56 protein-coding genes (1 of these 56 running past the window's edge) are annotated in these 55,260 nt (G+C 54.9%); 26 read left to right on the top strand and 30 right to left on the bottom strand.

What is annotated here, in order from left to right; genetic code table 11:
* The first annotated feature begins 566 nt into the window (after nt 1–566).
* The 4 genes from ACVBEJ_RS11940 to ACVBEJ_RS11925 all read left to right on the top strand — a co-directional run bounded on the left by ACVBEJ_RS11940 (nt 567) and on the right by ACVBEJ_RS11925 (nt 2,658).
* Entirely contained in the window at nt 567–956 is a 390-nt protein-coding gene (locus ACVBEJ_RS11940) for a hypothetical protein (protein ID WP_447129860.1), read from the top strand.
* 80 nt (nt 957–1,036) lie between these two features.
* Complete coding sequence (locus tag ACVBEJ_RS11935) at nt 1,037–1,591, top strand: hypothetical protein (protein WP_447129859.1); 555 nt, start codon at nt 1,037–1,039, stop codon at nt 1,589–1,591.
* Between the two features lie 103 nt (nt 1,592–1,694).
* The gene (locus ACVBEJ_RS11930; protein WP_447129858.1) at nt 1,695–2,141 is read left to right on the top strand and encodes a hypothetical protein; all 447 of its coding nucleotides are present in this window, start codon (nt 1,695–1,697) and stop codon (nt 2,139–2,141) included.
* Nucleotides 2,142–2,217: 76 nt separating this feature from the next.
* On the top strand, nt 2,218–2,658 hold the full coding sequence (locus ACVBEJ_RS11925) for a hypothetical protein (protein ID WP_447129857.1): 441 nt from the start codon (nt 2,218–2,220) through the stop codon (nt 2,656–2,658).
* A 75-nt stretch (nt 2,659–2,733) separates the two neighbouring features.
* Here ACVBEJ_RS11925 and ACVBEJ_RS11920 read toward each other — a convergent pair whose 3' ends face one another.
* The 8 genes from ACVBEJ_RS11920 to ACVBEJ_RS11885 all read right to left on the bottom strand — a co-directional run bounded on the left by ACVBEJ_RS11920 (nt 2,734) and on the right by ACVBEJ_RS11885 (nt 8,502).
* The gene (locus ACVBEJ_RS11920) at nt 2,734–3,051 is read right to left on the bottom strand and encodes a CcdB family protein (protein ID WP_447129856.1); all 318 of its coding nucleotides are present in this window, start codon (nt 3,049–3,051) and stop codon (nt 2,734–2,736) included.
* A complete protein-coding gene (locus ACVBEJ_RS11915; protein ID WP_447129855.1) occupies nt 3,051–3,296 on the bottom strand; it encodes a type II toxin-antitoxin system CcdA family antitoxin in 246 nt (81 codons plus the stop codon). Before ACVBEJ_RS11915 ends, ACVBEJ_RS11920 begins: the two co-directional genes overlap by 1 nt.
* A 246-nt stretch (nt 3,297–3,542) precedes the next feature.
* A complete protein-coding gene (locus tag ACVBEJ_RS11910) occupies nt 3,543–3,677 on the bottom strand; it encodes a hypothetical protein (RefSeq protein WP_447129854.1) in 135 nt (44 codons plus the stop codon).
* The gene (gene lnt, locus ACVBEJ_RS11905; protein WP_447129853.1) at nt 3,661–5,148 is read right to left on the bottom strand and encodes an apolipoprotein N-acyltransferase; all 1,488 of its coding nucleotides are present in this window, start codon (nt 5,146–5,148) and stop codon (nt 3,661–3,663) included. The genes ACVBEJ_RS11910 and lnt overlap by 17 nt, the downstream gene beginning before the upstream one ends.
* Before the next feature lie 60 nt (nt 5,149–5,208).
* On the bottom strand, nt 5,209–6,045 hold the full coding sequence (locus tag ACVBEJ_RS11900) for an HlyC/CorC family transporter (protein ID WP_447129852.1): 837 nt from the start codon (nt 6,043–6,045) through the stop codon (nt 5,209–5,211).
* Complete coding sequence (gene ybeY, locus ACVBEJ_RS11895) at nt 6,042–6,539, bottom strand: rRNA maturation RNase YbeY (RefSeq protein WP_447129851.1); 498 nt, start codon at nt 6,537–6,539, stop codon at nt 6,042–6,044. Before ybeY ends, ACVBEJ_RS11900 begins: the two co-directional genes overlap by 4 nt.
* A gap of 80 nt (nt 6,540–6,619) precedes the next feature.
* The gene (locus ACVBEJ_RS11890) at nt 6,620–7,639 is read right to left on the bottom strand and encodes a PhoH family protein (RefSeq protein ID WP_447129850.1); all 1,020 of its coding nucleotides are present in this window, start codon (nt 7,637–7,639) and stop codon (nt 6,620–6,622) included.
* A gap of 395 nt (nt 7,640–8,034) precedes the next feature.
* On the bottom strand, nt 8,035–8,502 hold the full coding sequence (locus ACVBEJ_RS11885) for an Lrp/AsnC family transcriptional regulator (RefSeq protein WP_447129849.1): 468 nt from the start codon (nt 8,500–8,502) through the stop codon (nt 8,035–8,037).
* Nucleotides 8,503–8,598: 96 nt separating this feature from the next.
* On the opposite strand from ACVBEJ_RS11885, the gene ACVBEJ_RS11880 reads away from it, so the two are divergent.
* The gene (locus ACVBEJ_RS11880) at nt 8,599–10,353 is read left to right on the top strand and encodes a trans-sulfuration enzyme family protein (protein ID WP_447129848.1); all 1,755 of its coding nucleotides are present in this window, start codon (nt 8,599–8,601) and stop codon (nt 10,351–10,353) included.
* An 84-nt stretch (nt 10,354–10,437) separates the two neighbouring features.
* Here ACVBEJ_RS11880 and miaB read toward each other — a convergent pair whose 3' ends face one another.
* Nucleotides 10,438–11,805: a tRNA (N6-isopentenyl adenosine(37)-C2)-methylthiotransferase MiaB gene (gene miaB, locus ACVBEJ_RS11875; RefSeq protein WP_447129847.1), complete on the bottom strand. Its 1,368-nt coding sequence runs from the start codon at nt 11,803–11,805 to the stop codon at nt 10,438–10,440.
* A gap of 94 nt (nt 11,806–11,899) precedes the next feature.
* On the bottom strand, nt 11,900–12,178 hold the full coding sequence (locus ACVBEJ_RS11870) for a SelT/SelW/SelH family protein (RefSeq protein ID WP_447129846.1): 279 nt from the start codon (nt 12,176–12,178) through the stop codon (nt 11,900–11,902).
* Nucleotides 12,179–12,303: 125 nt separating this feature from the next.
* Between ACVBEJ_RS11870 and ACVBEJ_RS11865 the strand changes: the two genes are divergently transcribed.
* On the top strand, nt 12,304–12,636 hold the full coding sequence (locus ACVBEJ_RS11865) for a DUF1820 family protein (RefSeq protein ID WP_447129861.1): 333 nt from the start codon (nt 12,304–12,306) through the stop codon (nt 12,634–12,636).
* Nucleotides 12,637–12,763: 127 nt separating this feature from the next.
* Here ACVBEJ_RS11865 and ACVBEJ_RS11860 read toward each other — a convergent pair whose 3' ends face one another.
* Nucleotides 12,764–13,366, bottom strand: a complete 603-nt coding sequence (locus ACVBEJ_RS11860) for a transglycosylase SLT domain-containing protein (RefSeq protein WP_447129845.1) — start codon at nt 13,364–13,366, stop codon at nt 12,764–12,766.
* Nucleotides 13,367–13,435: 69 nt separating this feature from the next.
* On the opposite strand from ACVBEJ_RS11860, the gene rhuM reads away from it, so the two are divergent.
* On the top strand, nt 13,436–14,329 hold the full coding sequence (rhuM, locus tag ACVBEJ_RS11855) for a RhuM family protein (protein ID WP_447129844.1): 894 nt from the start codon (nt 13,436–13,438) through the stop codon (nt 14,327–14,329).
* Nucleotides 14,330–14,377: 48 nt separating this feature from the next.
* Here rhuM and ACVBEJ_RS11850 read toward each other — a convergent pair whose 3' ends face one another.
* The 3 genes from ACVBEJ_RS11850 to ACVBEJ_RS11840 all read right to left on the bottom strand — a co-directional run bounded on the left by ACVBEJ_RS11850 (nt 14,378) and on the right by ACVBEJ_RS11840 (nt 16,319).
* Entirely contained in the window at nt 14,378–14,824 is a 447-nt protein-coding gene (locus ACVBEJ_RS11850) for a VOC family protein (RefSeq protein WP_447129843.1), read from the bottom strand.
* Between the two features lie 464 nt (nt 14,825–15,288).
* Nucleotides 15,289–15,771: a flavin reductase family protein gene (locus tag ACVBEJ_RS11845; RefSeq protein WP_447129842.1), complete on the bottom strand. Its 483-nt coding sequence runs from the start codon at nt 15,769–15,771 to the stop codon at nt 15,289–15,291.
* Nucleotides 15,772–15,836: 65 nt separating this feature from the next.
* Nucleotides 15,837–16,319 (bottom strand): Lrp/AsnC ligand binding domain-containing protein, encoded by a 483-nt coding sequence (locus ACVBEJ_RS11840; protein ID WP_447129841.1) that lies wholly within the window; start codon nt 16,317–16,319, stop codon nt 15,837–15,839.
* Between the two features lie 176 nt (nt 16,320–16,495).
* On the opposite strand from ACVBEJ_RS11840, the gene pepQ reads away from it, so the two are divergent.
* The 5 genes from pepQ to ACVBEJ_RS11815 all read left to right on the top strand — a co-directional run bounded on the left by pepQ (nt 16,496) and on the right by ACVBEJ_RS11815 (nt 25,837).
* Entirely contained in the window at nt 16,496–17,839 is a 1,344-nt protein-coding gene (pepQ, locus tag ACVBEJ_RS11835) for a Xaa-Pro dipeptidase (protein WP_447129840.1), read from the top strand.
* A gap of 93 nt (nt 17,840–17,932) precedes the next feature.
* Complete coding sequence (locus ACVBEJ_RS11830) at nt 17,933–21,016, top strand: alpha/beta hydrolase family protein (RefSeq protein WP_447129839.1); 3,084 nt, start codon at nt 17,933–17,935, stop codon at nt 21,014–21,016.
* 252 nt (nt 21,017–21,268) lie between these two features.
* A complete protein-coding gene (gene putA / locus ACVBEJ_RS11825) occupies nt 21,269–25,162 on the top strand; it encodes a bifunctional proline dehydrogenase/L-glutamate gamma-semialdehyde dehydrogenase PutA (RefSeq protein WP_447129838.1) in 3,894 nt (1,297 codons plus the stop codon).
* Nucleotides 25,163–25,336: 174 nt separating this feature from the next.
* Nucleotides 25,337–25,564 (top strand): ribbon-helix-helix domain-containing protein, encoded by a 228-nt coding sequence (locus ACVBEJ_RS11820; protein ID WP_447129837.1) that lies wholly within the window; start codon nt 25,337–25,339, stop codon nt 25,562–25,564.
* 99 nt (nt 25,565–25,663) lie between these two features.
* The gene (locus tag ACVBEJ_RS11815; RefSeq protein WP_447129836.1) at nt 25,664–25,837 is read left to right on the top strand and encodes a hypothetical protein; all 174 of its coding nucleotides are present in this window, start codon (nt 25,664–25,666) and stop codon (nt 25,835–25,837) included.
* Between the two features lie 181 nt (nt 25,838–26,018).
* Here the strand turns inward: ACVBEJ_RS11815 and ACVBEJ_RS11810 are convergent, their stop codons facing one another.
* The 4 genes from ACVBEJ_RS11810 to ACVBEJ_RS11795 form a co-directional block, all read right to left on the bottom strand.
* On the bottom strand, nt 26,019–26,402 hold the full coding sequence (locus ACVBEJ_RS11810) for a gamma-butyrobetaine hydroxylase-like domain-containing protein (protein ID WP_447129835.1): 384 nt from the start codon (nt 26,400–26,402) through the stop codon (nt 26,019–26,021).
* Nucleotides 26,403–26,506: 104 nt separating this feature from the next.
* Nucleotides 26,507–27,832 carry an HslU--HslV peptidase ATPase subunit gene (gene hslU / locus ACVBEJ_RS11805; protein WP_447129834.1) on the bottom strand — a complete coding sequence of 442 codons (1,326 nt, stop codon included), beginning with the start codon at nt 27,830–27,832 and terminating at the stop codon, nt 26,507–26,509.
* Between the two features lie 189 nt (nt 27,833–28,021).
* On the bottom strand, nt 28,022–28,564 hold the full coding sequence (hslV, locus tag ACVBEJ_RS11800) for an ATP-dependent protease subunit HslV (RefSeq protein WP_447129833.1): 543 nt from the start codon (nt 28,562–28,564) through the stop codon (nt 28,022–28,024).
* Nucleotides 28,565–28,703: 139 nt separating this feature from the next.
* Entirely contained in the window at nt 28,704–29,324 is a 621-nt protein-coding gene (locus tag ACVBEJ_RS11795; RefSeq protein ID WP_447129832.1) for an arylesterase, read from the bottom strand.
* Nucleotides 29,325–29,336: 12 nt separating this feature from the next.
* On the opposite strand from ACVBEJ_RS11795, the gene ACVBEJ_RS11790 reads away from it, so the two are divergent.
* From ACVBEJ_RS11790 to ACVBEJ_RS11775, 4 genes are all read left to right on the top strand, one after another.
* The gene (locus tag ACVBEJ_RS11790) at nt 29,337–30,047 is read left to right on the top strand and encodes an ABC transporter ATP-binding protein (RefSeq protein WP_447129831.1); all 711 of its coding nucleotides are present in this window, start codon (nt 29,337–29,339) and stop codon (nt 30,045–30,047) included.
* Nucleotides 30,044–32,491, top strand: a complete 2,448-nt coding sequence (locus ACVBEJ_RS11785; protein WP_447129830.1) for an ABC transporter permease — start codon at nt 30,044–30,046, stop codon at nt 32,489–32,491. The genes ACVBEJ_RS11790 and ACVBEJ_RS11785 overlap by 4 nt, the downstream gene beginning before the upstream one ends.
* Nucleotides 32,492–32,662: 171 nt before the next feature.
* The gene (locus ACVBEJ_RS11780) at nt 32,663–33,451 is read left to right on the top strand and encodes an alpha/beta fold hydrolase (protein ID WP_447129829.1); all 789 of its coding nucleotides are present in this window, start codon (nt 32,663–32,665) and stop codon (nt 33,449–33,451) included.
* 25 nt (nt 33,452–33,476) lie between these two features.
* A complete protein-coding gene (locus ACVBEJ_RS11775) occupies nt 33,477–33,881 on the top strand; it encodes a hypothetical protein (protein ID WP_447129828.1) in 405 nt (134 codons plus the stop codon).
* A gap of 267 nt (nt 33,882–34,148) precedes the next feature.
* Here ACVBEJ_RS11775 and ACVBEJ_RS11770 read toward each other — a convergent pair whose 3' ends face one another.
* Together ACVBEJ_RS11770 and rpmE are read right to left on the bottom strand one after the other, a co-directional pair.
* Nucleotides 34,149–34,985, bottom strand: a complete 837-nt coding sequence (locus ACVBEJ_RS11770; protein ID WP_447129827.1) for a thermonuclease family protein — start codon at nt 34,983–34,985, stop codon at nt 34,149–34,151.
* A gap of 6 nt (nt 34,986–34,991) precedes the next feature.
* Complete coding sequence (gene rpmE / locus ACVBEJ_RS11765) at nt 34,992–35,207, bottom strand: 50S ribosomal protein L31 (RefSeq protein WP_447129826.1); 216 nt, start codon at nt 35,205–35,207, stop codon at nt 34,992–34,994.
* A 127-nt stretch (nt 35,208–35,334) separates the two neighbouring features.
* Here rpmE and ACVBEJ_RS11760 point away from each other — a divergent pair, with 127 nt between their 5' ends.
* Entirely contained in the window at nt 35,335–37,542 is a 2,208-nt protein-coding gene (locus ACVBEJ_RS11760; RefSeq protein ID WP_447129825.1) for a primosomal protein N', read from the top strand.
* A gap of 106 nt (nt 37,543–37,648) precedes the next feature.
* On the opposite strand, the gene lolB is transcribed toward ACVBEJ_RS11760, so the two are convergent.
* Complete coding sequence (lolB, locus tag ACVBEJ_RS11755) at nt 37,649–38,236, bottom strand: lipoprotein insertase outer membrane protein LolB (protein ID WP_447129824.1); 588 nt, start codon at nt 38,234–38,236, stop codon at nt 37,649–37,651.
* The gene (locus tag ACVBEJ_RS11750; RefSeq protein WP_447129823.1) at nt 38,236–40,041 is read right to left on the bottom strand and encodes a tetratricopeptide repeat protein; all 1,806 of its coding nucleotides are present in this window, start codon (nt 40,039–40,041) and stop codon (nt 38,236–38,238) included. The genes lolB and ACVBEJ_RS11750 overlap by 1 nt, the downstream gene beginning before the upstream one ends.
* Nucleotides 40,042–40,196: 155 nt before the next feature.
* Between ACVBEJ_RS11750 and hemA the strand changes: the two genes are divergently transcribed.
* The 3 genes from hemA to prmC all read left to right on the top strand — a co-directional run bounded on the left by hemA (nt 40,197) and on the right by prmC (nt 43,461).
* Nucleotides 40,197–41,468: a glutamyl-tRNA reductase gene (gene hemA, locus ACVBEJ_RS11745; protein ID WP_447129822.1), complete on the top strand. Its 1,272-nt coding sequence runs from the start codon at nt 40,197–40,199 to the stop codon at nt 41,466–41,468.
* A 72-nt stretch (nt 41,469–41,540) separates the two neighbouring features.
* On the top strand, nt 41,541–42,626 hold the full coding sequence (gene prfA / locus ACVBEJ_RS11740) for a peptide chain release factor 1 (protein ID WP_447129821.1): 1,086 nt from the start codon (nt 41,541–41,543) through the stop codon (nt 42,624–42,626).
* A gap of 7 nt (nt 42,627–42,633) precedes the next feature.
* The gene (gene prmC / locus ACVBEJ_RS11735; RefSeq protein ID WP_447129820.1) at nt 42,634–43,461 is read left to right on the top strand and encodes a peptide chain release factor N(5)-glutamine methyltransferase; all 828 of its coding nucleotides are present in this window, start codon (nt 42,634–42,636) and stop codon (nt 43,459–43,461) included.
* Between the two features lie 129 nt (nt 43,462–43,590).
* On the opposite strand, the gene ACVBEJ_RS11730 is transcribed toward prmC, so the two are convergent.
* Nucleotides 43,591–44,892: a DUF5690 family protein gene (locus ACVBEJ_RS11730; protein WP_447129819.1), complete on the bottom strand. Its 1,302-nt coding sequence runs from the start codon at nt 44,890–44,892 to the stop codon at nt 43,591–43,593.
* 158 nt (nt 44,893–45,050) lie between these two features.
* On the opposite strand from ACVBEJ_RS11730, the gene ACVBEJ_RS11725 reads away from it, so the two are divergent.
* Complete coding sequence (locus tag ACVBEJ_RS11725; RefSeq protein WP_447129818.1) at nt 45,051–45,275, top strand: TM2 domain-containing protein; 225 nt, start codon at nt 45,051–45,053, stop codon at nt 45,273–45,275.
* A gap of 234 nt (nt 45,276–45,509) precedes the next feature.
* Here ACVBEJ_RS11725 and ACVBEJ_RS11720 read toward each other — a convergent pair whose 3' ends face one another.
* The 3 genes from ACVBEJ_RS11720 to relB form a co-directional block, all read right to left on the bottom strand.
* Nucleotides 45,510–45,953: a hypothetical protein gene (locus ACVBEJ_RS11720; protein WP_447129817.1), complete on the bottom strand. Its 444-nt coding sequence runs from the start codon at nt 45,951–45,953 to the stop codon at nt 45,510–45,512.
* Nucleotides 45,954–46,116: 163 nt separating this feature from the next.
* Complete coding sequence (locus ACVBEJ_RS11715) at nt 46,117–46,383, bottom strand: type II toxin-antitoxin system RelE family toxin (protein WP_447129816.1); 267 nt, start codon at nt 46,381–46,383, stop codon at nt 46,117–46,119.
* The gene (gene relB / locus ACVBEJ_RS11710) at nt 46,367–46,579 is read right to left on the bottom strand and encodes a type II toxin-antitoxin system RelB family antitoxin (RefSeq protein WP_447129815.1); all 213 of its coding nucleotides are present in this window, start codon (nt 46,577–46,579) and stop codon (nt 46,367–46,369) included. The genes ACVBEJ_RS11715 and relB overlap by 17 nt, the downstream gene beginning before the upstream one ends.
* Before the next feature lie 166 nt (nt 46,580–46,745).
* On the opposite strand from relB, the gene ACVBEJ_RS11705 reads away from it, so the two are divergent.
* Nucleotides 46,746–47,465 (top strand): transposase, encoded by a 720-nt coding sequence (locus ACVBEJ_RS11705; RefSeq protein WP_447129814.1) that lies wholly within the window; start codon nt 46,746–46,748, stop codon nt 47,463–47,465.
* Nucleotides 47,466–47,554: 89 nt separating this feature from the next.
* A complete protein-coding gene (locus ACVBEJ_RS11700) occupies nt 47,555–47,887 on the top strand; it encodes a transposase (protein WP_447129813.1) in 333 nt (110 codons plus the stop codon).
* Between the two features lie 623 nt (nt 47,888–48,510).
* Here ACVBEJ_RS11700 and trhO read toward each other — a convergent pair.
* The 3 genes from trhO to ACVBEJ_RS11685 form a co-directional block, all read right to left on the bottom strand.
* Entirely contained in the window at nt 48,511–49,533 is a 1,023-nt protein-coding gene (trhO, locus tag ACVBEJ_RS11695) for an oxygen-dependent tRNA uridine(34) hydroxylase TrhO (RefSeq protein WP_447129812.1), read from the bottom strand.
* Nucleotides 49,534–49,715: 182 nt separating this feature from the next.
* Nucleotides 49,716–49,961 carry a GrxA family glutaredoxin gene (locus ACVBEJ_RS11690; protein WP_447129811.1) on the bottom strand — a complete coding sequence of 82 codons (246 nt, stop codon included), beginning with the start codon at nt 49,959–49,961 and terminating at the stop codon, nt 49,716–49,718.
* Between the two features lie 71 nt (nt 49,962–50,032).
* Nucleotides 50,033–51,406: an MATE family efflux transporter gene (locus ACVBEJ_RS11685; protein ID WP_447129810.1), complete on the bottom strand. Its 1,374-nt coding sequence runs from the start codon at nt 51,404–51,406 to the stop codon at nt 50,033–50,035.
* A 165-nt stretch (nt 51,407–51,571) separates the two neighbouring features.
* On the opposite strand from ACVBEJ_RS11685, the gene ACVBEJ_RS11680 reads away from it, so the two are divergent.
* The gene (locus ACVBEJ_RS11680) at nt 51,572–52,177 is read left to right on the top strand and encodes an HvfX family Cu-binding RiPP maturation protein (RefSeq protein ID WP_447129809.1); all 606 of its coding nucleotides are present in this window, start codon (nt 51,572–51,574) and stop codon (nt 52,175–52,177) included.
* A gap of 343 nt (nt 52,178–52,520) precedes the next feature.
* Complete coding sequence (gene rhlB / locus ACVBEJ_RS11675; RefSeq protein WP_447129808.1) at nt 52,521–53,834, top strand: ATP-dependent RNA helicase RhlB; 1,314 nt, start codon at nt 52,521–52,523, stop codon at nt 53,832–53,834.
* 192 nt (nt 53,835–54,026) lie between these two features.
* On the opposite strand, the gene cysZ is transcribed toward rhlB, so the two are convergent.
* Nucleotides 54,027–54,830 carry a sulfate transporter CysZ gene (gene cysZ / locus ACVBEJ_RS11670; RefSeq protein ID WP_447129807.1) on the bottom strand — a complete coding sequence of 268 codons (804 nt, stop codon included), beginning with the start codon at nt 54,828–54,830 and terminating at the stop codon, nt 54,027–54,029.
* Between the two features lie 181 nt (nt 54,831–55,011).
* On the opposite strand from cysZ, the gene ACVBEJ_RS11665 reads away from it, so the two are divergent.
* Nucleotides 55,012–55,260 carry the start of a DUF748 domain-containing protein gene (locus tag ACVBEJ_RS11665; RefSeq protein WP_447129806.1) on the top strand. It continues 513 nt past the right edge of the window, so the window shows 249 of its 762 coding nt (coding positions 1–249); the start codon lies at nt 55,012–55,014; its stop codon lies off the right edge, out of view.

Raw genomic sequence — 55,260 nt, 5'->3', positions numbered from 1 at the left:
GCATAACATTGAGAAAATCGCCAATTACGGCGATATAAAGTAGTACACAGTGTTATCCACAAAAATATCTGCTTCATTCGCATAAAATGTGATTATGTTGAATGGATTTGGTTAAATGGTGAGCAGTTGAAACAGAGAGTATCGGCCTGTGAATAAACGAAATCTGAAAGCTGTTTTTCTACGGGCTCGTTAAGGCGCAATCATCGTTATGGTAAAGAGCATTTTTTTGATGCTATGTTGTGTTCTGCTAGGACTGGTATCTGATATCACCCCAGGATTCATAGCACACCCCATCTCAAAGTTCTGTATGAAAATGATGTACACACTCAGCTTTGAGGGGCCCAGTGGCATTGATGATGGCATCCAGGAGTACATAGTTAAGAACGGTAAAAGGTATAGGGCTCCCGCTCAGGCTATGCTGAGTAAGGCTTTACCAAACAGCAGAAATGAGCACGTAGCAGAGTACTTTATAGAATTATCGGGGTTGCGTAGTGAGCACCGGCCTTAACAAGCAAGGGCAGGCCGACCGCTGCCGCGTCGGCTGCCTTGGTCGTTAAAGAGAAAAAATGAACACGCCAGAAAAAGCTAAATTTTGGAAAAATTTCATACTTGAGCGGTGTGAATATCCGGCTATAGATCGCCTTAGAAAACAGTTTGAATCTGCTGAGTTCTATGACTTCTGCAATTGTGGGTGCAATAGCTTTGCTGTAAGTGTTGACTCCAAAACTAACATTGAGCCAATTGCTTACACAGATAGTTACGGGGCAGTCTTTGAGGCTAACTTTCATCTATCTGAAAGTGGTAAAACCTTAGAAATAGTACTGATGGCTAATGAGGCCGGGAATTTGGCATATGTGGAAATTGATTGTTGTGCAAATTCTTACCCTGTTCCAGAGTCAGTTGACGTCAAGGGTAGGCCGTATCATGTTCATGCAAGTGAGAAGCTTGCTCTTTAACAAGGTGGTGTTGTCGCCTGCGGCTGGGACGTCGCACTGCGTGCGCCGCCCCAAACCACGGCGTTATGTAAGAATGACTCATGGATTTTAAACTAATAAAGCAAGAATTAGAAAAATTTAAATTTAATCTGGAAGATTTAGGTTACGAATTTTGTCATCCCGATGAAGTTTTGCCCGGTCCGACCCAATCAGTTCTGGTTGACGAGCTAGAGTCAATGATAGGTCTGATACCTGAGACTATAAAACAGTTTTATCTGGAAGTAGGTAGTGCCGATTTTACTGGTAAGCATAGTGATTGGGATCAAGATATATATCCCGATCCCTTTTTTATGTCTAGCTTGGATAGAATATTAGAATCTGCAAAAAAATATGTTGAAGATCCTGAGGAAGCGGAGTGGTATCAAGATAATTACGGCGGTTTTGCATTAGAGTTGTCACCCGACTATTATCATAAAGAAAATGTTAGCGGAGGGCCGCCTTACCATGTCGTTTTACCCTGTGAAGCAAACCCGAAAATATTAGGGATGGAAGATTCACCAAGATTTTTGGAATATATAAAAAGTGTTTTAGGTTATGGTGGTTTTCCAGGTTTAAAATTTTATGATCACAATTGGCCAATATCAAAAATTACATAACCAAGTGCTCCAGCAGACATTTTTTTCGTCGCTTGGTTTTGTGGTTAATACCACAAAACAGCTTCTACAAAAATGCTGCTGAGCACGGCGTTATGGATTAGCTATGAATAGAGTTTTGATGTTAATTCTTCTGATATTTTCAGCTCATATTTTTGCTGAGGAGAAAGAGCCTATTTCTTGCGTTCATTTCGAAGCTTTTAGTTCTGCCAGGTTAGAGGACTTGAAGAAATATAACTTGCAGAAGTCAGTAAAAATCAAAGATATTGCACAAAAAATGATCGTCGATAGTGCCAAAGATGCTTTGAGGGTTGCGAATCTTACAAAAAAATATCAGGGGCCTGAAGAATATTACTCACGAAGATTAATAGAATTGCTTGATAAGCCCTTGGGATTGAGGATGGAGGTTGAATGTCTGACCTCTTATCAAATAGAGGGAAGCATTATAAGGCACTTTGAGCAAATCAATGTTCACCAATATAGAAGCGGTTACATGGTGCTAATAAAGGAAACTCCCATTGCATATTTCTATGATGAAATCATTGACTATTAACATACACATCCATAACCAGGCAAAGCACATGGACGTCGCTCCGCGTCGCCCATGTTTGCGGCGTTAGGTGAGGAAAATGTTGGATCGCAAGGCAATTACAGAGAAAATCCGTATTTCTGCTGATCGCTACGGGCCTTCAAATCCGCAGCAATTAAAGCAGCTCTTGTTCGGGTGCGAGAAAGCCACTGAAAGAGAATTGTTCTTCGGTCTATTCTCTTTCTTTTACGAGCCATCTCTTCAGGAAAATGCTTTTGCGAGGCAACAACTTGCGGGTACGATCCTATTAAAAATTTCACCAAAATGTCCACTGGAATTAGAAGGAGCTATTTATGCCACCCCTAAGTATTGGGATTTGAGTATTGAAGAGATGCCTTGGTATTTATGCAAAGAGTTTGGAAAAGAAGTAGTGCAGGAGTTTTTAGTAGAGCTATTACCAGACGTTGAAGATGAAGAGCTAAAACAAAGCTTTAAAACAATGTTATTTTGGGCAAAGGGTTATAAAGATAAAATCACCTAACCAGGCTATGCAGCGGATTTCAAACTCGGTCCTCCGCTGCGCTACGGCCCAAGTTTGAAACCGCTGATAGCAGCGTTAGATGCCCGCAATGGCGAAATCTAGTGCGTTGATAATTTCCAGTCTGATGTGTGCTAGTGATCCAATTTGATCCTTCAAAATAGAAGCTGGAACGGAAGAAAGTTGCGGAGTAAGAAGCAACAGTTCTTCGTCGAGATAGTTTACAGTTGGTGTAAGTCTATCCATATCTTCATTTCTGAATGAAGACTTTAAGCCAAGTGGCACGACTATCCTTGTTGATAGATCTTCAAGAAAATTATTTTGTATATCAAGCAGGTAAGGGAGGTGTTCTTTACTGGCTTTGCCAGGGTTTTTGTAAACGTCAAATTGACTCATTAAAACGCCCTGAATTCGTCACTAAACAGCCCGTTTTCTTCAACAAACTCGTTATAGGCCTGAATGGCATTAGCATTTTTTTGTTTCCAAGATTCGGCTTCTTTTTCAGCTAGTTTGGCTCTCAATGCCTGCTCTAATGTGGCTGAAAGGTTAATATCAAGCGATCGGGCTTTTGCTAGTAAGTCACTGTTTATACTAAGGTTTGTAGGCTTTTTTGGAGCCCTTAAATCGTATAGTGTTTGCATGTGCAGCCTCGTGCGCATTCATATGCGCATAGATTACAATAAAGCATCTAACGAGGCAATCAAGCTGACAGCTTTAACATTCGAATTTCCAATCGAGATTTGACAGCTATTCAATCACGAGCGTCGGAGGAAGGTATTCCTTACCAAACATTCGTATCAAGCATTATTCACAAATATGTTTCAGGTTCTCTGAAAGATCTCACAGCTAACAAACAAAGGCAGTCGGACGCGTAAATGCGCCGCTGCTTAGACCTCGACCTCGAAGCGTTCTTCGACCGAGTCAATCACGACTGCCTGATGTACCGCCTGCGCCAGCGCCTTGCCAATCCACAGGTCAAATTCAGGAAACCATGCATTCGGCGATTCAGGGTCGCAAGGCATGTTTTCTTCGGCTTTCCCAAAAACAACTCCCCAAACACAGGCCCAAAAGTAACAGCATCGGCCAGTGGCCAGTCTGACCATAGGGCGTAACGCCGGTGTGTGGTGTTACGCTACTCTCTAATATCCCTTCCTGAAACTGCGGCAGTTTTTCGGTGATTTTTCCGTGCACGTCAATCAGCGCGGTAATGCCGTCGTTGGTGGCGCGCACTACCGGTTTGCCGTTTTCCAGGGCGCGCATTTGCGCCATGCTCAGGTGCTGGTGGGGGGCCAGGGTGTCGCCGAACCAGGTGTCGTTGCTGACGGTGAGTATCAGGTTGGCACCGGGGGCGAGTTTGCGCACCAGGTTTTGGTAGGCAATTTCGTAGCAGATGGCGGTGGCAATTTTATGATCACCGCTGGTGATTAATGGCTGGTGGTCACTGCCCGGTGTAAAGCCGGACATGGGCAGGTCGAAAAAGCCGCCCATTTTTCGGATCACATCCCCCAGCGGCACGTATTCTCCGAAGGGCACCAGGTGTTGCTTGCGGTATTCGCCGCTGGCTTTGCCCAGGGCAATAACGTTGTTGTAGAACTCGTCGTCGGCAAAGTTGTATACCGGAATGCCGGTGATAAACGCGGTGTCTGTTTGCCGGGCCAGTTGGTCGAGCTGGCGTATCAGTGGCATCACGCGATGTTGCAGTTCGGGAATGGCGGCCTCTGGCCAGATCACCAGTTGGTTGTCCCACAGGGGTTCAGCCAGGCTCAGGTTATTGCTGATAATGCGGTCGCGGTAGTTGATTTGCCAGCGGTCGTTTTGGGGGATATTGGGCTGCAGTACGCCGATGCTCAGCGGTTGGCCGGGGTTTGTCCATTGCACATTTTTGAACCCCAGTCCCGACAGCCACAGCGTCAGGCAGATGATGGCAGCGATAAAGACCGTGCGGTTGCGTTGTTTTATCAGGTACGCGAAGGTGGCCCCGCAAAGTGCCACTATCCAGCTGATTGCCCACACCCCTCCCAGTGGCGCCCAGCCCGCCAGCCAACTGTGGATATGGCCGTAGCCCAGGTAAACCCAGGGAAAGCCGGTAAAAACCCATCCGATAAACCATTCTGCAGTTACCCAAAGGGCGGGAAAACCGAGCAGCCATGTCCAGCCGTTATCCAGTCGTGAGCACAGCATAAAAGGCAGGGAAAACAACAGTGCGAGCACGGCAATAAACAGGGTGGTAATCAGCAGTGCCGCTGCAAAGGGCGTCTCGCTGTACACGTTGATGCTGTTAAACACCCAGCTGGCGCCCACCGCAAATACGCCCAGGCAGTAGAGCACTGTGTGCCAGTAGCTCGCTTTAGCGGTTTTCCCCGGCAGCAGATACGCCAATACTGCCACGCTGACAATACCCAGCGGCCACCAGAAAAAGGGGGCCAGTGAGAGGGGCAACAGGGCGCCGGCAACAGGCAGGGCGATGCAGTGTAGGGTGGTTGGTTTCATCATTTTATGACTGCTGTTATTGCGAGGAGCGAAGCGACGCGGCTCGCAATGACGCTGTGTTGGTCAGATAGCGGCTAGCTGCAACAGGTGTATGCGGCGGTTGTCGCCTTTGACCACGGAGAACGAGAAACCATCCACCTGCACCTGTTCCCCTTCGCTGGGCAGGCGGCCAAAGGCCTGCATCACAATGCCGCCGATGGTGTCGTATTCTTCTTCGTCCAGGTTGGCTTCAAAGTGTTCGTTAAATTCCTCGATGGGGGTGAGGGCCTCCACCAGAAAGCTGCCGTCCGCCTGCGGGCGAATTTGCGCCACTTCTTCTTCGTCGGTTTCGTCTTCGATTTCGCCGACGATTTCTTCCAGTACGTCTTCAATGGTGACCAGGCCAGACACGGTGCCGTATTCGTCCACCACCATGGCCATGTGGTAGCGCTGTTCGCGAAATTCCTTGAGCAGTACATTGAGGCGCTTGCTTTCCGGGATGATGGTGGCCGGGCGCACCAGGTCGTCCATGTGGAACTCGCCGCTGTCTTTCAGCAGCAGCGGCAGCAGCTCTTTGGCCAGCAAGACGCCGCGAATATCGTCGTGGGATTCCCCCACCACCGGGAAGCGGGAGTGGCCACTTTCAATCACCACCGGCAGAAACTGCTCCGGGGTCTGGTCGTATTCGATGGCGACCACCTGGGAACGGGGAATCATGATGTCGCGCACTTGTTGTTCCGACACTTCCAGCGCACCTTCGATGATTTCCAGGGCCTCGCTGTCGATGATTTTGTTGTTGTGGGCTTCGCGCAGCACTTCCAGCAGTTCTTCGCGGGTTTCCGGGTCGGAGGAGAAGGCGTTGGTCAGTTTGTCGAGCCAGGACTTGTTGTCCTGGTGACTACTGTCAATGTCGTCGCTCATGAGTTTTGTGGTGCTCCATCATTGGGGTAATCGTTGTAGGGGGGTGGAAAGCCCAGGCCGGTGATTATGCGGGTCTCCAGTGTTTCCATTTGGTTGGCATCGCCGTCGTCAATGTGGTCGTAACCCAGCAGATGCAGGGTGCCATGAACCAGCATATGGGCCCAGTGTGCGTTTGCGGCTTTTTGCTGTTGTTTGGCTTCCTGGGCGACTACCTGGGTGCAGATGGCCAGGTCGCCCAGCAGGGGGATGTTCAGTTCCGGCGGCAGCTCCGATGGGAACGACAGCACATTGGTGGGGTTGTTCTTGTGGCGATAGCGATGGTTGAGGTGCTGGCTTTCCCGCTCGTTGACAAAGCGCACCGAAAGTTCTGCCTGTTGGCGCTGCTGCTCCGGGGGTAGTGCCCGCAGTGCGGCAGCGACCCATCGGTGCACCTGATCGTCGTCGGGTACCTGGTCGCTGCCGGAGGCGTTTTCTGTGTCGATGTGCAGGTTCATGGCTTATAGGTCGTCACTGCGAGGAGCCGCAGGCGTCGCGGCAATCTCCATCAGGCCGCTGCCAAACCGGACGAGATTGGTCACTTTGGTTCATCCTTCTCGTGCGCTTCATAGGCTTCCACGATACGGGCTACCAGTGGGTGACGCACCACGTCTTTGGGTTTGAAATGGGTAAAGCTGATGGCGTCTACCTCTTTTAGTACATCGGTCACGTGCACCAGGCCGGATTTGGTGCCCCGGGGCAGGTCAATCTGGCTGGTGTCGCCGGTAATGACTGCGGTGGAGCCAAAACCGATGCGGGTGAGGAACATTTTCATTTGCTCGCGAGTGGTGTTCTGGCTTTCGTCGAGAATGATAAACGAGCCGTTGAGGGTGCGGCCACGCATATAGGCCAGCGGCGCAATTTCGATGACGTTGCGGTCGATGAGTTTTTCCACGGTGTCGAAGCCGAGCATTTCGTACAGGGCGTCGTACAGGGGGCGCAGGTACGGGTCGACCTTTTGTGACAGGTCGCCGGGCAGAAAGCCGAGCTTTTCCCCCGCTTCCACCGCCGGGCGCACCAGTAGAATGCGTTCTACTTCGTCCCGTAAAAGGGCTTCCACCGCGCAGGCCACCGCCAGGTAGGTTTTGCCGGTACCCGCCGGGCCAATGCCAAAGTTGATGTCGTGGTTGTGAATGGCGCGCACATAGCGTTGCTGGTTGCCACCACGGGGTTTGATATTGGCTTTTTTGGTGCGGATCAGGGTGAACGCGTCAAGGTTGTCGTCGCCGTCCTGGGAGGGAGTATTTGCAGTCATGGGTGTCGTTTTTGAAGGCTCTATGGTTTGCAGCGCCTGCTGCAGCGACAGGTGAACGGCTTCCGGGGTCAGCTGCTGGCCACTGGCGGCTTCCCGGTACAGATTGCGCAGCAAGTTGCTGGCGGCAGCGGTGCTTTGCGGCGCACCCTGTAACGCAAATACATTGCCACGGCTGCGAATTTCAATATTCAAGCGCTGCTCGATTTGGCGAAGGTGTGCGTCGAATTGCCCGCAGAGGGAGGCCAGATGTCTGGCGTCATTGGGTTCCAGAGTGACGGTGTGGGTGGCGCTTTTTGTGTTCAAGCTGGTCGTGTTCAAGCTGGTGTGTGTATGCCTTTGGGCCGGAATGATGTGTCTAGCATATCGCCTTTGGGGGGGCAGGGGAATACATAAAATAAGTGCCCGCAGGGCAATCGGGCTTAAAACCTCCTAACCTGTCATTCCCGCGCAGGCACACTGCTGTCCGGCATATTTCGAAGTAATCGCCGTAAAAATACAGTACGCGAGACCTGCAGCCAAATGGGTGGCAGCGAAACCTAAAAAATCGTCATCGCGAGCGAAGCGCGGCGATCCAGCGACTTTGCTTGTATATCAGTCACTTAAAAGACACTGGATTGCCGCGCCGCGCTCGCAATGACGGCTTGGGTGGTTATCCCGTACAGCAATGTCGCTGCACTCAGCGATGACAATGACGGCTTTTAAAAGTTGCCCGGCTCTGGCAGCTCCCAACTTTGCCACTGCTGGTAAATCAGTGAGGTTTCGATATGGGCCACTTCCGGGCGCTCGGTAAAGGCAGAGAGCACAAAGTCCCGCAGGTGGGCGGTACTGCTCACCCATATCTGCACCTGGAAATCGCTGGCCCCGCTGGTGTGTAAAACATTAATCACTTCAGGCAGTTGCAGCAGGTGTTGGCGAAAAGATTCCACATCGCCGCGAGAATGGCGGTGCAGCTTTACCGCCACCAGTGCCTGTATTTCTGCCCCGGTTACCTGGGTATCCAGCTCTGCGTGGTAACCGCGAATAACACCGCTGGCTCGCAAGTGGCGCATCCGCGCCAGGCAGGATGACGGTGCCAGGCCAACGGTGTCGGCCAGTTCTTTGTTGGATATCCGCGCATTCTTCCGCAGAGCGCGCAGAATTTCGAAGTCTGTTCGGTCAATGGCCATTTTGGATGTCATTTTAGAATTTAATTCGGAGTTGCCATTCTATTTTTTATAGAAATTAGTATGCAATGCATATTTTTGAATTTTTGGAGAGATTTTGTGAATAACAATGACTTTAATCTGGCATCTGCCCGCGAATTGTCACCGGTACGCAACAGCAGCCAGGCCGAGGGCCTGGATCAGCTGGTGACTGAACAGCTGGGTCATTTTGGTATTGATGCAAGCAGCGAGCTGGGTCAGGGCTTGACACAGATTACCCGCAGTCTGTACCAGTGCAAGGGCAGTCTGGACGATGTCTGGCAGCTGGCGCAAAGCAGCATGCAGGAGCTGGATCGCGGTGATCGCATTGCCCTGTTTAATGCCAAGAAGTTTTTGTCGTTCCAAATCGCCAAAATTCTCGATAATTTTCAGAACAGCTTTCGCAAAAGCTACCAGGGCCTGGGTGAATCCGGTGCTACCCAGGCGGCGCGTTGCGCCTACCCGATTCTGGATAACGTGACGGCGCTGTTCTCCGCCACTCCGGTTATCGCCCGCACCGCCACCTACACTTTTGCCTGCGCCGACTGGATTGCCGATGCCTTCGAGGGCAAGGAATTTATGCTGCAAATCTACTCGCGGCTGCTCAATCCCACGTCCATCGCCCTGGCCAACCACATTGTAGACCTGGAGTGCGGCCCTCACGCCGGTGAGTATATGGCCTGGAATTACAACAGCGGCATGGCGGCCATCGATGGCACTCTGTCTCATGTACTGGGCCACGAAGATGTGCTGATTGCCAGCCGCAATATTTACGGCGGTGCTCACCAACTGATTCACGACTGGTTTGCCAAGCCCTCTAACCTCAATATCGGTGTGGAACAGTACGATGGTTTTGGCGTGGAAGGCTTTGTGGCCTGTTGGCGCGAGGCCAAAGCCAGGTATGCCGACCGCCTGGAAAACGGCAAGCAGGCGTATCTGTATATCGAGTCCCCCTGTAACCCCCACGGCTATGTGCTGGATGTGCCCGCACTTTGCAAAGCCGCCCATGCCGAAGGGCTGCGGGTTATATTGGATGCCACGGTGGGTACGCCGGTGTTGCAGCAGCCCCTGCGCCACCCGGACACCGACTGTCGCCCGGATTTTATGATCCACAGTTATACCAAGGATTTGACCGGTACCGGCTCGGTGATTGCCGGTGGCGTAATCGCCCGCAACGAAGATATGTTTATTCCCAAGGGCATGCCCGGCTGGGAAAACACCATGTTCTGGAACGTGTACTACATCAAGGGCGCGTTCCTGTCGGCGGATTCCGCGTTTGAGGTGCTGCAGGGCATGCGTACCCTGAATTTGCGGGTAATCAACAAAGCCATCAATACGGAGATTCTTGCCAACTACTTTGCTGCCCACCCCGGTATTCGGGTGAATTGCCACGGGGTTTCCGGCAACGAAAACTACGAGTTGAAAGAGAAGCATCTCAAACACGGTCTGCCCGCGCCGCTGTTTACCTTTGATATGGGCAGCATTCCCAAAAACTGCTTCCAGCGCTTTTTCGATGCACTGGAACCGGCCTATTCTCATCAAATCAGCCTGGGGCAAACCAATACCATCGTCAGCTGCCCGGGCCTGACCACCCACTCGGAGCTGAGCGAGGAAGACCAGAAGAAGGGTAGTATCTATCCCACAACGGTACGAATCTCACTGGGCTGTGAAAATCCCAAGGACCTGATTGTTCACTTTGCTGAGGCAGCAAAGCTGACCATCGACCCGGTGGTGCCAGGGTTTAGTGAGCAGTTGATGGGGGAGGATGAGGTGAATCGGCTGATTACCGAAACCTATATGAAGCGCCACAAGCTGTATGTGGAGTCGTTGTTGTAATGTTTTGTCCTGTCATTCTGAGCGCAGCGAAGAATCTCTTTGGTTGATGCCATTGCGAGATCCTTCGCTGCGCTCAGGATGACATTATTCGGGTGCGATCAAACTTCCCCTAAGCGAATTCGGCAGCGCTTCTTCAATCAGCACATCCGCAAAGTGGCCAATCAGACTGTGGTCGTCGCAGCGGAAGTTCACTACCCGGTTGTTTTCGGTGCGGCTTTGCAGTTGCCCCGGGTCTTTTTTGGAAATGCCGGTCACCAGCACCCGTTCGGTGTTGCCTACCATGTGACGGCTGATGCGCAGGGCGTTTTGGGTAATGCGGTCTTGCAGTATTTTCAGGCGTTGCTTTTTCACATCGCCCGGAGTGTTGTCCGGCAGGTCGCTGGCGGGGGTGCCGGGGCGGGCGCTGTAAATAAAGCTGAAACTGGTGTCGAAGCCGATGTCTTCAATCAGCTTCATGGTGTCGGCAAAGTCTTTTTCACTCTCGCCGGGGAAGCCGATAATAAAGTCTGACGAAATGCTGATGTCCGGGCGAATCTGGCGCAGTTTGCGGATTTTGGATTTGTATTCCAGTGCTGTGTGGCCGCGTTTCATGGCCATCAGTATGCGGTCGGAACCGCTTTGCACCGGCAGGTGCAGGTGGCTGACCAGTTCTGGCACTTCCGCGTAGGCGGCGATCAAGCTGTCGCTGAACTCCACAGGGTGACTGGTGGTGTAGCGTATGCGGTCAATGCCATCTACTTCGGCCACATAGCCGATCAGTTCCGCCAGATCGCAGATATCCCCCTCCGGGGTTTCGCCGCGGTAGGAGTTGACGTTTTGCCCCAGCAGGTTGATTTCCCGCACCCCTTGCTCAGCAAGGTGAGCCACTTCCGCCAGCACATCCGCCAGCGGGCGGCTCACTTCTTCGCCACGGGTGTAAGGCACCACGCAGAAGGTGCAGTACTTGGAGCAGCCTTCCATAATGGACACAAACGCAGTGGCACCGTCCGCTTCCGGTTGCGGCAGGTTGTCGAACTTCTCAATCTCCGGGAAGCTGATATCCACCACCACAGTGCCATCGGACTGTTCGCTTTCGGTCATCATCTCCGGCAGGCGGTGCAGGGTTTGCGGGCCAAACACCAGGTCTACAAAGGGTGCGCGCTTGGCAATGGCGTCCCCTTCCTGGCTGGCCACACAGCCGCCCACGCCGATCACCACGTCCGGGTTGGCCTCCTTGAACGGTCGCCAGCGTCCCAGTTGGTGAAATACTTTCTCTTGAGCTTTTTCGCGAATGGAGCAGGTGTTGAGCAGCAAAACGTCCGCCTCGGATGGATCGTCGGTGGTCACCATCTCGTGGCTCTCCCCCAGCAAATCGCGCATGCGGGCGGAGTCGTACTCGTTCATCTGGCAGCCGTGGGTGACGATATGGAGCTTTTTGACGGGCTTGTTGGTGGACGTGCTGTTGGTGCTCATGTTGGTCAAATAGTGTGCAAATTTTAAGGCCGCGCAGCATACCATAAAAGCTCTCGTCATCCCCGCGCAGGCGCTGTTTGCGGCGCCTTTTTTGCTATCTTTTGTCGGAGTGTCCCAAGTCGTGTTCCGGGGCGATGCGATCCCGCACCAGTTGTTTGAGTTCGGTGATCTCCGGGAAGCGGCCTTGTTGTTTGCGCGACCACAGTGTATTGCCGTTGTGACGGATTTCAAAAATGCCGCCGATGGTGCCGGGCTTTAAAGTGGCACTGGTCAATTCCGACTCAAAGGTGGTGAGCAGTTCCTGGGTCATCCAGGCGGCACGCAGTAACCAGCGGCAGCCAGTGCAGTATTCGATTTCGATATGGTGACTCATTGCAGCTCTCCGATGACTTTTTTGATGGTCAGGTCGCATTTTGGCAGTATCGCCAGGGTGACACCAGAGTCGGCGGGGTGTATGCTTCGCGGCCATTTTCTGCCAACCTGTTTTTACCAAAAGCCATGTCAAAGACTCCCGTCTACCGCGTTTCCTTCTTCAACCAGAACGAAGTGTACGAAATTTACTGCCGCCACGTGTATCAGAGTGATCTGTGGGGGTTTCTTGAGGTGGAGGAGTTTGTGTTTAACGAGCGCAGCCAGATGATTGTGGATCCGGCGGAGGAAAAACTGAAAACCGAGTTCTCTACGGTCAAGCGCACCTTTATTCCCATGCACAATGTGGTGCGCATCGACGAGGTGGAGAAGGGCGGCACTGGTAAAATCACCGAGGCCAAGCCGGGTTCCAATGTCAGCCAGTTTCCGTTTCCCAGTGCGGGGGGCAAGCCTGGGGAGTGACAACTTTCTCCAGTTTGAAATAGGCTGTCATCCTGAGCGCAGCGAAGGATCTTCAGCTTGGTGTCAGTATGAGATCCTTCGCTGCGCTCAGGATGACAGGAACCGCTCAGGATGACGGGAGTCAGTCCTAAAAAATCCACCAGCCATCAATGGCGTCATCCAACTCTTTCTTGCAGCTTTTTAACTGGGCGTTGTAGCTGGCAGCGCGGCTTTTCACTTTATTGGCCACCCCCAGCAGCCATTTTTTTCCTTGATAGCTTTTGCGTGAATAACCGCCGCGGCCTTCGTGGTAGGCCAGGTATTGGTTGTAGGCATCCCACTTGGACACCTTCAGGGTGCGCTGGGTGGTGTGGGTGTACCAACCGATAAAGTCGATGGCATCGTCGAAATCGTCCCGGTCGGCTCCGGAGCGTCCGGTGGCTTTGCGGTAGTCTTTCCAGGCGGGGTTTTGCGCCTGAGCGTAGCCGTAGGCAGAGGATTTGCGCGGCAGGGGAATAAACAAAAACCATTTGCGCTTGGGCTGGGCATCGTGCACGAAGTTGGATTCCTGCTGCATGATGGCCATCATCACATGGATGGGGGTGCCCCAGCGTTTGTTGGCGTCTACCGCCGCTTCATACCAATCGGTTTCGCCGCGAAATATCTCGCACAGGTTGTTGGGGTTGCTCGGGCGGTAAGTCGAGCAACCCGCCAGCAGGCTCACCGCGATCAATAGGGTCAGTATTTTCATTGCGCCATCATAATGGCTTTTTTGCATTTCAGTGAGACGCTCTGCTCATTCGATGCTATACCTTTAAAGATGGATACGCCCAAAAGCCTGGATTTGTATAAAGTCAGCTCAGATTCCCAGTGGTTGAGTCAGCGCCAGATCGCCCAGTGGTTGGGGGTGAGGACCTCTATTGTGGCGGATTTGATCCGCTATCTGTTTAAAACCGGTGAGTTTCGCGAAGCGGACCACTGCACCAAACGGCAGATTGAGCAGCAGGAGGGCAAGCGTTGGGTAAGTCGCGAACTCAATTGCTACAGCCGGGATCTGTGCATGGCGGTGGCCTGGCGGGTGCATTCGCCCATTGGGGATCAGTTCCGCCAATGGGCGTCACAACAGTTGCGGCAGGCGTTGGATGAACTCTGCGCCGGTGCTGAGGATTTTGCGGTCAAGGTGACTGACAGCAATGACGGCTTGATGCCCTTGCTCAGCAACTTTCGCTGCAGCCTGTTAAAACTCTACGAATTTGAATCCCGTAAAGTGAATTTGCGCAATACCAGTATGCTGGCGGCCCGGCCGCTGGAATACTTTGAGGTGACCACCATGATCACAAGCCTGCGCGACACACTGTTTGCCGGCGGAGAGCCCGGCGACTTTGGTGTTGATAAATCGGGGCAGTTGGAGGCGTTGCTGGAACTGGTCGCCCATGGCGGCAACCGGGGTTACTCCAGTATTGAACAGAAAGCCGTTTACCTGTTGTGGCTGGTGATTCACCGGCAGCCGTTTGTGGAAGGCAACCTGCAACTGGGTGCGCTGCTGTTTGTGTGGTTTTTGCAGCGCAACGGCCTGTTGCATCGCGACGATGGCAGCTGTCGCCTGCCGGACAATGCCCTGGTATCCATGGTGTTGCTGGTGTCGCGAAGCCCGGAGGAGGATTGCGATTTATTGGTGTCGCTGCTGGCGGGGTTGATTAATCGGGAGAATTAAATCGTTTTGGGTTACGAGTTACGGGTTTCGAGGTCGAAACCCGAAACCCTACTGCATATCTCCCGGTAGCTTGCTGGGGTCAAATTCCCCCACTTTGGTGGCAAAGCTCCAGCGATACCCGTCCGGGTCTTTGACGCTGTACATACGGTCGCCCCAGAACATGTCTTCCGGCTCCATGGTGACTTCTGCACCGCTGGCGACAGCCTGTTGATGATGGCTGTTGACGTCTTCGCAGTAGATAAACAGTCCGATACCCTGGTCCGAGCCAGTGCTCTTGGGGGTGCGGGCGCTGTTGCCCCAGCAGCCTTCCAGCCCCATCATGATGCGCACATCGCCGAAGATCATTTCACAGTGAACAATCTCGCCATTCTGCACCAGTGGCTCATCGTCCCGCTGAAAGCCAAAGGTTTTTTCGTAGTATTCCATGGCGGCATTGGGGTCGCTGACTGCCAGGTAGGGCATCAGCTGCGGGCAGTTGTCGGGTTTAAAAGACATGGCGGGCTCCTTGCGAATAGTCAGTAGGTGGGCTGAAAAGTATAGTTGACGATTGGCGCAAGGTCATTTCGTCGGCAAATTTTGACAAAACAGGCGGCAGCTCGCACCATTAATGCGACCGCTCGGTGCCCGCAGGCAGGTAAATGCCAACGGGTCGGCAATTTTGCCGTGATTGGCTTACAGGACGTGCTCCGGTCCAAAGCGTATAAATACCCCAACTAACACCATAAACAATAATTTAGAGCCGGAGTTTTGACGTGAAAGTGTGTCCAAAGTGTGTCCTGGCCATAGGGATAGGTCTTGTTGCCAGTGTTGTACTGGCTTGCTGTGTAAAAAATGCCCATCTGTGGACGGTGCTGGGAGTGATGGCCAGTATCGGACTGTGTATGTTGCTAGGTGAGAAGTTGTCGCCGGACGAAAAACACAGAGAATCGCGCTCCTGACGTCCTGTCAGTAGCGCACCATTATTCAGAAATTCCCTTATAACAGCCGCCGTGAAACAACAGCGGCGTTTCGCTGTTGTAATCAAAAGACTCCACCTTGCCCACCAGAATAACGTGGTCGCCGCCGTCGTGCTGGTTTGCCATGGAGCACACCAGGCGGGCGGCGTACTGTTCCAGCAGCGGGGTGTTGTTGCTGTCGCGGTGCCAGCTGGTTGATGCAAATTTGTCGTTGTCTTTGGAGGCAAAGGCGTTGGATACCGATTGCTGGGCGCTGGTGAGCACGTGAATGGCAAAGTGGCCGGTATTGATAAAGCTGTCGAAGCAGTTGGACTCTTTGCAGATACTCCACAGCACCAGTGGCGGCTCCAGCGACACAGAGGCAAAGCTGTTGGCGGTCATGCCCACCGGTGAATCCTCTGCTCCGTTAGTGGTGATCACCGTTACTCCGGTGGCAAAACACCCAAATGCGTTTCTCAGTTCTCTTTGTTGTTGGCTGATGGACATGAATTTTATTCTTCTCTTATTGTTGCGAGATTGTGCCTTAGCACAGCTGTGATAGCTATGGTCAATCAGGCTTTGGGAAGCGCAATAGAGGTTTGTGATTTCACCTCTTGCATGGACACAAACGTATGGGTTTCGCGCACATTGGGGATATTGGCCAGCTGCTCCCCCAGAAAACGGCGGTAGGATTGCATGTCCTCGGTGCGGATTTTCAGCAGGTAGTCAAAGCCGCCGGACATCATGTGGCACTCCTGCACTTCGTCAATTTCGCGGATGGCGCGGTTAAAGTTGCTCAGATTTTCCGTGGTGGTGTTTTGCAGTGATACCTGAATAAAAGCCAGCAGCCCCGCCTGCAATTTGTAGGGGTCCAAAAGGCACACGTAGTTTTTGATATAGCCTTCGCGCTCCAGGCGTTTGACCCGCTCCAGGCAGGGTGGCGGCGTCAGGTGGACCTTCTCTGCCAGTTCCACGTTGGAGATTTTGCCGTTCTTTTGCAGTATCGAAAGGATTTGCAAATCGACTCGGTCCAGGGGTTTATTCTTTTTGGCCATGCTTTTTATATGAGGTTGTTCTGAGCAGGTTATGTTTTCCCTTATTCTATTTCATTACGGTTATTAAGCCATGTATTGTGGACGACTTGTTGAAAGCGCCGCTCCTATGGACTTATGCGTCGATTTAAAGGTATCGTGAAACCTTTCGCGAGCCATGTTCCACGAGCCACGTTGTTATGTTACCCAGCCAGCAGTCGTTACTTTCCGAACTATACCCGTCACACATTGCCAGCAAGTTTGCCACCTTTCTCAGCGTTATGGAGCGCACCGGTTGGGAGCATTTGTTGATATCTTCCGGGGCTGAGTTGGTGCAGTTTCGCGACGACCAACACTACCCGTTTAAAGTGAACCCCTACTTCAAGGAGTGGCTGCCGCTCACCGAGCGCCCCAACTGCTATCTGTTGATTTCAGAGGACGAAACCCGCCCCAAGTTGTTTGTCAAAGAGTGCCAGGATTACTGGCACAGCGAGCCGGAAGCTCTGCCGGAAGGCTACGACAGCGCCATAGAGGTGTGCCCCTATTGCGACACCCCCGGCCTGTTTGCCCAGCTGCCCAGAGACACTCGCTGGCTGGCTTACCTGGGGCCGAAAATGAGCGCCATGTCCGGCTTTAGCGACACCCAGCGCAATCCCCAGGCGCTGATGAATCAGATCGACTGGCTGCGGGCGGTAAAAAGCCCCTACGAACAGGCTTGCATACGCGCAGCTAACGAGGTTGCTGTTCGCGGCCACAGTGCGGCGAAAAAAGCCTTTAAAGCGGGCAAATCGGAGATGGCCATTCGCCAGGATTACCTGCAGGCGGTGCAGTGCACCGGCCAGGAGTTGCCCTACGACGCCATTGTTGCGATCAATGAACACGCCGGTGTGCTGCACCACACCCGGGTGCAGCGCCAGGCGCCGGAGCACCTGCACTCTTTGTTGCTGGATGCCGGGGTCAGCGTTAACGGTTATGCATCGGATATTACCCGCACCTACGCGGCGAAAAAGAAATCCACCTTTGCCAAACTGATCTCCGCCTTGGATGATGCGCAACAGCAGCTGATTGACACCATCGTACCGGGCATGAGCTTTGTGGATTTGCACCTGGATATGCACCGCCGCATCGGTGAGATCCTTATTGATTTTGGCATTATCACCTGCGATCTGGCCACGGCCATGGAGCTGGGTATGACTCTGCCGTTCCAGCCTCACGGCCTGGGGCACTTGCTGGGGGTGCAGGTGCACGACAAAGGCGGTCATCAGTTGGCACCGGATGGCGGCGACAACCCGCCGCCCATTCATCACCCGCACCTTCGCCTGACCCGCACGGTCGAGGTGGGCCAGGTGTTTACCATTGAGCCGGGCATATACTTTATTCCCTCACTGCTGGAACCGGTGCGGGCTGGCATATACAGCGAGCATGTGGATTGGGCCAAGGTGGATGAGCTGATCCCCTGTGGTGGCATTCGCATCGAGGATAATGTGCTAATTACAGAATCCGGTGTGGAAAATTTTACTCGCAACGCCTTTTCTGCTGTTTGATTTACACTATTTTACCTGTTAATTGGTGAATTTTTTTTCTGAGACGTCTATCCTGTCCGGCAACACCTGCCACCTATGAACAGGAGAATCTCTGTGTCTCTATCTGCCCGTACAAACTGGCGCCTGCCGTTGGCAAGCGGCCTGTGCGTTGTCTTGTTATTAAGCCTGACCGTCAGCCCCGTTACCTGGGGCCAACAATCAGTGGCGGAAAAGCCCGCTGCCAGTGAGCAGAACGCAGAGGCCAAACGTCCCCTGGAAGTCAGCGACATGCTGACCTGGAATGTCACCAAAGCGGCCAGGTTGTCCCCCAGCGGAGGCTGGCTGGCCTACATAGTGGGGCCAGAGGAGGGTGACTCTGAAATGGTCGTCAAGCAAATTGATGGCGACAAAGAACACCGCTTTTCGGTAGGTTGGGCGCAACAGGCTGGCCCCGTTGAATATTCCAGCAACAGCCGCTGGTTGGCGTTTAATATCAACCCCGGTTTCAAGGAATCTCAGGGCGGCAAAAAACCCAAGGGTGGAAAAATTGCCCTGGTGGATTTGAATAACGGTGAGCTGACCGAATTCACCGATGTGCAGCAGTTTCGCTTTGCGGGTAAGCGCGACCCCTGGATGGCGCTGCACAAAAAACCGGCCAGCGGCGGTCAACAGGGTGGTTCAGGGGCATCAAAGGCCGGGACGGGCAAATCGAAAAGCCAGCCAGCCACCGGCCGCGACCTGATTCTGCGGCAGTTGGCCAGTGGTACCGAAATCAATATCGGCAATGTGTCCGAATACGCCTTTGACGAAGCTGGCGAGCGTTTGGCGTGGATTGTGGATTCCAAAGGGCAGTCCGGCAACGGTGTGCAGGTGCGCAATCTGCAGAGCGATGTGGTGCGGGTACTGGACAGTGGCAAGGCGCGCTATAAAAAGCTGGCCTGGAAGCGCAAAAAAAATGCCCTGGCCTTTTTGAAAGGTGAAAAGGATGAGGGCTATGAAGATATGCTGTACAGCGTGGTGGGTGTGCAAAAGCCCGATACCAAAAAATCGCTGATCAGCGTTTTCGACCCGAAGAAAGACGACAGCTTCCCGGAAGGGTTCTCCATCAGTGCCAACCAGCAGCCCTATTGGAACGACAGGCTGGACACTCTGGTGTTTGGCATTGCCGAGGTCAAAGCGGTGGAAAAGCCTGCGGCGGACAAAGGTAAAGGTGCTGAACAACCGAAAAATGGCGCCCGGGAAAACAATGATACCCAGGAAAACAATGCGGCAGATGCTGACAGCAAACAACAGGACAAAAAAACACCGGCCACAGACAAAAAGAAAAGCAAGCCCGCCGCCAAAGTTGCCCAAAACGAAAAGCCGGGCCTGGTGTTGTGGCACTGGAAAGACAAGCGGCTGCAGTCTCAACAACAGAAAGAAGCGGGCCGTGATAAAAATCGCACCTATCTGGCCAGCTACCAGATTAACAGCAAACGCTTTGTGCGCCACGGAAACGAACAGACGCCTCTGCTTAAAACCACTGCCAACCACAGCTGGGGGATTGGTTATGACCCCTCCAAATATGAGTTGATGGCCAGTCTTAACGGTAAAAAGCACAACGATATTTACCGCATCAATTTGAAGACAGGTGAGCGTTATCTGGCGCTGGAAAACATCCGCCACGATGCGGCCCTGTCACCCCAAGGTCGTTATTTTCTGTATTACCTCAACGGCCACTATCACACCCTGGAGCTGTCCACGGGCAAAGTTCGCAATATCACCCAGGGTGTAAAAACCTCGTTTATCAATACGGAAAGCGATGTGCCTCAGGTAGATCCGCCGCGCCCGTCTATTGGTTGGGCCAAGGGTGAAAAATGGGTGCTGTTGTCCGACGGCTGGGATGTGTGGAAGGTCAGCGCCACCGGTGGTAAGGCTGAAAACCTCACCGGCAACGGCAAGCAAAAACAGCTGCGCTACACCGGCCTGGAAACCTACAATAAAGACAGGCAGTTTGAAGGTATTGATCTGGCGGACGACCTGTACTTTAACGTCTACGGAGAGTGGACCAAAAAATCCGGCATTGCCCGGGTACAAGCCGGCAGACGCGGCGTTACCCTGCTCAAGTGGGGTGATGCCAAATACGCCAAGCCTCGCAAAGCCAAAGACGCCGATGTCTTTGTGTACTCTCGTCAGACTGCGGTGGAATTCCCGGACTTTTACGCCACCGACAGCCGCTTTGCCGATTCCCGGCGCCTTACCCACGTGGGCAAAAACCAGGATAAATTCCACTGGACCGCCGGTGCTCGATTGGTGGATTTTACCACCGATAAAGGCGTCAAGTTGCAGGCCGCATTGACCCTGCCTGCCAACTACGAACCCGGTAAAAAATACCCCACTATTGTGTATATCTACGAGAAGCGCTCGCAGAATCTGCACGATTACGTCATGCCGAGGGTGAGTGGTTTTAATCTCAGTTACTACACCAGCAACGGCTACGCGGTGCTGCAGCCAGACATTGTGTACGAGGTGGACAACCCCGGCATGTCTGCGGTATGGGCGGTGCTGCCGGCGGTGAAAGCAGCGGTTGCTACCGGCATAGTGGATGAAGACAAGGTGGGGCTGCACGGCCATTCCTGGGGCGGTTACCAAAGCTCTTTCCTGGCTACCCAGAGCGATGCCTTTGCCGCCATTGTTACCGGCGCACCGCTCACCAACATGATCAGCATGTACGGGCTGAATTACTGGAATTCCGGCGTTTCCAACGGCTCTATTTTTGAAGACCGTCAGGGCCGCTTCAGCAGCCACTACCTGGATTTGCCAGAGGCCTACAGCCGCAACTCCCCCATTCTGTTTGCCGACAAGGTGAATACCCCTATCGTGCTGCTGCACAACGACAAAGACGGTGCGGTGGATTTTACTCAGGGGGTGGAGTACTACAACATCCTGCGTCGCCTGGGCAAAGAAGTGGTGATGCTGCAATACGTGGGTGAAAACCATGGCGTGAGAAAGCTGGCCAACCGCAAGGACTACACCGTGCGCATGAAGGAATTTTTCGATCACCAGCTGAAGGGCAAGGAGGCGCCGGACTGGTGGCTGGACGGTGTACCCCACCTGGAAATGGATAAACATGTGGAGCAGCGGGTAACTGCCCTGAAAGAACAGGCCAAAAAGCTGAAAGGAAAGAAAAAGCAAACTGCTCCAGCAACAGTTGAGTAGGGCCGTAGGATGGATTAGCGTTAGCGTAATCCACCGGAGGTCGCACAGTTTGGTGGATTACGCTAACGCTAATCCACCTTGCTTCATATCGAAGCCCATGAGTCCTTTGTGTTTAATTTTGTAATTTTGTAAGTTTAAAATGTATTAATCGTAATATAATAAAATAAATATCTGTTATTTTGTGGAATAATTATCCGCAAATTCATAGACAATACCGTTCCTTATGTCACCCAACATTACGAGGCAACCGGTATGTCTACTCTGTCTGAATTGCGCGCCCAGATTCGCGCCAACACCCACGCTGACGAAGCCACCCGTGTAGAGGCACTGCTGGCGGAATCCCGATTGAACGACAGCCAGCGCGATCACGTGGTCAAAGTGGGCCGCGAGCTGGTGGAAGGTTGCCGTGGCGATTCCGACAAGGCGGGCACGCTGGACGTGTTTATGCAGGAGTTCAGCCTGTCCAGTAAAGAGGGCGTGGCGCTGATGTGCCTAGCGGAATCCCTGCTGCGGGTGCCGGATGCGGAAACCGCCGACGACCTGATTGCGGAAAAAATTCTGTCCGGCGACTGGGGTGAACACTCCGGCAAATCCGACTCCCTGTTCGTCAACGCCTCCACCTGGGGCTTGATGCTCACCGGCCGTGTGGTAAGCCTGGAATCAGAGATTACCGAAAACACCGATCACTGGCTGAAAAAGCTGGTTAATCGTGTCTCCGAACCGGTGGTGCGTACCGCCGTGCGCCAGGCCATGAAAATCATGGGTCAGCAGTACGTGCTGGGCCGCGATATCGCCGAGGCCATCAAACGGGGCCGCAAAGAAAACGTAGAGGGCACCCGCTTTTCCTTCGATATGTTGGGGGAGGGCGCGCGCACCATGAAGGATGCGCAGCGTTACTTCCACGCCTATATGGAAGCGATTCGCGAAATTGGCAAGCGTGAAGACAAAGATAATGTGATCGACGCCAACGGCATCTCGGTCAAGTTCTCCGCCTTGCATCCGCGCTATCAGTACGTGCAGGAAGCCCGGGTAATGAACGAAATGGTTCCTCGCATTCGCGAATTGGCACTGGAGGCGAAAAAATTCGGCCTTGGTTTCAGCGTCGATGCGGAAGAAGCAGACCGCCTGGACATCTCCCTGGATATCTTCGAATCCCTGGCTCGCGACCCGCAGCTGCAGGGCTGGGATGGCCTCGGCTTTGTACTGCAGGCCTACGGCAAACGCGCGCCGTTCGTGGCCGAATGGCTGGCGGAGCTGGCCCGCGACGCCGGTCGCAAAATCATGGTGCGGCTGGTGAAGGGTGCCTACTGGGACACCGAAATCAAACTGGCCCAGGAAGAAGGTTACAAAGACTTTCCGGTGTACACCCGCAAGGCCAACACCGACCTCAGCTACCAGGTGTGTGCCGCCAGACTGCTGGACGCGCAAGACGTGATCTACCCGCAGTTCGCCACCCACAACGCCCACACAGCGGCGCTGATTCTGGAGCTTGCCCAGGGCAAGAACTTCGAGTTCCAGCGCCTGCACGGTATGGGTGATCTGTTGCACATGCAACTGGCGAAAGGGGTGGACGGCCACCCGGCGCCGGTGCGTGTGTACGCGCCCGTGGGTGCCCACAAAGACCTGCTGCCCTACCTGGTGCGCCGCCTGCTGGAAAACGGCGCCAACAGCTCCTTTGTGAATCGCTTTATGGACAAGCAATGCCCTGTGGAGCAGGTGATTACCGATGTACAAGCGGACGTGGAAAGCAGCGCCGCCCGCCGCCACAGTGCCATTCCCCTGCCGGTAGATATCTTCCGCCACGCCGGTGAAATGCGCCCCGACACCCACGGCGTTGACCTGGCCAACGCCGATACCGCCAACCAACTGCTTGACGTGGTTAACGCCATGTCTGGTGAAACCTGGGCCACCGGGCCGATTATTGGTGGCGAAGAAAATACGTCTGAAGGCGAGGATGTGGTGCGCCCCACCGACAATAACGTGGTTGTGGGCACCTGCCGCAAAGCCAGCCCGGAAGAAGTGAGCAAAGCCCTGGAGCTGGCTCACAATGCGCAACCGGCCTGGGATGCCCTGGGCGGTGAAGCGCGCGCTGAAATTCTCGACAAAGCCGCCGATATGATGGAGGCACGCATGGCGCAGCTGATTGGCGTAATCGCCTACGAAGCTGGCCGCACCCTGAACGATGGCGTATCGGAAGTGCGCGAGGCGGTGGACTTTTTGCGCTACTACGCTCTGCAAGCACGCAACCGTTTCAGCGCTGCTGAATCCGTTACTGGCCCCATGGGTGAAGTGGCGCAGCACAGCCTGCACGGTCGCGGCGTGTTTTTCTGCATCAGCCCCTGGAACTTCCCGTTGGCCATCTTTGTTGGCCAGGTGGCGGCGGCGCTGGCTTCCGGCAACGCCGTAATCGCCAAGCCCGCCGACCCCACACCGATTATTGCCTCCGAAGGCATTAAAATTCTGCTGGAAGCGGGCGTGCCCGGCGATGTGCTGAATTTTATGCCCGGTCGTGGCTCCGTGCTCGGCCCCATTCTCAACACCGACCCCCGTGTCAAAGGGGTGGCCTTTACCGGTTCTACCGAAGTGGCGCTGGGCATTCAGAAAACTCTGGTGGAGCGCGGTGGCGAAGTGCCGGTATTTATCGCCGAAACCGGCGGCCAGAACTCCATGATTGTGGACTCTTCCTCCCTGCCGGAGCAGGTGGTGGACGATGCCATTCGCTCTGCCTTCCTGTCTGCGGGCCAGCGCTGCTCCGCCCTGCGGGTGATGTATGTGCAGGACGATATCGCCGATGGTGTTATCGACATGCTCAAAGGTGCCATGGCGGAGCTGACCATCGGCAACCCCTGGGAACTGCAGACCGATGTCGGCCCGGTAATCGACGACAGCGCCCGTCAGGGTTTGCTGCAGCATGTGGAAAACATGAAAAAAGAAGCCCGCCTGCACTACGCCTGCGACATTCCCGATGGCTTCGAAAACGGCACCTTTGTGGCGCCGCACATGTTTGAACTGAAAACCGTCAACCAACTGCCCGGTGAAATCTTCGGCCCGATTCTGCACGTGATTCGTTTCGACAAAGACGACTTCAAAAAAGTCATCGACGAAATCAACGGCACCGGTTTTGGCCTCACTCTTGGCGTACACAGCCGCATCGAGAGCTTTGCCCGCGACGTGGTAGATCTAACACGCGTAGGCAACAACTACATCAACCGCAACACCGTGGGTGCGGTGGTGGGGGTGAACCCGTTTGGCGGCCAGGGTCTGTCCGGCACCGGCCCCAAAGCTGGCGGCCCCAACTACATGACGCGCTTTTCCAGCGAGAAAATTGATGTACTGGAAGCGGGTGTTGACGAGGTGCCAGTGCAATCAGGTGACAACGTTGCGGCGGCCAACGCCATTATCGGCGGCCGGGAAATCGCTCAAGTGGGTGCGGAGCAAATATCCGCCGCTATGGATATGGCCAGCAACGCCCAACTGGGCTGGAACCTGTCTCGCGGCGATGTGCGCGCACTGATTCTGGAAAAGGCCGCCGATTTGATCGAACAGCGTATGGGCGACCAAAAAGCTGCCGCTACCGCGTGTCGCTACTATGCCCAGCAGTCTCGTGAAAAATGTCAGGCTCCGATTATGCTGCCGGGGCCAACCGGCGAAACCAACGAACTGAGCCTGAATGGTCGCGGTGTGTTCTTGTGCGCGGTGGCCGACGGTACCGGTGTTGGTCAATTTGTCGAACAAGTGGTTGCGGCGCTGGCTGCCGGTAATGGCGTTATTGCCAAACCCGCCAGCGACAATGCACTGCTGGCCGCGGAAATGGTAAAAGCTCTGTTGGACGCAGGCATACCCAACGAACTGTTGCACTTTATCCCCGGCAGTTTGGTCACTAAAGTAGTCACCGCCGACTTCCGCACCGCCGGTATCGCCTGGCGCGGCCCGGTGGAAGATGCACTGGCCATGCAACTGGACATGGCCCAACGCGGCGGCGCCATCGCCCCCATGGTGGTAGAGGCCGGCGGCCCCAACTACCTGGTGCGCTTCGCGGTGGAAAAAACCAAAACCGTGAATATTGTGGCGACTGGTGGCAATGCGTTGTTGCTGAACTTAGATGAAGGAGTGGATGAAGGAATGGATGAGGGAGAAGCAGCGTAAGCCACTTTCCCGTAGCCCGGGTGCAGCGCAGCGAAACCCGGGAATGCTCCCCCAAAACACCCCCGGGTTCCGCTGCGCTGCACCCGGGCTACCTGTAAAGCGTGTTTTGTTGAATATTGGCAATATTCGACAGCGGGTCTAGGGTCAGCAGTACTGCGTTAAGGGGTTACAGACATGGCCAGCAGCATGAACTTGTCCCTTACCGACGAACTGCGAGAGTTCGTCGATAGTCGCACTGGCGATGCAAATCTCTACGCCACGCCCAGCGAGTATCTGCGAGACCTGATTCGGCGGGATATGCAATCACAATCCACACTGGTGCATGTAGTGAAAGGGCTGGATGACTTGGCCCATGGTCGCCTTTCAGACAAATCTATATTGGATGTTGCCGAAGAGGATTGAGGCCAATGGCAGGGAAGCAACGGCACTATGTGCTTACGGAAACCGCCGAGCGTATTGCCCGCAATCCTGAGCGCTTCTCTGCCATGGAGCATGTTTCCAATGGCGGAATTGAATCTGTATCCCGTTCGGGAGCACTACCTTGTTTATGTCCCTGTGGATGGTAAAGGTATTGTTATCGTCGCTCTTATCCGTCAGGCACGCGACGTTCCGGCGATTCTTAATGCCAATGGTTTTCTGATTCGCAGACAGCTTCGGGAAATTTTGCATCCGTAAATCCCGCTCCTGAATCCGGGTTACGGCATGTTATTTTGTGAGGGGTTAAGAACTCACGGAGCTGTCATCCTGAGCGTAGCGAAGGATGACAATATTCACTTACGGTTACTCCGATGGCTGCAGGCCGATCACGCTTATATCTATGGGTTCAATGCCCAGTGCTGAAGTTATGATGGGTCGGTTACGGGCTGTGTATTATCTGCACCACCTGTATGTCAGGCTCCCGGTGCTTGCCCGCCCGGTGGAGTTTGCTCAGGTACTGTTGCCACAGGCTCTGTTGGTTGTTTGCCAGCGTGTACAGGTAGTCCCAGGTGTAAATGCCGGAGTCGTGGCCATCGTCGAAGAACAGCCGCAACGCATAATTGCCCGCCCGTTCTATTTTCTGGATGGCCACGTCTTTTTTGCCGTGCTGCAACACTTCCTGCCCCGGGCCGTGGCCTTTAACTTCGGCACTGGGGGAATGCACCCGCAGGAATTCGGCGCTCAGTTCAAAGTTAGAGCTGTCGCTGTAGGTGATTTCCAGGGTGTTGCTGGCTTTGTGATGTTTGATTTTGGTGGGTAGCATAAAAGGCTTTTGTCATTGCGAGCGCAGCGAAGCAATCTCGGCCAGTGTAGCAGTAAACTGATGGAGATTGCTTCGCTGCGCTCGCAATGACGGCGTTTGGGTTGTTAAAGAATAAACCTCGATAGGTCTTCATCCTGGCTCAGCTCCCCCAAAGCCTTGTTCACATAATCCGTGTCAATGGTCACGCTGTCGCCTTTGGCGGCTATGTCGGAGGCTTCGAAGGATACTTCTTCCAGCAGCCGTTCCAGCATGGTGTGCAGGCGGCGGGCACCGATGTTTTCGGTTTTTTCGTTCACTTCAAAGGCCAGCTCCGCCAGGCGGCGAATGCCGTCGTCGGCAAATTCCACGGTCAGACCTTCGGTGGCCAGCAGTTCCCGGTATTGCTCGGTGAGGGAGGCGGTGGGCTCGGTGAGAATGCGTTCAAAGTCGCTGGCGGTGAGGGATTCCAGTTCCACGCGAATGGGCAGGCGGCCCTGTAATTCGGGTATCAAGTCCGAGGGTTTGGTGAGGTGGAATGCCCCGGAGCCGATAAACAGAATGTGGTCGGTTTTGATCATGCCGTATTTGGTGGACACGGTGCAGCCTTCGATCAGTGGCAGCAGGTCGCGCTGCACGCCCTCGCGGGACACATCGGCACCGGAGGCTTCGGCGCGTTTGGCCACTTTGTCGATTTCGTCGATAAACACAATGCCGTTTTGTTCGGCGGCGTCGATAGCGCGGGTTTTAATGTCTTCGTCGTTGATCAATTTGGCGGCTTCGTCGTCGCGCAACATCACCAGCGCTTTGCAAACCGGCAGTTTGGTTTTTTTGGTTTTGTTGCTGCCCAGGTTGGAGAACATGCCCTGCAGTTGGTTGGTCATTTCTTCCATGCCGGGAGGGGCCATAATTTCCACGCCCACGGCGGCGCTGATTTCAATTTCAATTTCCTTGTCGTCCAGCTTGCCCTCGCGCAGTTTTTTGCGAAACACCTGGCGGGTGCTGGATTCTTTGTCTTCCTCCCCTTGAGGGCTGCGGGCGGGAGGCAGCAGGATATCCAGGATGCGTTCTTCGGCGGCGTCGGTGGCGCGCTGCTGTACTTTTTGCATTTCCTGTTCGCGCACTTGTTTGACCGCGGTTTCCACCAGGTCGCGAACGATTGAATCCACCTCGCGGCCCACGTAGCCCACTTCGGTAAATTTGGTGGCTTCCACTTTGATAAAGGGGGCATTGGACAGTCGCGCCAGGCGCCGGGCGATTTCGGTTTTGCCGACACCGGTGGGGCCGATCATCAGAATATTTTTTGGCGTGACTTCGTTGCGCAGTTCTTCGTTCAACTGCATGCGCCGCCAGCGGTTGCGCAGGGCAATGGCCACAGCGCGCTTGGCGTTGTCCTGGCCGATGATGTGGTGATCCAGTTCGGAGACGATTTCTCTTGGGGTCATGTTGGACATTTGGTTCGGAGTCCTTATCTGTAGTGTGCCACTTGGTTTGCTTGCTGACACATTTCAATTTGGGTTGGTCGCACGTCAGACGTCTGACGTCGCACGCTAAAACAATTTGTCATTGCGAGGAGCCGCAGGCGACGTGGCAATCTAGTGGCTTAAAGACACTGGATCGCGTCGCTGCGCTCGCGATGACGATCAGTTGTATTCAATTTCTTCAATAGTGCGGTTTTTGTTGGTGTAGATGCACACGTCACCGGCGATATCCAGGCCTTTTTCGACGATTTCCCGGGCGCTCATTTCGGTGCAATCCAACAGGGCGCGGGCGGCGGATTGGGCGAAGGCGCCGCCGGAGCCGATGGCGATCAAGTCGTCTTCTGGCTGCATCACATCGCCGTTGCCGGTGATAATCAGCGAGGCGGTTTCGTCCGCCACCGCCATCAGCGCTTCCAGGCGGCGCAGCATGCGGTCGGTGCGCCAGTCTTTGGCCAGTTCCACGGCGGCGCGGGTGAGGTTGCCCCGGTGTTCGTTCAGCTTGGCCTCAAAGCGTTCAAACAGGGTAAAGGCATCGGCGGTACCACCGGCAAACCCGGCGATCACTTTGCCGTTGTGCAGGCGGCGTACTTTTTTGGCGTTGCCTTTCATTACGGTGTTGCCCAGGGTGACCTGGCCATCGCCGCCGATAACCACCTTGCCGTTGCGCCGCACGGAAAGAATGGTGGTGCCACGATACTGTTCCACAGATGGTTGCTCCAATCATTTTCGATGGAGACTATTTGGGGTCGCAGATAAAAATTTCAACTGTAGGGCGGATTAGCCGCAGGCGTAATCCGCCATCGCAGTGGGGTAATTGGTGGATTACGCCTGCGGCCAATCCACCCTACGGATGCAGCAATGGTTTTAAATGTGGCCACACATTGTCGAGAATCACCGGTTGGGCCCGGGCGTTGGGGTGCAGGCCATCCGCCTGAATCAATTCAGTGACGCCGCCGACGTTTTCCAGCAGAAAGGGAATCAGGGTTACGCCACTCTGTTGGCCCAGGTCGACAAATACCTGGCGAAACAGCTGGCTGTAGCGGGGGCCGTAGTTGGGGGGAATGTACATGCCTGCCAGCAGCACATTGGCTTTGTTGTCGTTGCACAGCTGGATCATGCGTTCCAGGTTGGCGCGCATTTGCTTCAGCGACAAACCGCGCAGGCCATCGTTGGCACCCAGCTCAATCACCACCACGGCGGGTCGGTGTTTTTCCAGCATGGCGGGCAGGCGGTTGAGGCCACCGGCGGTGGTGTCGCCGCTGGTGCTGGAGTTTATCACCCGATAGCTGGGCGCCGAATGCTGCTTTGTCAATTTTTGTTGTAACAGGTTGACCCATCCCTGCTCCTGGCTCATGTTATAGGCCGCGCTCAGGCTGTCGCCCAGCACCAGAATGGTTTTCGCAAATGCACTGGTGGGCATTAACAGGCAGCAGGTAACAGCAACAGCAAACAGGTTTTTTTTCATGGTGGTTGAATAATGAACGACGCAGTAAAGGATTCAGTGATTGCAGCCCGTCAGCTTGGCAAAGTGGTGCCGACTGGCGATGGGCCTTTGACCATTCTCGACGATGTCAGTTTCACGATCAACCGCGGCGAAACTGTGGCGGTGGTGGGGGTTTCCGGCTCTGGCAAATCCACACTGCTGAGCCTGCTGGCGGGCCTGGACTTGCCCAGTAGTGGCGATGTGGCGCTCTGTGGTCAGTCGCTCGGTGCTCTGGACGAAGATGGCCGCGCCGCACTGCGGGCGGATTTGGTGGGCTTTGTGTTTCAGTCGTTTCAGCTGTTGCCCAACCTGACGGCGTTGGAAAACGTCACCCTGCCGCTGGAAGTGCTGCGCGGCCTCAATGGAGTTGAGTTGGGGCGCCAGCTGTTACAGCGGGTGGGTTTGCAGGATCGTCTCAGTCACACCCCCGCGCAACTGTCCGGCGGTGAGCAGCAGCGGGTGGCCATTGCCCGCGCCTTTGTCACCGAGCCGCAGTTGCTGCTGGCGGACGAGCCCACCGGCAACCTGGACGCCGCCACCGGCGAAAAAGTCATCGATCTGCTGTTCGAACTCAACCGCGAACAGGGCACCACGCTGGTGTTGGTGACTCACGATGAACAACTGGCGGGGCGCTGCGATCACCAGATTCGCCTCGCCGCTGGCCGGGTAATAGAAGTCGCAGGCAGCGCTCAGGTGGGGACATGAAATCCCTGATCTTGGCTGCCCGAATGTTGCGTCGGGACTGGCGCGCCGGGGAGCTGCGGGTGTTGTTGTTGGCACTGGTGGTGGCGGTGATGGCGGTAACCACCATCAATCTGCTCACTGATCGTTTTGCCCGCCTGCTGCAGCAGCAGAGCGCTCAATTGGTGGGAGCGGATTTGATTCTTGCCAGCAGTCGTGAACCGGACCCCCAGTGGTTGCAACAGGGCCGCGATTTGTCTCTGGAGGTGGCGGAGGTCACCGAGTTTGCCACGGTAGTGGCCTACAACGACGAGTTTCTGCTCACCAATATCAAGGCGGTTACCGACAGCTACCCACTGCGTGGGGAATTGCGTGTTGCAGAGCGTGCTTACGGCGAAGAACGCGCGGCCAGCCATCCCCCCGCCGCCGGTTCCGTGTGGGTGGATGTGCGGGTGCTTACCCGGCTGGGAGTCGAGTTGGGAGATACGATTTCTCTGGGGGCGGCGGCGCTGCGTATCGACAAGGTGCTGACCTACGAGCCGGACAGCGTTGCCGGGTTGTTTAACTTCAATCCCCGAGTGCTGATGAATGCCGCCGACCTTGCCGCTACACAGGTGATTCAGCCCGGTAGCCGCATCAGCTACAAGTACCTGTACGCCGGAGACAACAGCGCACAACTGCGAAAACAGCTGGAGCCCCGGCTGGGCCCCGGCCACCGCTTTACCTCTGCACGCAGTGCCAGTGGCCGTACCGGAAACATTATCGAACGCGCCGAACAATACCTTGGCCTGGCGGCATTGCTGACCATCTTTCTGGCGGCGGTGGCCATCGCCATGGCTGCGCGCCGTTACAGCGAACGCCACTTTGATGTCAGCGGTTTATTGCGCTGCCTGGGATTGCAGCAAAAGCCCCTGGTCAACCTTTACCTGTGGCAGCTGTTGCTGCTGGCGCTGGGTGCCGGGGTTGTGGGTCTGGTGCTGGGCTGGCTGGCGCATTTGGGGTTGCTGGAAGTGGTGCAAACCCTGTTGACCACCCATTTGCCCGGCGCCGGTATCGGTCCTTATTTCACCGGTTTTGCCACCGCTCTGTTACTGATTGTTGGCGTGGCATTGCCGCCGGTACTGCGCCTCAAAGGGGTGCCGCCGCTGCGGGTGTTTCGCCGTGAATTGTTGCCGTTGCCCGCTTCTGCCTGGCTGGTGTACGGGGTGGCCACTGTTGCTCTGGCGGGGTTGCTGCTGCTGTTGTTCGACAATATTGGCCAGGTGTTGTTGATCCTTGTGGCTGCGGCAGCGGCGGTGGGGTTGTTGGCCCTGTTGCTGTTCCTGCTGTTGAAAGCCGTGCGCCGTTCCCTGTCTGCCCGCTCTGCGGGGCGCGGTTTGTGGTTGCGCAGCCTGCGCAATCTGGTGGCCCACACCGGTACCACCACCGGGCAGTTGCTGGCGTTTGGGCTCACCGCCATGGTGATGGTGATTTTATTGCTGCTGCGCACCGATCTGGTGGCCCAATGGCAACAACAATTGCCCGCCGCAGCCCCCAACAAATTTGTGTTTAATATCCAGCCTTTTGAACGCCAGGCATTTCAGCAAAAACTGACGGATGCTGGCATCGAAACAGAGTTGTACCCCATTGTTCGCGGTCGCCTGCTGTGGGACAACAAGCGCAATCACGACGATGGCGATGCTCCCAACCGGGAGCTGAACTTCACCTGGCTGGAACAACCGCCGGAAAACAATAAAATTGTCGCCGGTGAGTGGCGCAGCCGGTCACCGCAGCCGCAAGTGTCGGTCGAGCAGGGGCTGGCAGAACGTTTGGGTATTCAGTTGGGCGACAGCCTCACTGTGGATATCGCCGGTACCGAAGTCAGCGCCACCGTAGCCAGCCTGCGCGCGGTAAACTGGCAGTCGTTTACCCCTAACTTCTACATGATTTTCCAGCCGGGTACGCTGCAGGAGTTTTCCGCCTACTACCTCACCAGCTTCCGCTTGCCCCCGGGCCAGGAATCCCTGTTGGTGGAGATGCTACAGGAATTTCCCTCCATATCACTGATCGAGGTAGACGCCATTATCCGCCAGGCCCGCAAGATGTTGGGCCAGGTGTCGTTGATGGTGGAACTGCTGCTGCTGTTTGTGTTTTTGGCGGGCGTAACGGTGTTGCTGGCATCGATTCAAAGCACCCTGGACGACCGCCTGCGGGAAGGTGCGCTGATGCGCGCCTTCGGTGCCAGCCGCAACTACCTGCGCTCCGCCACGTTAGCGGAATACAGTTTGCTGGGTGTACTGGCAGGGCTGTTCGCTGCCCTTGGGGTGGAGCTGGCCTGCCAGCAACTCTACCAGCGGTTTGACCTGGATTATCAAAGCAGTGTGTTGCAGTGGCTGTTGTTGCCACTGCTGCTGGGTGCGGTGACTGGATTGTGCGGCTATTTGAGCACCCGCAAAGTGCTGCAAGTATCGCCGCGTGGCTTGCTTTGAACGGCTGCGAGTAAGTCCAGCAAGCATGTCATCCTGAGCGCAGCGAAGGGTCTCAGTGGTAGTCGCCACATCGAGATCCTTCGCTGCGCTCAGGATGACACCAGCCACTACAACCCACAACTCTTTAAGGTAAACTTGCGCCCTTTCTGTTCAGGCTCAGCAGGTGCCTTTATGTCTACCTCCGTAGAACTGTTTAGCCAGATGTCCGGCAACGGCCAGCGCACGGTGTTGTTGGTGCACGGCTTGTTTGGTATGTCTGACAACCTGGGGCAGTTGGGCAAGGCGCTGGAAGACGGCTACCGGGTTCACCGGCTGGATTTGCGCAACCACGGTCGTTCCGGGCACAGCGACAGTATGACTCTGGCAGAAATGGCGGCGGATATTGAATGCTATTTGCACACTCAGCAGATAGACAATGCCGCCATTGTCGGCCATTCGCTGGGTGGCAAGGTGGCCATGCAGTTGGCGCTGCAAGGCTGTGAACGGTTGACCGGTTATGTGGTGGCGGATATCGCGCCGGTGCAATACCCACCCCATCACGAAGGGGTGCTGGCGGGGCTGGGCAGTTTGCAGTTAGATGCCATTGGCAATCGCGCCGACGCCGACCGCCAGTTGGCGCAATACGTAACGGAAGCGGGAGTGCGGCAGTTTTTGTTGAAAAACCTCTACCGCAATGAGCAAAAGCAGTATGCCTTGCGTATGAATTTGCAGGCCATTGTCGATTGCTATCCACAGATTATGCAAGCGCCCGAGGGCCAGCCCTGTCAGCTGCCAACGTTATTTATCAAAGGGCAAAACTCCGATTACATCACCGCCGACCACCGGGAGTTGATCAAACAGTTATTCCCCGATCTGCACTTCAAAATGATCAATGGCACCGGCCATTGGCTGCACGCGGAAAAGCCAGATATTTTTAATCGCCTTGTGCGCCAGTTTTTGGATAATACTGTTTGGCGTTAACTTTTGACTCACAAGTAAGATAGCCATGATAAAAAAACTCTACGCCGCGCTGGTTCTCTCGGTTGTACTCTCATTGTGTTTGGTACCTGTGATCGGGCGTACCGCAGCAATCGCAATCCCTCAGTCTTTTTTCGAATTTTTTGGGTATCAGTTTGGCCGCTTCCTGTTGGATGTGCTCATTGTGACCGTTCCATATTTTTTGGTATCTATTGCGCTGCTTCCACTGCTTGGCTTTGCCGCAAAAGCGGAGACTTTTCGATACTCGTTCGTCACTCTGGTGGGGTTTCTCGCTATCGTGGTATGGGAAACCGGTGGCTTTCTCCATAGCGATATGTCCTTTTTGTATATGATTCCGCTTTTTGCTGGGTTGGGCTCCATCGTGCTGGCCGGTTGGATAGGTGGCAGAAGGTATGTGCCTAGCCGACAGTGACGTGGCCATTGCTGTCCCATAAACTCGCCAAAAATGAGTTGGGTATTGCCTGATGTGACCGTGGCCAGCATGGATGCTGGCCTCGAGCCCCCCAGGGATGGGTTTACGGCGTGTCACAGCAGGCAATACCCAATTCATGTCTGCTCAGTACTTAACCCCTTCGAGGGCTTTATGTCTCCTACGTCTCATGGGTAAAGGCTAAAATTTATGGGACCGCAGTGTAACGCGGTATGTTGTGATTAATGGAGCCTGTCTTTAGAAGCACCCTTATTCGACCTTTAACCCAAACACCGTCTCCAGCTTTACCCGCCATGGCTGGTATTTTTTACTGCGGGACGGATATACCCAGCCACGCACGGAAACAGTTTTTCCCTTCAATGCTTCCAGTTGTTTGCGATCAAAACGGTGTTGGTGCTCCCGGTAGATAACGGCGGCAATGCGCGGGCCCAGGTTGATCCAGCAGCCACTTTTGGTAAAGCGCACTTCGGTGACTGTGCCGGTGACGATTTGAAAGCCGCCGTGGGATACCTGCTTTGCCTTTGTGGGTTTTATCCCCGCTGAGCTCCACAGGCCAAGGTGTTGTTGGCGGGCTTGTTTTTCTGCGTCTGCAAGGCATTCAGCCATGGTCAAATTGGGTGGTATGGCCACATGCCAGGCAAGCCCCTTTGACAATAGATGCGCTTCGGCGCTTTCTCCATTCAGGTTATAGAGGTGTGCCAGTGTGCGGCCATGATTGTCGCGGCGGTCGCGGCCGGTGAGCAGCAGGGCGGATTTTTTATTAAAACTCTTTGTATCAAAACTCTTTGTATTAAAACTTTTTATATCAAAACTTTTTGTATTAAAGAAGTGTTTCAGCTCGTCAGTGGCTTTTTGTGCGTAAGGCTGGTCGGGTTTGTTGTCCCGCCCCAGTTCGGGGGCGTTGACGCCAATCAGACGAACCTTGCGGCCATCGGCAAGGCGCACGGTATCGCCGTCAATCACTTTGGCGATGGTGACTTTACTGGTCTTGCCAAAGGGCGGGCAATCCGCCAGGGCAGGGTTGCAGGCAAGCACAAAAAAAGCGCCGAGAGCAAAACTCGCGGCGCTTTTTGACAGCAAGAACATGCGTGCTTATTTCTTGGTAGTGCGACCACCAAAACGCTTCTTGAACTTGTCCACGCGGCCACCGGTGGTAGCGGCTTTTTGCTTGCCGGTGTAGAACGGGTGGCAGGCAGAGCATACATCCAGGTGGATGTCGCCGCCGCGGGTGGAGTTAACTTCTACTACGTTGCCGCAGCTGCAAGTGGCTTTCAGCAGGCCGTAGTTGGGGTGAATGTCAGCTTTCATGTTAATGCCTCAAAGTATCTTGCATACCGCCACCTGGTCGCGCAGACTCTGCTTGTATAACAGTCAGTCGCGCCGGGCACCGTATGCCTCTGTAAAAAAGGATCGCGGATACTACCCGTAAAGCTCAATGAATGCAACGTATTACCAAGTCGCTGTGCCATCTCCCCTGCGGCGCAGTTTCGATTATCTGCCGCCTGTGGAACACAACCGGCCTCTGCTTCCCGGGGTGCGGGTGCGGGTGCCCTTTGGTAACCGCCAGATGGTGGGTATGGTGGTGGGCCACAGTGACAACAGCGAGGTGGCCGCTGACAAACTCAAGGCCATTGCCGAGGTGCTGGATAAGCAGCCGCTGATCCCCTCTACGCTGTTCCAGTTGTTTCTGTGGGCCGCCAGCTATTATCAGCACCCTTTGGGGGAGGCTCTGGTAAATACCCTGCCGGTACTGCTGCGCAAGGGAGCGTCCGCGCCGGATAACCGGGAGCAGTGTTGGCGCCTTACCACCCTGGGCAAAGGCTTGCCCGCCGATGGTTTAAAACGGGCGCACCGTCAGCAGCAGCTTTTGCGGCTGTTGCAACAGCGGGGCAGCGTCAACCGCCTGGAGTTGGATGCCGAGGGTATTTCAAGGCCCGCTCTCAACAGCCTGGTGAAAAAGCAGTTGGTGGAAAGCGTTTTTCGCCAGCCGTCTGCCCCTGAACAACCGGAGGAAAATCTGCTCAGTGAAGCACCGTTGAGTTTGTATCCGGGCCAACAGGCGGCGATGGCACAGATTGAACTGCACGGCTACCACAGCTACCTGTTGGATGGCGAAACCGGCAGTGGCAAGACCGAAATTTATTTGCAGGTTATCGAAAAGGTGCTGCGCTATGGCCGTCAAGCCTTGGTTTTGGTGCCGGAAATCAGCCTGACGCCACAAACCGTCAAGCGCTTTCAGCAGCGCTTTAATCGCCCGCTGGCGGTGATGCACTCCGGCCTGACGGACCGCGAGCGCTTGCAGGCCTGGGAAATGGCGCGAACCGGCCAGGCTCCCATTGTGATTGGCACCCGCTCCGCCATATTCACGCCGCTGCAAAACCCCGGCGTGATTATTGTGGACGAAGAACATGACGCGTCGTTCAAGCAGCACGAAGGCTTTCGCTACCACGCCCGCGACCTGGCGGTGGTGCGCGCCCACCGTGAGCAGGTGCCGGTCATTCTGGGCAGCGCCACCCCTGCGCTGGAAAGCCTGAATAACTGCACCGCCGGGCGCTATCAACAGCTGGTGTTGAAGGGGCGGCCGGGTGCCGCCTGTGCTCCCGCCTGGCAGGTGCTGGATATTCGCAAGCAAAACCTCAGTGCGGGTTTCAGCTCTGAATTGGTAAGTGCTATTGGCGCTGAGCTGACAGCGGGCAATCAGGTACTGGTGTTTCTCAATCGGCGTGGCTTTTCGCCGGCGCTGATGTGCCACGATTGCGGTTGGAGCGCCGACTGCCACCGTTGCGACCTGCCCATGACGGTACATCGCGGCGACCACAAACTCTGGTGTCACCACTGCGATTTGCAGGCCCGTATCCCCGCCCAGTGCCCCAAGTGTTTCAGCAGCCAGTTACAGTATCTGGGCCAGGGCACGGAGCGCGGTGAACTGGAACTGGAAACCCTGTTCCCAAAATTCCCGGTGATTCGCGTAGACCGGGATACCACCCGGCGCAAAACCTCCATGCAGGAAGTGGTGCAAACCGTCAATAATGGCCAGCCCTGCGTGTTGGTGGGTACCCAGATTCTGGCCAAAGGGCACCACTTTCCGAATGTGACTCTGGTGGCGATTCTGGACGCCGATGGCGGTTTGTTCAGCGCGGATTTCCGCGCTGCCGAAAAAATGGGGCAATTGATTATCCAGGTGGCCGGGCGCGCAGGCCGTGGTGACAAACCGGGGCGGGTGATATTGCAAACCCACTGCAGCGACCACCCGCTGATTCAACAACTCACCGAGCGGGGCTACCCGGATTTCGCCCAACAGCTGCTGGCGGAACGTCGTGTTGCCGCTATGCCGCCCTTCACTTACATGGCTTTGCTGCGCGCAGAGGCCGCCAATATTGCCGAGGTAGAGGCTTTTTTACGGCAGGCGCGAAGCGCCGCAGAAGCGCTGCAACCGCCCAGCGACCGCTGCCGTTATCTGGGCCCTCTGCCTGCCCCCATGGAAAAGCGCAGTGGCCGCTATCGCTTTCAACTCAGTCTGATTTTTGAACAGCGCCCGCACTTGCAGCAATTGTTGAGTCGGTGGAGTGTGCAGCTGGAAGACCTGCCGGGGGCAAAGAAAGTGCGCTGGTCTCTGGATGTGGACCCGCAGGATATGGGTTAAACAGCAACGGGCTACGGGCTATGCGCAGTTCCAGCGTTATTGTCATCCTTCGCTGCGCTCAGGATGACAAGGCCAGACAGTCTGCCCGCAACCTGCAACCGGAAGCCTACTCAAACTCCCAGCGCTTAATGACCAACTTGAAGCTCAACTCCCCTTTGGTGCCCTCAATCCTCCCCGGCAGCAGCCAGTTACCGGATTGTCGGTAGCGGCTAAAAGCCAGTTGCCAACCGTTCTGATGCAATTGGCTCAGCAAACCCTGGGGGTCGTGGTTCTGGGTGGTGATGGTGGCGGTTGGGGCGGGGATGCCGCGTACCCAGTAGGTCAGGTCTTCGACAGCAAGCGGCACGCCCAGCAGGTCGCCGGTGAGTTGCTGGCTGTTGGCGGCGCTCAGGTGTTGATCACCTCGTCGCAAGGTCACCTGCCGTTCACTGCCTTCAATATAAGTGGTGCCAATACCAAAGATACCGCTCAGGCGTATTTGGTATTGCTGTTGCTGTTGCTGCCAGCGCAGGGCGGCGCTGCCAGATTCATCCGGGGAGCGAAACGCCAGTTTGCCGCTCAACTGCCACTGTTTCAGGTTGTGCAGTTGTTGCTGTACGTCACTGGGGAGGGAGCTGTTTTGAGGGGGCAGGTTGCTGCAGGCGGCCAGGCCGGTCAGCAGGGCGATAACAACAATGCGGCGAATGGCGGCCATCAGGGTTGATTGTGGCTCACCCGGGTGGCTCCCAGGCGCTCCATGGTTTCCACCACGTGCCGGGTGCCGGGTTTGTCTTTGTTGTCCGCCAGGCTCTGTTCCCAGATATCCAGTGCTTCGGTGCGCTGGCCCATTTGCCACAGCACTTCTCCCAGATGGGCTGCTACTTCCGGGTCGGGGTACAGTTCAAAAGCGCGGCGCAGGTAGGGCAGGGCTTCTTCCAGCCGTTGCAGGCGGAACAGTGCCCAGCCCATGCTGTCGAGAATGGCGGGGTTTTCCGGGTCCAGTTTCAGCGCTTTGCTCACCAGTTGATGAGCCTGGGTGTGGTCCGCAGGGTCGTCGCTGTTACTGAGGGAATAGCCCAGGGCATTGAGGGCCTCGGCACTGTCAGGTTGCAGGGCGAGCATCGCCCGCAAGTCTTTGTGGGAGTTGCTGCTGTCGCCCTGTTGTTCGTAGAGCATGGAGCGGCTGTAGAGCAAGTCGCTGTTTTCCGGGTGCTTGTCGAGGGCGGTATTGAGCAAGGCCAGCGCCCGCTCGTTGAACTGACTGCCCGCCAGAATGGAGGCAATTTCCTGGTAGATGCCTGCGGACTCTTTGGGGTTGAGGGCCAGTAGTTCTTCCACCAGTTGATTCAGCTCGTCATCTCGCCCGGTGGTTGCCAGCAGGCGGATTTGGGCGCTGATGGCATTGCTGTAGCGGTCACCTGCGGTTACTTGGCGGTAGTGTTCGATGGCGTCACTGAGGCGCTGCGCCTGTTCGTCGATACGGCCCAGCTGGTAGTGGGCGTTATCCTTGTATTCGGCGCTGTCCAGCAACTGTAGGAACAGGGGTTGCGCGTCCTGGTAGCGTTTTTGGGTGATGTTGAACATGGCCAGAGTGTGCACCAGGCGCAAATCGTCCGGGAATTGTTGCACCAGGCTGATCAGCTCGGCGCGGCTGCGGTCCACATCTTTTTCCGCCCATTGTTTCGACAGTTGCAGTCGCAGGCGTTTGCTTTCCGGGTATTGGGCGGCGCTCTGTTCCAGGTAACTCAGGTTGGCATCCAGACCCTCTTTTTCAAAAATGGCGGTGGCGATCAGCAGCAGGGCACTGTCCCGTTCAGTGTCCGGTTGTTGTACGGTACTGGCGCGAGCAATGGCGGCCTCATAGTTGGTATCCAGCAACAGCAGGCGGGCGTCCAGTAGTGCTACCAAAGGCTGGTCGGCAAGGTCCTGATACTGGTTGCCTGGTGCGGTCAATGTTTTTAGGGTGTTGTGTAACTGCTGGCGCTGCTCGGGCGTGGCTCCCGGCACCTGGCGGGCAATGGCGTAAGCGGCCTCTTTGTCGTCTGCGCGCAATGCCTGCAGTGCGTGAGGCAATGCTTTGGCAAGCTCACTGGTTTGGGCCAGGTAATAACCGGCTATGCGATTGGCGTCGGTATCCTGAGGTGCCACCTCCACCCACAACTGCGCCAGTTCCAACGCCTGTTGACCGGCGTTGAGCTGTACCGCCAGCCAGGTGGCAGTGGCCACCACGCCGGGGTCGCGGGTGGCAAACGCCTGTTTGCGGTAGCGGTTCAGTTGCAGGCCGTACTGTTGGTTGGCGCCGGCAAAGTCCGCCACCAACAGGTCGAACAGGGTTTCCGGTTTGAACGGTTTCAGCGGCGGTTTTGGTTTTGTGGCAGCTGTTGCTATTGGCGCTTCAATATCGTTGGTCACTTGCACATCGGCAGTTTGCGGCTGGCTGGCGCAGCCAGACAGGGCCAATAACAGGGCGGCGGGTAGTGCCGTAAAGCGGGTGCGTTTTGACTGAAAAAACGGGCTCATAATACTGCCTTGAAGAATATGAGGTTAATAGTGGCACGTTCTATGACCACTGTCACAGCCATTCGGCTCGGTTTTTGGCGGATTTGGTCTTTCCCCTTGTGTTTTTACACCGCAATCACCGAAAATTCACGGTTCCGCCGCCATACCGCCATGTTATGAATTTTCTCGCCCTGGGTATTAATCACCGCACCGCATCACTGGATGTGCGTGAGCGGGTGGCGTTTGCGCCCGAGCGCATGGTGGCTGCGCTGCAGCAGGCTCAGCAGGCGCTGGCCCTGGACGAGGTGGTGATATTGTCCACCTGCAACCGCACCGAGGTATACAGCGCCGGGCAGCAAAATGCCGATGGGTTGCTGGCGTGGTTTGCCGATTATCACGCCCTGACCCGTCAGCAGCTGGAGGATTGCCACTATCTTTACCGGGATGGTGATATGGCTCGCCACATGATGCGGGTGGCCTGCGGGCTGGATTCCATGGTGTTGGGCGAGCCGCAGATTCTCGGCCAGGTGAAGTCCGCCTTTGCGGTGGCCCAGGAAGCGGGTACGGTCAGTGGCCATCTCAATCAGATATTCCAGCAGGTGTTTTCGGTGGCCAAAAAAGTGCGTACCGAAACCGCCATTGGCGAAAGCCCGGTATCGGTGGCCTATGCCGCAGTGAGTTTGGGGCAGCAGATATTTTCCGATCTCAGCCGCGAACACGCGCTGTTGGTTGGCGCCGGTGACACCGTTGAACTGGTGGCGCGTCATCTGTCGGAAAAGGGTATTGGCGGTATCACCGTCGCCAATCGCACGGTTAGTCGGGCCGAGCAACTGGCGCAGCAATTCGGTGCTGACGCCATCCTGTTATCAGACATTCCCGACCATCTGCACCGCGCCGATATTGTGATTTCCTCCACCGCCAGCCAGCTGCCGATTCTCGGTAAAGGGGCGGTGGAATCGGCGCTGAAAAAACGCAAGCACCGCCCCATGTTTATGGTGGATATTGCCGTGCCCCGGGATATTGAGCCCCAGGTGGGCTCGCTCAGTGATGTTTACCTGTACACCGTGGATGACCTGCGGGAAGTGATTGATGAAAATATCCGCTCCCGGGAAAGCGCCGCTCAAAAGGCGGAGGAAATTATTGAACAGGGGGTTGAGCTGTGGCAGCGCCAGCTGCGTGGTCTGGATGCGGTGGATACCATACGCGCGGTGCGTACAGCCATGGAAAAACTGCGCGACGACGAATTGGACAAAGCCCTGAAAGCGTTACAGCGCGGCGACGACCCCCAGGACTTGTTGCGCCAGTTTGCCCGCAACCTCACCAATAAATTTCTTCATCAACCCACCAGTGGTTTAAAGCAGGCGGGGGAAGAAGGGCAGCAGGAACAGATTCGCCTGGTGGAGAAACTGTTTGGTGTTGGCGATAGGGATTTGAATAAAACGAAATAGAGTTCTGCAATTGCAGATTATTGTCATTCTTCGCTACGCTCAGAATGACGTGTTTAAGCAGTGTTAATAATCATGAAACAAAGCATTCTCGACAAACTGGAACACCTGATGGAACGCTACGAGGAAGTGGGTGTTTCCCTGGGCGACCCGGGTGTGATCGCGGACCAAAAGCAGTTCCAGGCCTTGAGCCGCGAATACGCCGAACTGGAACCGGTGGTTAAAAGTTACGGCCGCTATCAACAGGTGTTGGCGGATATCGACGAAGCCAAAACCATGCTCAAAGACGCCGACCCGGATATGCGGGAAATGGCCCAGGAGGAATTAAAACAGGGCGAGGCGGCGCTGGAACCCCTGGAAACCGAACTGCAAAAACTGCTGCTGCCCAAAGACCCCAACGACAACAAAAACGTATTCCTGGAAATTCGCGCTGGCACCGGCGGTGACGAGGCGGCAATTTTTTCCGGCGACCTGTTTCGTATGTACTCCCGCTACGCAGAATTACAGGGTTGGCGCATAGAAATGATCAGTGCCCGCGACGGCGACCACGGCGGCTTTAAAGAAGTGATCAGCCGCATCGTGGGTGCCGGAGCCTATTCCAGACTGAAATTTGAATCCGGCGCCCACCGGGTACAGCGGGTGCCGGAAACCGAATCCCAGGGGCGCATTCATACCTCCGCCTGCACCGTGGCGATACTGGCGGAAGCGGATGAGCTGGATGCCATTGAAATCAATCCGGCAGAGCTGCGCATAGACACCTTTCGCGCCTCCGGTGCAGGAGGTCAGCACGTCAACAAAACCGACTCCGCCATCCGCATTACCCACTTGCCGACCGGTTTGGTGGTGGAGTGTCAGGACGAGCGGTCGCAACACAAAAACAAGGCCAAGGCGCTGGCGCACCTGCAATCGCGCTTGCAGCAGGCCCAGGAAGACGCCGCCGTCAAAGAGCAATCCGACGCCCGCCGCCTGCTGGTGGGCAGTGGCGACCGCTCCGAGCGCATCCGCACCTACAACTACCCCCAGGGGCGGGTTACTGACCACCGTATCAACCTGACCCTGTACAAACTGGATGAAATTCTGCAGGGCAAGCTGGAAGAAGTGGTGCAGCCGCTGGTAACGGAATATCAGGCGGATCAACTGGCGGCGTTGGCAGGGGAGTAAAACACCCGTGACCCTGACTGAATCCCTGCGCTGGGCTGTGGATATCATTGCCTGTAGTGACAGCCCCCGGCTGGACGCAGAGGTGTTGCTCTGTCATGTGCTGGGGTGCGAGCGCAGTTATCTGTACACCTGGCCCGAGCGTGAGCTCAGTGATCAGCAATTGGGCGCTTTTCAAGATGCGGTGACGCGCCGTCAGCAGGGCGAGCCAGTGGCGCACATCACCGGCGAGCGGGAATTCTGGTCACTGCCTCTGCAGGTTACCCCCGACACATTGATTCCCCGTCCGGAAACCGAATTACTGGTAGAGGTCGCTCTGGATTTGCCATTGCCCACAGAGGCCCGTGTGTTGGACCTGGGTACGGGGACCGGGGCCATCGCTCTGGCGCTGGCATCAGAACGTGCCGCCTGGCAGGTGGATGCGGTGGATGTGGTCGCCGCTGCGGTGACGCTGGCTGCGCGTAACGGCATGCGGCTTAACCTGGATAACGTGCAGGTGTGGCAAAGCCGCTGGTTCGACTCAGTTGACGCGGGCGATTATCAGCTGATTATCAGCAACCCGCCCTATATCGACCCCGCTGACAGGCATCTGGATCAAGGTGATGTGCGTTTTGAGCCGCATTCTGCGCTGGTGGCAAAAGACGCTGGTCTGGCCGATATCCGAACCATTGTTGGCGCTGCTCCGGATCACTTGCAGCACGGTGGCTGGCTGCTGCTGGAACACGGCTACGATCAAGGCCAAGCGGTTCGTCAGCTGTTCCGTGACGGTGGCTTCGGCGGAGTGCAAACCCGCCGCGACCTGGCGGGCCATGAACGGGTTACTTTAGGGCACTTCTAAAAATGCACTATTTCCGCGATAGCGGCGTTGGCACCGTACTCGAGTCCTCATGTATGCCTTATACACTGCGGGTCTGCGTGCGCCGCCGCCTTGCTCTCACGAAAATATCACTATTTTTAGAAGTACCCTTTAGGCAGCCGCTGTTGAAGCGGATAAGTGGCCCTTTTGCAGCCTGTGCTTGTTGGCAAAGTAACACCAGGAGCCGGCGGTAAAAAATACCCCCAGCGCAGCCACTAGATAACTGGCGTAAACGATAAAGCTGTGCCACTGAATATCACTTTGCCCCAGATTCTTGTAAACCATAACGCCAACGCTGCCAAGGTAGCCAAACGAATCCGCCAGGTAGATCAGAAACCCCACATTGCCCACCTGTTTAAAGGTGGCGATCAGGCGCTCGAACAGCACACTGTTAAAGGGCACGTACGCCAGGTACAGGCCAAAGCCGTTAATCACCATCCAACTGATGGGCCCCAGATAACCGGCTTGATAGGCCAGGGTGGAGGCACCGCAACTGGCAAAGCCCAGCAGAATCAATCCGTGGTTTACCATCAGAGCGCGACTGTTGCTTTTAATCATCATCATGGCACCAATGATGGCCAACACCAGTACCGCGATAGGGACTTCTGTCAGGGTAAAAATAGAGGGAGAGCCGGTAAAGCCCAGCTCATCCCATATGTTGGCGGCAAAGTTGTCGCGCAAATCGCGGAAGATGGTCAGCAATATATAACCGCCGATCAACAGGCACAGGCCAGTGCTGAACTGGCTGAAAAATGCCCGGCGGGCAGCGGCGTCCATGGGCTCCCGGCGAGTGCGCTGGCGAATGTCATCGTCGTTGGGGGGTGGCAGTTGTTCCAGCAAATACACCGCCAGTAACAGCAGTGGCGTAAACAGCGCGGCGGTGGTTACCGGCATCCAGAATTCGTCCACTCCCCAGTTGAGCATCAGGTAACTGCCCACGGTTTTTACCACCCCGGAGGAAACAATAAAACTGGTGCAAAGCCCGGCAGCCAGCAGCTCGGTTACCTTGCGCCCCTCCAGATAACTGAATACATAGCCCCACACCATGCCCAGGGGAATGCCGTTTAAAAACATGCAGACGATATTCCAGGGGTGCGGCAGTACCGCGAACAGCAGCAGGGCGATACCGGCAATGGTGATCAGCGTCAAAATGCCCCTGGCGCGGTTGTCTCTGCCCTGTTCGGAAACCACTTTGATGCCGATAAATTTCGACAGCGCATAACCGGCTACCTGAGCCGACAAATACAGCACCTTGATGGATATACCCCAATACAGAATATCTTCGTACAGGCCAACAGCGATGGGTTTGCGGAAGGCGTACATACAAGAGTAAGTGCAAAAGGCCGCTACCATGGCAAACAGGCAAAAGCCGATGCCCTGGCCTTTGGCGGTAATTTTGGATAATTTGGTCATGGGATCGCTCAGTGAGATTGGTATACACCAAAGGGCGTATTTAAGCGGGCATTTGTGACTGTTTTGTTACAGGGGCGAGAACTCCAGCGCTGGAAACCTCGCTGTAGTGACAGTATGCTATGTGCACCCTAATATGGGGTTACATAAGGAGAATAACTATGTCTGATTCAGCTACAACAAAACGAATCCTGCCAGCGTTTCTGCTGTGCTTTTTTCTGGGGCCATTGGGGGCGCACCGTTTTTACGCGGGGAAAATAGGTACGGGCGTTTTGCACCTGCTGACCCTGGGTGCTTTTGGTATCTGGACGCTGATTGATTTTATTATGATTATTATCGGTTCTTTTACTGACAAAGAAGGCAATAAAATTACTGAGTGGACCTGATTGACTATTACCTGAATCCGTGATTTCAGAGTGAGTGTAGAGTGCAAGATATTGGTTTCACAGTGGAATTGAAAAATCTTAGCTTCACCCATCGGTTAAGTGGGTATTTTTCAAACCGCTGTGGAATCAAGAGCTTGTGCTATACGCCGCTCTGAAGTCACGGATTCAGGTATTACAAAAAGCCCCCACAATCAACGATTGCGGGGGCTTTTTTGTGGCGTAAATTTGTGGCCTTTAATCCAGCTCGCCAATGGCGCTTAAAACACTGTCCCGCAGGGATTCGATACTGCTGTTTACCTGGTTGTAAGATGCTTTGTTGTCCAGCTCGTCAGAGTACATTTGCCATTTGCTGTACAACTGCGTGGATTCTTCGTTGACGTTCTCCGGCATAAAGTAACGCAAGTCGCGCATGGCAATTACCTGTACCCAGCCGCGCTTGCGTGAGTTTTCCAACTCTGCGGCGGTCATGTCGTGGCGGGCATAACGCATGTGAATGGCCACCTCGTCCAACTCTGCCAGCCGTTCTATAAGGGCAAAGCCGGCGGTGCGCACGTTGCGGTTTTGTTCGGTGACTTCGTTGCGCCAGGTGTTGTACCCCAGGCTGGCAAGGGCAATGGTCAAACTGATCAGAGCCACTGAATTGCGGCGCACCTGCTGAAAAAAACTGTGGTAACTCATGGTGGGTAAGGTTATGGGTAAAAATTAAAGTACCCATCAGAGTCACAAGGGGGCGGTTGGTTCCCCTATAACCTCTCACTTTTAGCCGCTTTGCAGCGGCTTATCAGGGGGGCGCTGACGTGCCCCTGAATCGGCAGCTAAAAATAATGATGGGGAAGGGGGATTACGCGTAAACGTCTTTGCGGTGGCCGACGCGCAGTACCAGCACCACCAGTTTGTCGTCTTCGATATTACAGATCATGCGGTAATTGCGTACTCGGTAGCGCCACAAGCCGGCCAGGTCGCGGGCCAGTGGTTTACCAAAACGGCGGGGATCTTCTTCGGTGGCAATGCGCTTGCGGAAGTAGCGCAGAATCTCTTGCTGAGTCTGGCGGTCGAGCTTGCGCAGCTCTTTGGCGGCGGCATCGTCAAACTCAACGCTCCAGATCAAGGTCTTGCTCCATCTCGTCCAACGTCCAGCGCTTACCGGGGTTCTCCAGGCGGCCGATGGCCAGGTACTTGTCTTCCATATCGTCCAAGTGCTCCAGAATCGCCTCCTTAGCGTAGAATGTCTTGGTGCGACCCGTCTTGGTGGCGAGTTGGGTCAGGCGGTTCTCAATATCTTTGGGTAGTCGGATAGCCAGCATGGTAACCTCCAATGCTATACATGTAAGACATGTATAGCATAACAGTCATCGAGAGCAATGAGAACCCAGTGTGAAAAACGTTAAAGGGTCTTAAAAGGGGTCAGAGCCCTTTAAATTGATGCCTTCAGGTGCTATCCTTCCGTCAATCCCAATAAGAAGCCCTCCAATGCCTAGAAAACCCAGATTTTTCATTCCCGGAGTCCCGGTACATATTGTCCAGCGGGGCCACAGCCGTGATCCGGTATTTTTTGAAGATTCGGATTATGCAGCCTACCTGAGCTGGCTGGAGGAGGGGGCCAAACGCTACCATTGTGCGATTCACGCCTATGTCTTGATGACCAACCATGTTCATATTCTTGCAACCCCGCAGAATAAAGATTCCATTACCCGTATGATGCAGTACGTTGGCCGTCGTTATGTGCCCTATGTGAACCACACGTACGGCACCAGTGGTTCCATTTGGGAGGGGCGTTATAAGGCCAGTCTGGTGTCGGACGATGAATACCTGCTGACCTGTATGCGCTATATTGAACTGAATCCTGTGCGTGCCAATATGGTGAAATCACCTGCCTACTACCGCTGGTCGAGCTATCGTTGCAATGGGCAGGGAAGGGTTAATCCACTTGTCACTCACCATGGCTTGTATGCATCGTTGGGTAAGGCTCCGACAGAAAGGCAAACTGCCTACAAAGAACTATTCAAGGCCCATTTAGATAAAGATGTTCTGGAAGATATTCGTGCTGCCTGGCAAACTGGAACGCCGTTGGGTAGTGATCTTTTTAAGGAAAAGATTGAGAAAAAACTAGGCATGAAGGTTGGACAAGCGCGGCGAGGGCGGCCCGGTAAGGTTAAGGATGATGATGTGGGTGCTTTTAAAGGGCTCTGACCCCTTTAGTGTAAAGGGCTCTGACCCCTTTAGTGTAAAGGGCTCTGACCCCTTTAGTGTGCTGACCCCTTTAGTGTGTTCGTGCCAATATGGTGAAATCACCTGCCCACTACCGCTGGTCGAGCTATCGTTGCAATGGGCAGGGAAGGGGTAATCCACTTGTCACTCACCATGGCTTGTATGCATCGTTGGGTAAGGCTCCGACAGAAAGGCAAACTGCCTACAAAGAACTATTCAAGGCCCATTTAGATAAAGATGTTCTGGAAGATATTTGTGCTGCCTGGCAAACTGGAACGCCGTTGGGTAGTGATCTTTTTAAGGAAAAGATTGAGAAAAAACTAGGCATGAAGGTTGGACAAGCGCGGCGAGGGCGGCCCGGTAAGGTTAAGGATGATGATGTGGGTGCTTTTAAAGGGCTCTGACCCCTTTAGTGAGGCCGCTTCGCGGAATCAGGTTCATCAGACCGGCGCAGTGGCCAACAAGCGGAGCGCGTTAGCTTCGATTTGGTGACACAGAATTTTGAACACCCTCTATTATTGGAAAGCAATTTTAGGTAGAGCGGCTTATTCAGATTTTTCTAATATAAATATAAATGACTCAAGTCAAGTTGAAAATAAATTAAAAAAAGATGTTGGGGGTGACGATAATTTGACAGATGAGCTGGCGGATAAGCTAGTAAATAAATACCAGATATTGGCTTATTATCCAGATGACGACACGGGATTTTCTGCTACAGTTTTTAAGGATAGGAATACTGGAGAAGTGGTCTTTGCTTTTAGGGGAACTGTTCCAGGGACTGTGGATGGATTTATAGATGACTTGCTTGTGACAGATGTTGCAGGAATAGTTTCTAAGGGTTTCGCATTTGATCAATTGCCAAAGTTATTTAACTTTGTAATTAGTGCAATAACACCTGCTGGCGACATGGTGGATCAAATTAGAATTGACGAGAATGATTTATACGTCGTTGATAAGATAGAAAATTTAGGTGTGCACGCCGGAGTGTTGTCTAATGAACACTACCCTTGTAAAAAGGCGCAAGGGATTAGCGATTCAACGCTTGCCGATCTTTGGTGCTCTGCAAAACTTTGGCGGCTTTTTTGGCGGCTTTGCGGGCCTCGATCAGTTTGGCCGCATCGCCGCCCACATGCACTTCGCGGCGCTGCCTGGCCAGCTGAATCTGTTTTTCCCGCTCCGCATAGCGGGCTTTGTCGGCAACAGAGGTTTTGTCGTAACAGTGCGGGCAGCTGACTCCGCGCTGGTACTTGTCGCTCTGTTGATCCGCTTTGGTAATGGGCATGCGGCAGGCATTGCACTGGTCGTATTGGCCCCGCTCCAGATGGTGATTAACGGTTACGCGCTCGTCAAACACAAAGCACTCGCCTTCCCACAATGTGTTTTCAGCGGGCACGTCTTCCAGGTATTTGAGAATCCCCCCCTGCAGGTGGTACACCTCGTCAAAGCCTTGCTCTTTCATATAGGCGGTAGATTTTTCACAACGAATGCCGCCGGTGCAGAACATGGCGACTTTTTTGTGTACCGCCGGGTCCATGTTGTCTTTGACGTACTGGGGGAATTCCCGAAAGCTGGTGGTGTTGGGGTTGATGGCGTTTTTAAAGGTGCCCACCTGGTATTCGTAGTCGTTGCGGGTGTCTACCAGTACCACATCCGGGTCGCTGATCAGTGCGTTCCAGTCTTGCGGTTTCACGTAGGTGCCCACCACTTTTTTCGGGTCTACGCCCTCGACGCCCATGGTAACGATTTCTTTTTTGAGTTTTACTTTGGTACGCAGAAAGGGTTTGTTGTCGGCGCAGGATTCCTTGTAATCAATGCCTGCCAGGTTTGGCTGCTGTTGCAGCCAGTGCAGCAGGGCGTCGATGCCTTTGCGGGAACCGGCAACGGTGCCGTTAATGCCTTCTCGAGCCAGTAGCAAGGTGCCGCATATGCGGTTAGCTTCCATGGTGGCCAGTAGCGGCTCACGGAGTTGTTGGTAGTTTTCCAGAGTAACGAATTTGTACATCGCGCAGACGACATACCGGCCAGAACTGGCCGCTTGCGGGGTAGTCATGTTGTTGCCTCTTGCGGGCCGGAGCGTAAATCCGGAGCATGGGTTTCAAGTAAAATGTTGAGGCGCGGGATTTTATAGCAGATGCTCCGTCATTGCGAGGAGCGCAGCGACGCGGCAAACTCCATAAAGATGCTGCCACACTGGATAAGATTGCCGCGTCGCTGCGTTCCTTGCAATGACGCTCAAGCCGCCAGGTGCCTCTGCAAGGCTTCATAACCACCGATGTACTCGGTGCCATGAAAAATCTGTGGCACGGTGTTTACCGGTTGGCCAATGGTTTTTGACAGGTCGGCTTTGCTGATGCCCTCCTGGTGAATGTCCACATAGCGGTAGGGCAGGTTTTTTTGCTCCATCACCGCTTTTGCCTGGCGACAGAAGCCGCATGCCTGGTGGCCGAAAATGGTGTAGCGGGCGTTGTTGGTGCTCATCATCAATTCCTCAACAGGTGGTCAGATGTATGCACTGTAGCCATCGGCTGTGATTAAAACTATTTAATTGATTAAATGGCGTTGATAGTTTTTTGTTTGCCTTGTCGCCAAACCATGGCCATCAGGCACAGGGCTGAAACACTCAGAGCCACCGCCGCCCCCACCCAAAAGCCGCTTACCCCCATGGCCGGCCGCCAGAAATCGGTCATTGCCAGGCTGTAGGCAAGGGGGAAGCCCACCACCCAGAAGGCAATAAATTGCACAACCATCGGCGCCTTGGTGATTTTATAACCGCGCAGAGCGCTCATGGCTGCCACGGCAATGGCATCGGAAAAACGGTAAATGGCGGCAATCAGCAGCAGCTCTACCGCAATGGCCTGCACCGCCGGGTCGTCGTTGAAAAAGGCGGCAATGGACTCCGGGAACAGCAAATAAACAGCCACTTGCAGGCAGGCAATGGCCGCAATTAACGTTAGCCCGGTACGGCAGCTGAGCCAGGCCTTGCTGTTGTCTTCGGCCCCCATATGCTGGGCAATAGCCACCGTCAATGCCTGGCCGATGCCCAGGGAAACAACAAACATCAGGCCATCGAATTGATGGGCAATACTGTGGCCTGACAAAACATCTGTTCCCAGGCTGGCAATAAGCAGCGGGATAATGCCGAAAAAACTGAATTCAAACAGAATGCCTACGGAAATGGGCAGCCCCAGCCGCAGAATGTCGCCGATGGCTTTTAATTGCGGCCTGGCCAACTGGCTAAACAGCTTTAACGTGCGGGTGACACGGCTGCGCTGCAACCACAGGGCGAACGCCAGCACCTGAAAAGTGACTACGATCAACGTGGCCCAGCCACAGCCGACCCCTCCCAGCCTGGGCAGCCCCCAGTGGCCAAACACCAGGGCGTAATCCAACAGGATGTTCAGCAACAACCCGGTGATATTCACCACCATGACTGCTCGCGGCAGGCTTACCGCCTCCAGGGTGGTGCGCAGCCAGAACATCAGGTGAAAACCAAACACCGCGGCGATCATGGGCAACATGTAGCCGCGGGCAATGGCCACCACCTGTGGCTCCGCCCCCAACTGGCCCACCAGCCACAGGCCGCCGGACATGGACGCACTGGCGATCAACCCCAGTGGCAGTGCGAGCCACAAACACTGGTGGAATTGGTGGCGCAGGGCGCGGTGGTCAGCGGCGCCAAAGTGGTGACCGATCAGGGGTGCATTGGCAAACAAAATGCCCCCCAAAATCAGAAATACAAAAATGGTAATGCTGTTGCCCAGGGTCACTCCGGCCAGGTCGTCCACACTGGCCTGGCCCGCCATAAACACATCGGTGAGTCCCATACCCACAGTTGCCGCCTGACCAATTACCAGGGGCAGTGCGAAGCGAAACAGGCGAACAGTTTCGTTGATAAACAGGCGGTAGGTTGGGGGCTGTTGCATGGTATTTGCTGGCAAAATTTGCGCGTCCAGAAGAGCGCCGAAGCATAGCGCCAAACGGGAATTACAGCCATGGCAAACAACCGTTGGCTGGGAAAAATTCTCGGAGCAGGGAATTATTTGCCCACTTCAGCCTCAAAGGGGGCGCAAATTTTCTGGAGAACAACAATGAATAAACTATTTGGCCTGCACAATGGCTTTATGAATGGTGTGAGTAAAGCAGACTTTTTGGCACCGCTGCTGTTTCGGGTATACCTGGCCCCCATTATGATTATGGCTGGCTGGGGCAAACTCAAAAATTTTGAGGATACCGCTGCCTGGTTTGGTAACCCGGATTGGGGTTTGGGCATGCCCATGCCCGAAGTGATGACCGCCCTGGCCGGTGGCTCCGAATTTGTTGGCGGCATTTTATTGCTGATTGGCCTCGCTACGCGGATAGTGACTATCCCTCTGATGATCGCCATGTTAGTGGCCGCAGTTACCGCTCACTGGCAGTACGGTTGGCACGCCCTGCCGGAATCCACCCTGACTATGCCCTGGGAGTGGCGCACAGACCTGATTGATGAAGCCGGGGACATTAAAAGTGCCGCCAAGTCCATTCTCAAGAAGCACGGCAACTACAGCTGGCTAACCAGTGCAGGCTCTATCACCATTCTGAAAAATGGTATCGAATTTGCCGCCACCTACTTCATTATGTTGTTGAGTTTGTTGTTTACTGGCGGTGGTCGTTACGTCAGTGTTGACTACTGGCTGTGCCGCAAGTGCAGCAAGTAATGCACGGATAGATTGAAAGCCGCCTTCGGGCGGCTTTTTTCGTAGTGCATCGCGAAAAGTACGGCGATTGAAGCCTGCCCTGTCTCCCCGTTGCCCGCTGCTCGACGCCCGTAGCACACACTGCCTGCATTCCTGCTATAATCCGCCGCCTCGCCAATTGGCTAATGGGCACTCCTAAAAATGCACTATTTCCGCGATAGCGGCGTTGGCGTCGTACTCGAGTCCTCATGTATGCCTTATACACTGCGGGTCTGCGTGCGCCGCCGCCTTGCTCTCACGAAAATATCACTATTTTTAGAAGTGCCCTAATTTTTAAACAGTTCTCTTTTGAGCAATACATTTTATGTCCCAAGACAATCAAGCCGAAGCCGCACCCAAGGGCTCAGACTCCAAACGCCGCTCCCCCAACCGGCGTCGCCGTCGTTCAGGCGGCAATCGCAATGCCTCAAAAGCCTGGAGCCTGTCCCAGTTTGAAGTGGCTCCGGAGGCGGGCAAATTGCGCTTTCACGACCTCAATCTGGAGCTGCCGTTGATGCACGGCATCGCCAATGTGGGCTTTAAATACGCCTCGCCCATTCAGGCGCAATCGCTGCCCCATACCCTGTGTGGTCACGATGTGGTGGGCAAGGCACAAACCGGCACCGGCAAAACCGCTGCCTTTCTGGTCACCATTATTGATGACCTGCTGAAAAACCCGATTCCCGACGACGAACGCTACGCCGGTGAGCCCCGCGCCCTGATCATCGCCCCCACCCGGGAGCTGGTCATGCAGATTGCCGACGACGCCCTGGCACTTTGCAGGCACACCGATCTGACCATTCACACTCTGGTGGGTGGTATGGATTACGGCAAACAACAGAAGAAGCTACATGAGCGACTGGCGGATATTCTGGTGGCCACGCCGGGCAGACTGATCGACTTTGCCGGCAGTCGCGATGTGTATCTCGATCAGGTGGAAATTCTGGTAATCGACGAAGCCGACCGCATGCTGGATATGGGCTTTATCCCCCAGGTGCGTCGCATCGTGCGCCAGACGCCGAAAAAAGATTACCGCCAAACCCTGCTGTTTAGCGCCACCTTTACCCCGGAAGTGATGTCGCTTTCTGAGCAGTGGACGCAACAGCCGGTGATGGTGGAAATTGAGCCGGAACACGCCGCAGCGGATACCGTAGACCAAAAGGTGTATATCACCGCCACGGAAGACAAGTTCGCCCTGCTGGACAACATTATCAAACAGGATAATGTGGACAGCATTATTGTCTTCGCCAATCGCCGCGACCAGTGCCGCCGCCTGCAGGAGCGCCTGCAGAAAAAGGGTTTTCAGGTTGGCCTGCTATCCGGTGACGTGCCGCAAAACAAGCGGGTTCGCACCCTGGAAGACTTTAAATCCGGCAAGCTCAAAGTGTTGGTGGCCACCGATGTGGCGGGCCGTGGTATTCACGTAGATGGTATCAGCCACGTGGTGAACTTCACCCTGCCGGAAGAACCGGAAGACTACATCCACCGCATAGGCCGTACCGGTCGCGCCGGAAAATCCGGCACCTCTATCAGTTTCGCCTGTGAAGACGATGCGTTTTTGCTGGAGCCGATTCAGCAATTGCTCGGTGAGGACAACAAACTCACCTGCGAACAGCCGCCGGAGGAACTGCTCGCCTGACGGCTCGTGCACGCCCAACCAATAACGGCCACTCGATTGAGTGGCCGTTATTGGTTGGGCTTCGGGTTTCGGGCTCCGAGCAGTGTGGCAGTTACCTGTCATTCTGAGCGCAGCGAAGAATCTCGCAGTGCATAAAATACGGAGATCCTTCGCTGCGCTCAGGATGACGCAACCCGCGGCTCGTAGCCGTAGCTATTGTAGCCCGCCGCCCGAAGCTCGCTGTCCGTCGCCGAATTTATCAACCCACATCGCCGTTCCCGCTGCTACCGCCGCAGGTGCAACCACAATATTTAACAGCGGTATTGACGTAGCCGCCAATGCTGACGCGCCAAACCCCAAACAGCTATTGCGCTGTTGGCGGCATTCTTTTAGCAGTGTGGGGAAGCTCTGTTCGTTGTTGTCTGAGCAGTAGTCCAGGTATTCCAGGGACAGGGACCAGGAGCCCCACAGAAAGCTGATAATCGAGCCCACAAAGCCCAGTGGGGTAAACAGCAGTATTAATGCCGCCAGGCCCACGCCAATTGCGCGGGGCAGGGTGTAGGCGAGCATGGTAAAGGTGCGTTTGATGGCGCTGATGGCAATTTCAGTGGCGCGCTTAAAGGTCATGCCGCGCTCGTCCACTTTGCCAGTGAGCACTTCCTCTACCCGTTCTGCCAGCAAACCGTAGAACGGGGTGCCAATCAGGTTGCTGCACAGGGTGAAGCTGTAGGCGTAAATAATCAGCAACAGCACCACAAAGGCGGCCCACAGCAGCCAGCTGAGAATATCAAAAAACCATTGAATCCAGCTGGGCCAGCCATTTAGCCAGCCGTCCATCCAGGCCATTGCCACTTCAAAGTAGCCCACGGCCAGGGTGGTCAGCCACACAAACAGCAGTATGTTGATCAATACAGGCACTATGGCGAACAGGCGAATACGTTTGTGGCCCAGCAGTTTCAGGCCTTTTAACAAATAGCCGGGGCCGGAGAGGGTGGAGCCGATGGCGTTGGTAACCATAGTTTTACAGAGTCCGGTGTTAAATGGTGGTTTAAGGGGTTAGAGTAGGGCGCTAGTTTCTACTGTCATCCTGAGCGGAACGAAGGATCTCGAACTTGATTAAATACAGAGATTCTTCGCTACGCTCAGAATGACGTGTTCCTTTAATGGGCAAGGCCTGAATTGTAAAGGAGATTAAGCCATGAAGTGGATTTTTCGAATTCTGATTGTTTTGGTGGTGTTGGCGATTGTTGCCGGTGTTGTGGTGGTTAGCAAGGTGGACACCCTGGTGACTGAAGCGGTGGAAACTGTGGCACCGGAATACACCCAATCGCAGGTAACGTTGGGGGGTGTGGATTTGTCGCTGCTGTCCGGCGATATGGCGCTGGCGGATTTGAACGTGGGCAACCCGGCGGGCTTCTCCCAGCCCAATGCTTTCACCCTGGGTGAA

This window comes from Porticoccus sp. GXU_MW_L64 (assembly GCF_052983295.1).
This window is presented reverse-complemented; position numbering and strand designations above follow the sequence as displayed.

Bases quoted from the DNA above. Each gene is read 5' to 3' on its own strand.
- miaB (WP_447129847.1), bottom strand. From the start codon at position 11,805: ATGAGCACCAACAGCACGTCCACCAACAAGCCCGTCAAAAAGCTCCAT.
- ACVBEJ_RS11690 (WP_447129811.1), bottom strand. From the start codon at position 49,961: ATGAGCACCAACAACGCCCGCTACACCATTTTCGGCCACCAGGCATGC.
- ACVBEJ_RS11870 (WP_447129846.1), bottom strand. From the start codon at position 12,178: ATGAGTCACCATATCGAAATCGAATACTGCACTGGCTGCCGCTGGTTA.
- ACVBEJ_RS11915 (WP_447129855.1), bottom strand. From the start codon at position 3,296: ATGCAAACACTATACGATTTAAGGGCTCCAAAAAAGCCTACAAACCTT.
- ACVBEJ_RS11770 (WP_447129827.1), bottom strand. From the start codon at position 34,985: ATGTTCTTGCTGTCAAAAAGCGCCGCGAGTTTTGCTCTCGGCGCTTTT.
- ACVBEJ_RS11940 (WP_447129860.1), top strand. From the start codon at position 567: ATGAACACGCCAGAAAAAGCTAAATTTTGGAAAAATTTCATACTTGAG.
- pepQ (WP_447129840.1), top strand. From the start codon at position 16,496: ATGTTACCCAGCCAGCAGTCGTTACTTTCCGAACTATACCCGTCACAC.
- ACVBEJ_RS11865 (WP_447129861.1), top strand. From the start codon at position 12,304: ATGTCAAAGACTCCCGTCTACCGCGTTTCCTTCTTCAACCAGAACGAA.
- ACVBEJ_RS11935 (WP_447129859.1), top strand. From the start codon at position 1,037: ATGGATTTTAAACTAATAAAGCAAGAATTAGAAAAATTTAAATTTAAT.
- ACVBEJ_RS11910 (WP_447129854.1), bottom strand. From the start codon at position 3,677: ATGCCTTGCGACCCTGAATCGCCGAATGCATGGTTTCCTGAATTTGAC.
- ACVBEJ_RS11760 (WP_447129825.1), top strand. From the start codon at position 35,335: ATGAATGCAACGTATTACCAAGTCGCTGTGCCATCTCCCCTGCGGCGC.
- ACVBEJ_RS11925 (WP_447129857.1), top strand. From the start codon at position 2,218: ATGTTGGATCGCAAGGCAATTACAGAGAAAATCCGTATTTCTGCTGAT.
- ACVBEJ_RS11785 (WP_447129830.1), top strand. From the start codon at position 30,044: ATGAAATCCCTGATCTTGGCTGCCCGAATGTTGCGTCGGGACTGGCGC.
- ACVBEJ_RS11730 (WP_447129819.1), bottom strand. From the start codon at position 44,892: ATGACCAAATTATCCAAAATTACCGCCAAAGGCCAGGGCATCGGCTTT.
- ACVBEJ_RS11780 (WP_447129829.1), top strand. From the start codon at position 32,663: ATGTCTACCTCCGTAGAACTGTTTAGCCAGATGTCCGGCAACGGCCAG.
- hslU (WP_447129834.1), bottom strand. From the start codon at position 27,832: ATGTCCAACATGACCCCAAGAGAAATCGTCTCCGAACTGGATCACCAC.
- prfA (WP_447129821.1), top strand. From the start codon at position 41,541: ATGAAACAAAGCATTCTCGACAAACTGGAACACCTGATGGAACGCTAC.
- rpmE (WP_447129826.1), bottom strand. From the start codon at position 35,207: ATGAAAGCTGACATTCACCCCAACTACGGCCTGCTGAAAGCCACTTGC.
- lolB (WP_447129824.1), bottom strand. From the start codon at position 38,236: ATGGCCGCCATTCGCCGCATTGTTGTTATCGCCCTGCTGACCGGCCTG.
- ACVBEJ_RS11850 (WP_447129843.1), bottom strand. From the start codon at position 14,824: ATGTCTTTTAAACCCGACAACTGCCCGCAGCTGATGCCCTACCTGGCA.
- ACVBEJ_RS11840 (WP_447129841.1), bottom strand. From the start codon at position 16,319: ATGGCCAAAAAGAATAAACCCCTGGACCGAGTCGATTTGCAAATCCTT.
- ACVBEJ_RS11790 (WP_447129831.1), top strand. From the start codon at position 29,337: ATGAACGACGCAGTAAAGGATTCAGTGATTGCAGCCCGTCAGCTTGGC.
- putA (WP_447129838.1), top strand. From the start codon at position 21,269: ATGTCTACTCTGTCTGAATTGCGCGCCCAGATTCGCGCCAACACCCAC.
- hemA (WP_447129822.1), top strand. From the start codon at position 40,197: ATGAATTTTCTCGCCCTGGGTATTAATCACCGCACCGCATCACTGGAT.
- ACVBEJ_RS11720 (WP_447129817.1), bottom strand. From the start codon at position 45,953: ATGAGTTACCACAGTTTTTTTCAGCAGGTGCGCCGCAATTCAGTGGCT.
- ACVBEJ_RS11820 (WP_447129837.1), top strand. From the start codon at position 25,337: ATGGCCAGCAGCATGAACTTGTCCCTTACCGACGAACTGCGAGAGTTC.
- ACVBEJ_RS11705 (WP_447129814.1), top strand. From the start codon at position 46,746: ATGCCTAGAAAACCCAGATTTTTCATTCCCGGAGTCCCGGTACATATT.
- ACVBEJ_RS11795 (WP_447129832.1), bottom strand. From the start codon at position 29,324: ATGAAAAAAAACCTGTTTGCTGTTGCTGTTACCTGCTGCCTGTTAATG.
- ACVBEJ_RS11810 (WP_447129835.1), bottom strand. From the start codon at position 26,402: ATGCTACCCACCAAAATCAAACATCACAAAGCCAGCAACACCCTGGAA.
- ACVBEJ_RS11900 (WP_447129852.1), bottom strand. From the start codon at position 6,045: ATGAGCGACGACATTGACAGTAGTCACCAGGACAACAAGTCCTGGCTC.
- cysZ (WP_447129807.1), bottom strand. From the start codon at position 54,830: ATGGTTACCAACGCCATCGGCTCCACCCTCTCCGGCCCCGGCTATTTG.
- ACVBEJ_RS11885 (WP_447129849.1), bottom strand. From the start codon at position 8,502: ATGGCCATTGACCGAACAGACTTCGAAATTCTGCGCGCTCTGCGGAAG.
- ACVBEJ_RS11775 (WP_447129828.1), top strand. From the start codon at position 33,477: ATGATAAAAAAACTCTACGCCGCGCTGGTTCTCTCGGTTGTACTCTCA.
- ACVBEJ_RS11845 (WP_447129842.1), bottom strand. From the start codon at position 15,771: ATGTCCATCAGCCAACAACAAAGAGAACTGAGAAACGCATTTGGGTGT.
- trhO (WP_447129812.1), bottom strand. From the start codon at position 49,533: ATGACTACCCCGCAAGCGGCCAGTTCTGGCCGGTATGTCGTCTGCGCG.
- ACVBEJ_RS11685 (WP_447129810.1), bottom strand. From the start codon at position 51,406: ATGCAACAGCCCCCAACCTACCGCCTGTTTATCAACGAAACTGTTCGC.
- ACVBEJ_RS11725 (WP_447129818.1), top strand. From the start codon at position 45,051: ATGTCTGATTCAGCTACAACAAAACGAATCCTGCCAGCGTTTCTGCTG.
- ACVBEJ_RS11700 (WP_447129813.1), top strand. From the start codon at position 47,555: ATGGTGAAATCACCTGCCCACTACCGCTGGTCGAGCTATCGTTGCAAT.
- ACVBEJ_RS11930 (WP_447129858.1), top strand. From the start codon at position 1,695: ATGAATAGAGTTTTGATGTTAATTCTTCTGATATTTTCAGCTCATATT.
- ACVBEJ_RS11920 (WP_447129856.1), bottom strand. From the start codon at position 3,051: ATGAGTCAATTTGACGTTTACAAAAACCCTGGCAAAGCCAGTAAAGAA.
- relB (WP_447129815.1), bottom strand. From the start codon at position 46,579: ATGCTGGCTATCCGACTACCCAAAGATATTGAGAACCGCCTGACCCAA.
- ybeY (WP_447129851.1), bottom strand. From the start codon at position 6,539: ATGAACCTGCACATCGACACAGAAAACGCCTCCGGCAGCGACCAGGTA.
- ACVBEJ_RS11680 (WP_447129809.1), top strand. From the start codon at position 51,572: ATGAATAAACTATTTGGCCTGCACAATGGCTTTATGAATGGTGTGAGT.
- rhuM (WP_447129844.1), top strand. From the start codon at position 13,436: ATGGATACGCCCAAAAGCCTGGATTTGTATAAAGTCAGCTCAGATTCC.
- ACVBEJ_RS11750 (WP_447129823.1), bottom strand. From the start codon at position 40,041: ATGAGCCCGTTTTTTCAGTCAAAACGCACCCGCTTTACGGCACTACCC.
- ACVBEJ_RS11860 (WP_447129845.1), bottom strand. From the start codon at position 13,366: ATGAAAATACTGACCCTATTGATCGCGGTGAGCCTGCTGGCGGGTTGC.
- ACVBEJ_RS11815 (WP_447129836.1), top strand. From the start codon at position 25,664: ATGGCGGAATTGAATCTGTATCCCGTTCGGGAGCACTACCTTGTTTAT.
- rhlB (WP_447129808.1), top strand. From the start codon at position 52,521: ATGTCCCAAGACAATCAAGCCGAAGCCGCACCCAAGGGCTCAGACTCC.
- lnt (WP_447129853.1), bottom strand. From the start codon at position 5,148: ATGATGAAACCAACCACCCTACACTGCATCGCCCTGCCTGTTGCCGGC.